Source organism: Pseudomonas sp. p106 (assembly GCF_003936645.1).
Lineage (GTDB): Bacteria > Pseudomonadota > Gammaproteobacteria > Pseudomonadales > Pseudomonadaceae > Aquipseudomonas > Aquipseudomonas putida_E.
The window spans coordinates 57,672-114,205 of record NZ_RHQR01000017.1; the positions used below are offsets into that span (position 1 = coordinate 57,672).

The 56,534-nt window shown below is 62.0% G+C and carries 49 protein-coding genes, 1 tRNA gene and 3 pseudogenes (1 of these 53 only partly in view); 19 read left to right on the forward strand and 34 right to left on the reverse strand.

The annotated features are described in order from the left end of the window. Window positions 1-188 precede the first annotated feature (188 nt). Window positions 189-707, forward strand: a complete 519-nt coding sequence (locus tag EGJ09_RS19915; RefSeq protein WP_012316603.1) for a glycine cleavage system protein R — start codon at window positions 189-191, stop codon at window positions 705-707. 228 nt (window positions 708-935) lie between these two features. Here the strand turns inward: EGJ09_RS19915 and rarD are convergent, their stop codons facing one another. The 4 genes from rarD to EGJ09_RS19935 all read right to left on the reverse strand — a co-directional run bounded on the left by rarD (window position 936) and on the right by EGJ09_RS19935 (window position 4,462). Beyond that, on the reverse strand, window positions 936-1,823 hold the full coding sequence (rarD, locus tag EGJ09_RS19920; protein WP_046787543.1) for an EamA family transporter RarD: 888 nt from the start codon (window positions 1,821-1,823) through the stop codon (window positions 936-938). Between the two features lie 64 nt (window positions 1,824-1,887). Beyond that, window positions 1,888-2,862, reverse strand: a complete 975-nt coding sequence (locus EGJ09_RS19925; RefSeq protein WP_125924612.1) for a serine/threonine protein kinase — start codon at window positions 2,860-2,862, stop codon at window positions 1,888-1,890. 71 nt (window positions 2,863-2,933) lie between these two features. Beyond that, complete coding sequence (locus tag EGJ09_RS19930; RefSeq protein ID WP_046787544.1) at window positions 2,934-3,698, reverse strand: TOBE domain-containing protein; 765 nt, start codon at window positions 3,696-3,698, stop codon at window positions 2,934-2,936. A 26-nt stretch (window positions 3,699-3,724) separates the two neighbouring features. Next, window positions 3,725-4,462 (reverse strand): ComF family protein, encoded by a 738-nt coding sequence (locus EGJ09_RS19935; RefSeq protein ID WP_125924613.1) that lies wholly within the window; start codon window positions 4,460-4,462, stop codon window positions 3,725-3,727. An 89-nt stretch (window positions 4,463-4,551) separates the two neighbouring features. On the opposite strand from EGJ09_RS19935, the gene bioB reads away from it, so the two are divergent. From bioB to EGJ09_RS19980, 9 genes are all read left to right on the forward strand, one after another. Further along, on the forward strand, window positions 4,552-5,610 hold the full coding sequence (bioB, locus tag EGJ09_RS19940) for a biotin synthase BioB (protein WP_125924614.1): 1,059 nt from the start codon (window positions 4,552-4,554) through the stop codon (window positions 5,608-5,610). Window position 5,611: 1 nt separating this feature from the next. Continuing rightward, the gene (bioF, locus tag EGJ09_RS19945) at window positions 5,612-6,784 is read left to right on the forward strand and encodes an 8-amino-7-oxononanoate synthase (RefSeq protein WP_125924615.1); all 1,173 of its coding nucleotides are present in this window, start codon (window positions 5,612-5,614) and stop codon (window positions 6,782-6,784) included. Continuing rightward, window positions 6,777-7,508 carry an alpha/beta fold hydrolase gene (locus EGJ09_RS19950; RefSeq protein WP_125924616.1) on the forward strand — a complete coding sequence of 244 codons (732 nt, stop codon included), beginning with the start codon at window positions 6,777-6,779 and terminating at the stop codon, window positions 7,506-7,508. Before bioF ends, EGJ09_RS19950 begins: the two co-directional genes overlap by 8 nt. Further along, window positions 7,501-8,319 (forward strand): malonyl-ACP O-methyltransferase BioC, encoded by an 819-nt coding sequence (bioC, locus tag EGJ09_RS19955; protein WP_125924617.1) that lies wholly within the window; start codon window positions 7,501-7,503, stop codon window positions 8,317-8,319. The genes EGJ09_RS19950 and bioC overlap by 8 nt, the downstream gene beginning before the upstream one ends. Before the next feature lie 10 nt (window positions 8,320-8,329). Then, window positions 8,330-9,010, forward strand: a complete 681-nt coding sequence (gene bioD / locus EGJ09_RS19960) for a dethiobiotin synthase (RefSeq protein WP_125924618.1) — start codon at window positions 8,330-8,332, stop codon at window positions 9,008-9,010. Window positions 9,011-9,128: 118 nt separating this feature from the next. Further along, the gene (locus EGJ09_RS19965) at window positions 9,129-9,425 is read left to right on the forward strand and encodes a hypothetical protein (protein WP_012316593.1); all 297 of its coding nucleotides are present in this window, start codon (window positions 9,129-9,131) and stop codon (window positions 9,423-9,425) included. 307 nt (window positions 9,426-9,732) lie between these two features. Then, entirely contained in the window at window positions 9,733-11,538 is a 1,806-nt protein-coding gene (locus tag EGJ09_RS19970; protein ID WP_125924619.1) for a phenylacyl-CoA dehydrogenase, read from the forward strand. A gap of 211 nt (window positions 11,539-11,749) precedes the next feature. After that, window positions 11,750-13,033 carry a GGDEF domain-containing protein gene (locus EGJ09_RS19975; RefSeq protein ID WP_046787552.1) on the forward strand — a complete coding sequence of 428 codons (1,284 nt, stop codon included), beginning with the start codon at window positions 11,750-11,752 and terminating at the stop codon, window positions 13,031-13,033. Window positions 13,034-13,156: 123 nt separating this feature from the next. Then, on the forward strand, window positions 13,157-14,935 hold the full coding sequence (locus EGJ09_RS19980; protein WP_046787553.1) for an acyl-CoA dehydrogenase C-terminal domain-containing protein: 1,779 nt from the start codon (window positions 13,157-13,159) through the stop codon (window positions 14,933-14,935). 259 nt (window positions 14,936-15,194) lie between these two features. Here the strand turns inward: EGJ09_RS19980 and EGJ09_RS19985 are convergent, their stop codons facing one another. Then, a complete protein-coding gene (locus EGJ09_RS19985) occupies window positions 15,195-16,118 on the reverse strand; it encodes a LysR family transcriptional regulator (RefSeq protein WP_046787554.1) in 924 nt (307 codons plus the stop codon). A 208-nt stretch (window positions 16,119-16,326) separates the two neighbouring features. Between EGJ09_RS19985 and EGJ09_RS19990 the strand changes: the two genes are divergently transcribed. Both EGJ09_RS19990 and EGJ09_RS19995 read left to right on the forward strand, forming a co-directional pair. After that, complete coding sequence (locus EGJ09_RS19990; protein WP_115273048.1) at window positions 16,327-17,607, forward strand: aspartate aminotransferase family protein; 1,281 nt, start codon at window positions 16,327-16,329, stop codon at window positions 17,605-17,607. A 194-nt stretch (window positions 17,608-17,801) separates the two neighbouring features. After that, the gene (locus EGJ09_RS19995; protein WP_012316587.1) at window positions 17,802-17,960 is read left to right on the forward strand and encodes a YqaE/Pmp3 family membrane protein; all 159 of its coding nucleotides are present in this window, start codon (window positions 17,802-17,804) and stop codon (window positions 17,958-17,960) included. A 31-nt stretch (window positions 17,961-17,991) separates the two neighbouring features. On the opposite strand, the gene EGJ09_RS20000 is transcribed toward EGJ09_RS19995, so the two are convergent. The 10 genes from EGJ09_RS20000 to EGJ09_RS20045 all read right to left on the reverse strand — a co-directional run bounded on the left by EGJ09_RS20000 (window position 17,992) and on the right by EGJ09_RS20045 (window position 28,671). Beyond that, window positions 17,992-19,815, reverse strand: coding sequence for a S9 family peptidase (locus EGJ09_RS20000; protein ID WP_125924620.1), 1,824 nt, complete (start codon window positions 19,813-19,815; stop codon window positions 17,992-17,994). Then, window positions 19,781-20,929 carry a pyrroloquinoline quinone biosynthesis protein PqqE gene (gene pqqE, locus EGJ09_RS20005; protein ID WP_115273046.1) on the reverse strand — a complete coding sequence of 383 codons (1,149 nt, stop codon included), beginning with the start codon at window positions 20,927-20,929 and terminating at the stop codon, window positions 19,781-19,783. The genes EGJ09_RS20000 and pqqE overlap by 35 nt, the downstream gene beginning before the upstream one ends. Then, complete coding sequence (gene pqqD, locus EGJ09_RS20010; protein ID WP_012316584.1) at window positions 20,901-21,176, reverse strand: pyrroloquinoline quinone biosynthesis peptide chaperone PqqD; 276 nt, start codon at window positions 21,174-21,176, stop codon at window positions 20,901-20,903. Before pqqD ends, pqqE begins: the two co-directional genes overlap by 29 nt. Further along, window positions 21,173-21,928, reverse strand: a complete 756-nt coding sequence (pqqC, locus tag EGJ09_RS20015; RefSeq protein WP_046787558.1) for a pyrroloquinoline-quinone synthase PqqC — start codon at window positions 21,926-21,928, stop codon at window positions 21,173-21,175. Before pqqC ends, pqqD begins: the two co-directional genes overlap by 4 nt. Before the next feature lie 9 nt (window positions 21,929-21,937). Beyond that, entirely contained in the window at window positions 21,938-22,849 is a 912-nt protein-coding gene (gene pqqB, locus EGJ09_RS20020; protein WP_046787559.1) for a pyrroloquinoline quinone biosynthesis protein PqqB, read from the reverse strand. An 89-nt stretch (window positions 22,850-22,938) separates the two neighbouring features. Continuing rightward, the gene (pqqA, locus tag EGJ09_RS20025) at window positions 22,939-23,010 is read right to left on the reverse strand and encodes a pyrroloquinoline quinone precursor peptide PqqA (protein WP_008365141.1); all 72 of its coding nucleotides are present in this window, start codon (window positions 23,008-23,010) and stop codon (window positions 22,939-22,941) included. A 169-nt stretch (window positions 23,011-23,179) separates the two neighbouring features. Continuing rightward, window positions 23,180-25,462, reverse strand: a complete 2,283-nt coding sequence (pqqF, locus tag EGJ09_RS20030; protein WP_125924621.1) for a pyrroloquinoline quinone biosynthesis protein PqqF — start codon at window positions 25,460-25,462, stop codon at window positions 23,180-23,182. A 65-nt stretch (window positions 25,463-25,527) separates the two neighbouring features. After that, a complete protein-coding gene (locus EGJ09_RS20035) occupies window positions 25,528-26,322 on the reverse strand; it encodes a carbon-nitrogen hydrolase family protein (RefSeq protein WP_046787561.1) in 795 nt (264 codons plus the stop codon). A 14-nt stretch (window positions 26,323-26,336) separates the two neighbouring features. After that, window positions 26,337-28,019, reverse strand: a complete 1,683-nt coding sequence (locus EGJ09_RS20040; RefSeq protein WP_125924622.1) for an NAD(P)/FAD-dependent oxidoreductase — start codon at window positions 28,017-28,019, stop codon at window positions 26,337-26,339. 190 nt (window positions 28,020-28,209) lie between these two features. Then, a complete protein-coding gene (locus EGJ09_RS20045; protein ID WP_115273044.1) occupies window positions 28,210-28,671 on the reverse strand; it encodes an Lrp/AsnC family transcriptional regulator in 462 nt (153 codons plus the stop codon). Between the two features lie 124 nt (window positions 28,672-28,795). Here EGJ09_RS20045 and EGJ09_RS20050 point away from each other — a divergent pair, with 124 nt between their 5' ends. After that, the gene (locus tag EGJ09_RS20050; protein WP_115273043.1) at window positions 28,796-29,353 is read left to right on the forward strand and encodes a serine acetyltransferase; all 558 of its coding nucleotides are present in this window, start codon (window positions 28,796-28,798) and stop codon (window positions 29,351-29,353) included. Window positions 29,354-29,473: 120 nt separating this feature from the next. Here the strand turns inward: EGJ09_RS20050 and EGJ09_RS20055 are convergent, their stop codons facing one another. Then, a complete protein-coding gene (locus tag EGJ09_RS20055) occupies window positions 29,474-30,613 on the reverse strand; it encodes a Fic family protein (protein WP_125924623.1) in 1,140 nt (379 codons plus the stop codon). A 189-nt stretch (window positions 30,614-30,802) separates the two neighbouring features. On the opposite strand from EGJ09_RS20055, the pseudogene EGJ09_RS20060 reads away from it, so the two are divergent. The 3 genes and pseudogenes from EGJ09_RS20060 to istB all read left to right on the forward strand — a co-directional run. Further along, window positions 30,803-30,886 (forward strand): annotated as a pseudogene (locus EGJ09_RS20060) (helix-turn-helix domain-containing protein); the annotation flags it as partial. A 180-nt stretch (window positions 30,887-31,066) separates the two neighbouring features. Continuing rightward, a complete protein-coding gene (istA, locus tag EGJ09_RS20070; protein ID WP_125924625.1) occupies window positions 31,067-32,581 on the forward strand; it encodes an IS21 family transposase in 1,515 nt (504 codons plus the stop codon). Between the two features lie 19 nt (window positions 32,582-32,600). Beyond that, window positions 32,601-33,355 (forward strand): annotated as a pseudogene (istB, locus tag EGJ09_RS20075) (IS21-like element ISPsy14 family helper ATPase IstB). Between the two features lie 94 nt (window positions 33,356-33,449). Here istB and EGJ09_RS20085 read toward each other — a convergent pair. The 8 genes and pseudogenes from EGJ09_RS20085 to rpsU all read right to left on the reverse strand — a co-directional run. Next, window positions 33,450-33,700: pseudogene (locus EGJ09_RS20085) on the reverse strand (nuclease-related domain-containing protein); the annotation flags it as partial. A 221-nt stretch (window positions 33,701-33,921) separates the two neighbouring features. Beyond that, the gene (locus EGJ09_RS20090; RefSeq protein WP_125924626.1) at window positions 33,922-35,256 is read right to left on the reverse strand and encodes a type II toxin-antitoxin system HipA family toxin; all 1,335 of its coding nucleotides are present in this window, start codon (window positions 35,254-35,256) and stop codon (window positions 33,922-33,924) included. Between the two features lie 2 nt (window positions 35,257-35,258). Next, the gene (locus tag EGJ09_RS20095; protein WP_115273038.1) at window positions 35,259-35,519 is read right to left on the reverse strand and encodes a helix-turn-helix transcriptional regulator; all 261 of its coding nucleotides are present in this window, start codon (window positions 35,517-35,519) and stop codon (window positions 35,259-35,261) included. A 286-nt stretch (window positions 35,520-35,805) separates the two neighbouring features. Then, window positions 35,806-35,882: transfer RNA gene (locus EGJ09_RS20100), tRNA-Ile, on the reverse strand. Window positions 35,883-35,898: 16 nt separating this feature from the next. Next, on the reverse strand, window positions 35,899-39,642 hold the full coding sequence (locus tag EGJ09_RS20105; protein ID WP_046787565.1) for an EAL domain-containing protein: 3,744 nt from the start codon (window positions 39,640-39,642) through the stop codon (window positions 35,899-35,901). A 121-nt stretch (window positions 39,643-39,763) separates the two neighbouring features. Further along, complete coding sequence (gene rpoD, locus EGJ09_RS20110; RefSeq protein WP_119687869.1) at window positions 39,764-41,614, reverse strand: RNA polymerase sigma factor RpoD; 1,851 nt, start codon at window positions 41,612-41,614, stop codon at window positions 39,764-39,766. Between the two features lie 67 nt (window positions 41,615-41,681). Continuing rightward, window positions 41,682-43,664 (reverse strand): DNA primase, encoded by a 1,983-nt coding sequence (gene dnaG, locus EGJ09_RS20115; protein ID WP_125924627.1) that lies wholly within the window; start codon window positions 43,662-43,664, stop codon window positions 41,682-41,684. A gap of 299 nt (window positions 43,665-43,963) precedes the next feature. After that, window positions 43,964-44,179: a 30S ribosomal protein S21 gene (rpsU, locus tag EGJ09_RS20120; RefSeq protein ID WP_003255575.1), complete on the reverse strand. Its 216-nt coding sequence runs from the start codon at window positions 44,177-44,179 to the stop codon at window positions 43,964-43,966. Between the two features lie 204 nt (window positions 44,180-44,383). On the opposite strand from rpsU, the gene tsaD reads away from it, so the two are divergent. Then, complete coding sequence (gene tsaD / locus EGJ09_RS20125; RefSeq protein ID WP_012316572.1) at window positions 44,384-45,409, forward strand: tRNA (adenosine(37)-N6)-threonylcarbamoyltransferase complex transferase subunit TsaD; 1,026 nt, start codon at window positions 44,384-44,386, stop codon at window positions 45,407-45,409. Between the two features lie 16 nt (window positions 45,410-45,425). Here tsaD and plsY read toward each other — a convergent pair whose 3' ends face one another. Further along, a complete protein-coding gene (gene plsY, locus EGJ09_RS20130) occupies window positions 45,426-45,995 on the reverse strand; it encodes a glycerol-3-phosphate 1-O-acyltransferase PlsY (protein ID WP_012316571.1) in 570 nt (189 codons plus the stop codon). Between the two features lie 74 nt (window positions 45,996-46,069). Here plsY and folB point away from each other — a divergent pair, with 74 nt between their 5' ends. Then, window positions 46,070-46,426, forward strand: coding sequence for a dihydroneopterin aldolase (gene folB, locus EGJ09_RS20135; RefSeq protein ID WP_009682799.1), 357 nt, complete (start codon window positions 46,070-46,072; stop codon window positions 46,424-46,426). Further along, window positions 46,417-46,926, forward strand: coding sequence for a 2-amino-4-hydroxy-6-hydroxymethyldihydropteridine diphosphokinase (gene folK / locus EGJ09_RS20140; protein WP_039602169.1), 510 nt, complete (start codon window positions 46,417-46,419; stop codon window positions 46,924-46,926). Before folB ends, folK begins: the two co-directional genes overlap by 10 nt. 56 nt (window positions 46,927-46,982) lie before the next feature. Here folK and EGJ09_RS20145 read toward each other — a convergent pair whose 3' ends face one another. The 9 genes from EGJ09_RS20145 to pdxA form a co-directional block, all read right to left on the reverse strand. Beyond that, window positions 46,983-48,095, reverse strand: a complete 1,113-nt coding sequence (locus EGJ09_RS20145) for a multifunctional CCA addition/repair protein (protein WP_125924628.1) — start codon at window positions 48,093-48,095, stop codon at window positions 46,983-46,985. A gap of 58 nt (window positions 48,096-48,153) precedes the next feature. After that, window positions 48,154-49,722, reverse strand: a complete 1,569-nt coding sequence (locus EGJ09_RS20150; protein WP_046787570.1) for a SpoVR family protein — start codon at window positions 49,720-49,722, stop codon at window positions 48,154-48,156. Further along, window positions 49,719-50,990 carry a YeaH/YhbH family protein gene (locus tag EGJ09_RS20155; RefSeq protein WP_012316567.1) on the reverse strand — a complete coding sequence of 424 codons (1,272 nt, stop codon included), beginning with the start codon at window positions 50,988-50,990 and terminating at the stop codon, window positions 49,719-49,721. Before EGJ09_RS20155 ends, EGJ09_RS20150 begins: the two co-directional genes overlap by 4 nt. A 176-nt stretch (window positions 50,991-51,166) precedes the next feature. Beyond that, complete coding sequence (locus EGJ09_RS20160) at window positions 51,167-53,089, reverse strand: PrkA family serine protein kinase (protein ID WP_012316566.1); 1,923 nt, start codon at window positions 53,087-53,089, stop codon at window positions 51,167-51,169. A gap of 281 nt (window positions 53,090-53,370) precedes the next feature. Further along, a complete protein-coding gene (glpE, locus tag EGJ09_RS20165) occupies window positions 53,371-53,700 on the reverse strand; it encodes a thiosulfate sulfurtransferase GlpE (protein ID WP_046787571.1) in 330 nt (109 codons plus the stop codon). 15 nt (window positions 53,701-53,715) lie between these two features. After that, entirely contained in the window at window positions 53,716-54,582 is an 867-nt protein-coding gene (locus EGJ09_RS20170; RefSeq protein ID WP_115273034.1) for a symmetrical bis(5'-nucleosyl)-tetraphosphatase, read from the reverse strand. After that, window positions 54,582-54,962: a Co2+/Mg2+ efflux protein ApaG gene (gene apaG, locus EGJ09_RS20175; protein ID WP_012316563.1), complete on the reverse strand. Its 381-nt coding sequence runs from the start codon at window positions 54,960-54,962 to the stop codon at window positions 54,582-54,584. Before apaG ends, EGJ09_RS20170 begins: the two co-directional genes overlap by 1 nt. A gap of 159 nt (window positions 54,963-55,121) precedes the next feature. Beyond that, a complete protein-coding gene (gene rsmA, locus EGJ09_RS20180) occupies window positions 55,122-55,922 on the reverse strand; it encodes a 16S rRNA (adenine(1518)-N(6)/adenine(1519)-N(6))-dimethyltransferase RsmA (RefSeq protein ID WP_125924629.1) in 801 nt (266 codons plus the stop codon). Further along, on the reverse strand, window positions 55,919-56,534 hold the 3' portion of the coding sequence (gene pdxA / locus EGJ09_RS20185; RefSeq protein WP_125924630.1) for a 4-hydroxythreonine-4-phosphate dehydrogenase PdxA. 374 nt of this gene lie beyond the right edge of the window; 616 of the gene's 990 nt are visible here — the last part of the coding sequence; its start codon lies off the right edge, out of view; it ends in the stop codon at window positions 55,919-55,921. The genes rsmA and pdxA overlap by 4 nt, the downstream gene beginning before the upstream one ends.

Genomic DNA, 56,534 nt, shown 5'->3' on the forward strand with positions numbered 1-56,534 from the left:
GGTCGCGGAGGGTCACGCTGGGAGTGGCTATGTTCGCAAAAAACCGGTGGATTGTTCCAGATAAATCTTGAAACAGTACACGATTAGTTCGGCAGACCGTCCTGCGGCAGGTTGCCGCGCCTTGCCTATACTGAACCAATCCCCCCGTATTCTCGCCGCTGCAGGCGGCACGACGCAGAGGAAGCCCTGTGGATCATCTTGTACTGACCGTGATTGCTCCTGACAAGGCCGGCCAGGTCGAACGGATTGCCCAGTGCATCGCCGACCACAACGGTAACTGGCTGGAGAGCCGTATGTCGCGTATGGCCGGGCAGTTCGCCGGCATCCTGCGGGTCGCGGTGCCGGCAGAGAGCTACGATGAGCTGGTGAAATCGCTTCAGGCCCTGGGGCAGTACGATATCCGTGTGCTGATCGCAGAAAGCGGCATCGAGCCTTCCTGTACCTGGAAGCCGATCGCGATGGAGTTGGTGGGTAATGATCGCCCAGGCATCGTACGTGATATCACCCGCTTGCTCGCTGACCAAGGGGTGAACCTTGAGCGCTTCACCACCGAAGTGCGCCCGGCGCCGATGAGCAGCGAGCCGTTGTTCCATGCCGATGCCTTGCTGGCGCTGCCATTGACCTTGTCGCTGGATGATCTGCAGCAGAAGCTGGAGAGCCTGGCGGATGACTTGATGGTGGAGTTGAAATTGCGGCCCCAGGATTGAGCCGAGGCGGTAGCGGGTTATCCCGATTAACCGGGGACGGCCCTGTGGATAACCTGGGGGCGCTCCTCGCTAGCCCAGGGATGGCGAGCTCTCCCGCTGTTTGGTCAAAAAACAGCCACTAATCAATGGCTTGTGCACAAAGCACGGGGACGAGGGTGTGGATAACCTCTGGAGATGTTCTGCCAGGCCACGGCCGGCGTGGCCTGCAGAGTTTTGATCGTTTTTTGATCAGGCGCGCTTGCGCAGGTTCAGCCAGGCATCGACGCTGTAGAGCGCCAGGCCAGCCCAGATGCACAAGAAAGCCATCAGGCTGCTGGAAGACAGGTGCTCGTCAAATAGCAGTACCGCTTGCAGCAGTACCAAGGTCGGCGCCAGATACTGCAGGAAGCCCAGGGTGGTGTAGGGCAAGTGCCGCGCAGCGGCGTTGAAGCACACCAGTGGTATCAGCGTTACCGGCCCGGCTGCGATCAGCCATAGCGCTTCGCTGCTGGTATAGAAACTGCCTTGTGCACTCATCGCGGCAGGGTGCAGCAGCAGCCAGCCAAGCGCCAGGGGCACCAGCATCCAGGTTTCCACCACCAGGCCGGGCAGCGCCGCCACCGGTGCCTGCTTGCGGATCAGGCCGTAGAAGCCAAACGTCAGCGCCAGTACCAATGACACCCAAGGCAGGCTACCGACTTGCCACACCTGTTGCGCCACACCTACTGCGGCCATGCCCACTGCCAGCCACTGCAGGCGGCGCAGGCGCTCACCCAGCAAAAGCATGCCCAGCAGCACGTTCACCAGCGGGTTGATGTAGTAGCCCAGGCTGGCCTCGAGCATGCGCCCGTTGTTGACCGACCATACGTAGGTCAGCCAGTTGCCGGCGATCAGGGCGCCACTGAGGGCAAGAATGGCCAGGCGGCGGGGGTTGTCGCGCAGCTCGCGCCACCACCCTGGGTGCTTCCACACCAACAGCAGCAGCGAGCCGAACAAAGCGGACCAGAGCACCCGGTGCACGATGATCTCAACCGCCGGGACACTTTGTATGGCTTTGAAATAGAGGGGGAACAAGCCCCAGATGATGTAGGCCGAGAGGCCAAGAATGTACCCGCGACGCGGGTTTGCGGCGTGCATGCAGAATCCTTGCTTAGGTAGCTAAATACAGCGACGCCTATTGTAGACAGACCTTTGCAGGCATTTAGAACAATTTCAGGGGTTGCTCGTCGAGTGCCGCTGTTTGCTCGCGCAGGGCCAGGATCTGATCGCCCCAGTAACGCGGTTGGCCAAACCAGGGGAAGCTGCGCGGGAATGCCGGGTCGTCCCAGCGCCGTGCCAGCCAGGCGCTATGGTGCAGCTGGCGCAAGGCGCGCAGCGGTTCGATCAGGGGCAGCTCGCGCGGGTCGAAATCGTGAAACTCGTTGTAGCCGTCGATCAGCTCTGCCAGTTGGCCCAGGCGTTCTTCACGGCTGCCGGCCAGCATCATCCACAGGTCTTGCACGGCCGGGCCCATCCGGCAGTCATCGAGGTCGACGACGTGGTAGACGTCGTCGCGATGCATCAGGTTGCCGGGGTGCAAGTCGCCGTGCAGGCGCATGACCTGATGTGGGGTGCGTGCGTAGATGTCTTCGACCCGTTTGAGCAGCTCGCGCGCTACAGACTCGAACGCGGGCAGCAATTCCCGAGGTACGAAGTTGCCATCAAGCAGGGTTTGCAGGGAGGCGTGGCCAAAGTTATCCACAGTCAAGGCTTCGCGATGCTCGAACGGGCGTGTTGCCGCCACGGCATGCAGACGGCCCAGCAGCTGGCCCAGACGGTAGAGCTGGTCGAGGTTGCCTGGCTCCGGTGCGTGGCCGCCGCGGCGGGGAAACAGTGTGAAGCGAAAGCCCTGATGCTCGAACAGGGTCTGTTCATTGTGCTGCCGCGGGGCGACCACCGGCACTTCGCACTCAGCAAGCTCGGCGGTGAAGCGGTGTTCTTCAAGAATCGCTTCATTGCTCCACCGGCCGGGTCGATAGAACTTGGCGATCAGTGGTTGCTCGCCTTCGATACCCACTTGGTAGACGCGGTTCTCGTAGCTGTTCAGGGCCAGTACGCGGGCGTCGCTGAGAAAGCCGAGGCTCTCCACGGCGTCCAGTACCAGGTCGGGGGTGAGGGTCGCGAAGGGGTGAGACATGGTGGCTCCGGGGTGGGCTGCAAGGGCTCATGGTATCAGTGCCGGCCCTCTGGCGGGGTGGCGCGACCAACCTACACCGGTACCCCCAGCAATACATGGGAGGGATGAAACTGCACCCGGACCTGGCTACCTGTTGTCACTGCCTCTCGTGCCAGCCAGTGCGCCTCGGCAAACGCACAGAGTGTCTGGCCATTACCCAGCGCCAGCCTCACTTCACTGGTGTCATGCCCATCCGCAATCACCTCTTCCACAGTTGCCTTGAGCACATTGCTGCCCGCTTCGGCTTCATCTGCGGCGCTCGACAACTGCACCCACCCGGCCTTGAGCAACGCCACCACCATGGTGCCGAGCGTCAGCTCCAGGCGTGCAGTGCTGTCATGGGTAATCAGTGCCTCGATTTCCAGCCCGCCACCCAGCGCCAGGCTCACGCGGTCGTGCCGCCCTTCGCGGCGCAAGCCGCTGACCTGGCCTTGCAGCTGGTTGCGGGCACTGGTGCGCAACATCAGGCGCCCAAGCAGGTCAAGGTCGCTGGATTCTTCGGCAGCCTCGAGAATCTGGGCCTGCAAGGCCTGCAAGCGTTGGTAAAGGCGCAGTACCCGCTCGCCTTCGCCCGACAGGCGAGCGCCACCGCCGCCGCGCCCGCCGGTGCTACGCTCGACCAACGGCTGGCTGGCCAGGTTGTTGAGTTCGTCTATGGCGTCCCATGCGGCTTTGTAGCTTATGCCTGCCGCCTTCGCGGCGCGGGTGATCGAACCTTGCTCAGCGATATGCTGAAGCAAAGCGATGCGCTGTGGGCGGCGAGCGATGTGCTGGGTGAGCAGGGCGGGCAGGGTCATGATGGCGCCTATCTGGGACTGACCGGTCAAGCTTGCCCCGGTTTTGCCGTGCGTGCCAGGCAATACACATCAACGCGGCGTGCGCCGGCGCCGCGCAGCAGGGCGGCGATGCTTTGCGCCGTGGCACCGGTGGTCAGCACGTCATCGACCACGGCCACATGCAGGCCGTGCAATGCGCTTTCATCAACCACCGCAAAGGCCTGCTGCAGATTACGCCGTCTGGCCTTGGCATCCAGGCTTTGCTGCGCCGGTGTTTCGCGGGTGCGCCGCAGCAATCGCTCGTTGCAGTCGATTGCCAGGGCCTTGGCCAACCACTTTGCCAGCATGCCTGCCTGGTTGAAGCCACGCTCGCGCTGTCGACGCTTTGCCAGTGGCACAGGCAACAGCAGCGATGGCCTGGCCAGGCCATCGGCAAAGCGGTGGCGCAAATCCAGGCTGAGCATTTCGGCCATCAAGCGCCCCAATGGCCACTGGCGATTGTGTTTGAAGCGGCTGATCAGTGTGTCCACGGGAAAGCCGTAATACCACGGCGCCACCACTTGTTCGAAGGCCGGGGCACGGCGACTGCACTGGGCGCAGGTCAGGCCGGCCATTGGCAGCGGTAGCGCGCAATGCATGCAGTACTCACTCAGCCAGGGCAGGTCCTCCTCGCACGCAATACAGATGGGGTGGGGCTGCTCGGCAGGAGTGCCGCACAGCAAACAGGTATGATCAATATTTATACACTTGTAAACCAGTGCTTTTAACCAAGGTTGACAGTTCATAGGCCTTCCATGACTATGCGAGCTATCCGTGATGCGCTGGCGGGCATTCCTGTCCCGGCGCCAGCTACAGCCTAAACAAGGAAACGCCGATGAGCGCCAGCACAACTGCAACAACACGTCACGACTGGTCCCTGGCCGAGGTGAAGGCCCTGTTCCAGCAACCGTTCAACGACCTGCTGTTCCAGGCGCAAACCGTGCATCGGGCGCATTTCGACCCTAACCGCGTACAGGTTTCCACGCTGCTGTCGATCAAGACCGGCGCCTGCCCGGAAGATTGCAAATATTGTCCACAGTCCGGCCACTACAACACCGGGCTGGAAAAACAGAAGCTGATGGAAGTGCAGAAGGTGCTGGAAGAAGCGGCGCGGGCCAAGGCCATCGGTTCTACCCGCTTCTGCATGGGCGCCGCCTGGAAGCACCCCTCGGCCAAGGACATGCCCTACGTGCTGGAAATGGTCAAAGGGGTCAAGGCCATGGGGCTGGAAACCTGCATGACCCTGGGCAAGCTCGATCAGGACCAGACCCAGGCGCTGGCCCAGGCAGGCCTGGACTACTACAACCACAACCTCGATACCTCGCCGGAGTTCTACGCCAGCATCATCACCACCCGCACTTACAGCGAGCGTCTGCAGACCTTGGCCTACGTACGCGATGCCGGGATGAAGATCTGCTCCGGTGGCATTCTCGGGATGGGCGAGTCGCTCGACGATCGTGCAGGCCTGCTGATCCAGTTGGCCAACCTCCCCGAGCATCCCGAGTCGGTGCCGATCAACATGCTGGTGAAAGTGGCCGGCACCCCCCTGGCCGAAGAAGAAGATGTCGACCCGTTCGACTTCATCCGCATGCTGGCGGTCGCGCGGCTGCTGATGCCCAAGTCGCACGTGCGCCTGTCCGCCGGGCGCGAGCAGATGAACGAGCAGATGCAAGCGCTGGCCTTCATGGCCGGCGCCAATTCGATCTTCTATGGCGAGAAGCTGCTGACCACTGCCAACCCACAGGCCGACAAGGACATGCAGCTGTTCGCCCGCCTGGGCATCAAGCCTGAAGCGCGTGAAGAGCATGCCGACGAAGTGCACCAGGCCGCCATCGAAGAGGCGCTGGTCGAGCAACGCAGCAGCGAGCTGTTCTATAACGCCGCGTCTGCCTGAGATGGCCTTCGATCTTGCAGCGCGTCTTGCCGAACGGCGCGCTGCAGACCTGTATCGGCAGCGGCCGCTGCTACAGAGCCCGCAAGGGCCGAACGTAGTGGTCGACGGCCAGCCGTTGCTGGCTTTCTGCAGCAATGACTACCTGGGCCTGGCCAACCACCCCGAGGTGATCGCCGCCTGGCAAGCCGGCGCCGAGCGTTGGGGTGTCGGTGGCGGAGCCTCGCACCTGGTGGTCGGCCACAGCACGCCGCACCATCAGGTCGAAGAGGCGCTGGCCGAATTGACCGGTCGCCCGCGTGCCTTGCTGTTTTCTACCGGCTACATGGCCAACCTCGGGGCCATTACCGCGCTGGTGGGGCAGGGCGATACGGTGTTGCAGGACCGCCTCAACCATGCCTCGCTGCTCGATGGCGGCTTGCTCAGTGGTGCCCGCTTCAACCGTTACCTGCACAACGATGCAGTCAGCCTGGCCAACCGCCTGGGCAAGGCCTGCGGCAATACCTTGGTGGTCACCGACGGTGTGTTCAGCATGGACGGTGATCTGGCCGACCTGCCTGCACTGGCCGAGGTCGCGCGTGCGCGTGGCGCCTGGTTGATGGTCGACGACGCTCACGGCCTGGGTACCTTGGGTGCCCAGGGCGGCGGTGTCGTCGAACACTTCGGCCTGGGCATCGATGACGTGCCCGTGCTGATCGGTACGCTGGGCAAGGCTTGCGGCACCGCGGGCGCCTTCGTTGCGGGCAGCGATGATTTGATCGAGGCACTGGTGCAGTTCGCCCGGCCGTACATCTATACCACCAGCCAGCCGCCGGCACTGGCCTGCGCCACGCTCAAGAGCCTGGAGCTGCTGCGCCGCGAAACCTGGCGCCGTGAGCACCTGGCCGGGTTGATCCGGCAGTTCCGCGAGGGTGCCGTGCAGATCGGCCTGCAGCTGATGGACAGCCCGACTCCGATCCAGCCGATCCTGATCGGCGACAGCGCACAGGCACTGCGCCTGTCGCAGATGCTGCGCGAACGAAGCCTGTTGGTCACCGCCATCCGCCCGCCTACCGTACCTGCTGGCAGTGCACGGCTGAGGGTAACCTTGAGCGCTGCGCACAGTGAGGCGCAGGTACAGCTATTGTTGAATGCATTGGCCGATTGTTATCCACAGCTGGAGGCCGCCGATGCGTAACCGACTGATCCTTCTTCCCGGCTGGGGCTTGGGTACTGCGGCCCTGGAGCCGCTGGCCGCCAGCCTGCGTGCGCAGGACGCGCGCCTGCAGGTCGAGCTGGCGCCCTTGCCGGAGCTGGCCGACGCCGATGTACAGGCGTGGGTCGACTACCTTGACCGCAAACTGCCCAGTGATACCTGGCTGGGCGGCTGGTCGCTTGGCGGCATGCTCGCCAGTGAGCTGGCCCGCAAGCGTGGCGACCACTGTTGCGGGCTGTTGACCTTGGCCAGCAACCCCTGCTTCGTGGCACGGGCGGATTGGCCGCATGGCATGGCCGATGACACCTTCGGGACCTTCCTCGACGGTTGCCGCAGCCACACCTGCGTTACCCTCAAGCGTTTCCGTACCTTGTGCAGTGACGGCGCCCTGCAGCCGCGCACGTTGCTGCGCCAGCTGGGCGTGGGGGTACCGGAGACCGACCCGCTGTACCTGGCCACCGGGCTTGAGGTGCTGGCACAGCTGGATACCCGCGAAGCGCTGCAGGCGTACGGCGGCCCGCAACTGCACCTGTTCGCCGGCAGTGATGCGTTGGTGCCCCCCGAGGCGGCCAAAGCGCTGAGCGAGCTGTTGCCCGACGTTGAAGTCGGCCTGGTTGAAGAGAGTTCCCACGCGTTCCTGCTGGAATACCCGCAGGAGCTGGCGGCGGGCATCAAGAGTTTCCTGCATGAGAGTGGCGATGACTGACCTTTCCCGTCCAACCCTGCCCGGCGCGCTGCCGGACAAGCGCCAGGTAGCGGCCTCGTTCTCCCGCGCGGCAGCCAGCTACGACAGCGTGGCGGCCTTGCAGCGCGCGGTGGGCATGACCCTGCTGGAGCAGTTGCCGGACCCACTGACGCCATCGCGCTGGCTCGACCTTGGCAGTGGTACGGGGCATTTCAGCCGGGTGCTGGCCGAGCGCTTCACGCCGGCGACGGGCGTGGCGGTGGACATCGCCGAAGGCATGTTGCGCCATGCCCGAGGCGAGCAGGGCGGGGCCCGCTACCATGTGGCAGGCGACGCCGAGCGGCTGCCGCTGCTTGATCACAGCGTCGACCTGGTTTTCTCCAGCCTGGCGGTGCAGTGGTGCGCGCAATTCTCCAGCGTGCTGGAAGAGGCACGGCGGGTATTGCGCCCGGGCGGTGTGCTGGCCTTCAGCAGCCTGTGTGTCGGTACCCTGGATGAATTGCGCGCCAGTTGGCAGGCCGTGGATGGCATGGTGCATGTCAACCGCTTCCGCCGGTTCGAGGACTATCAGCGACTGTGCGCGGCAAGCGGCCTGGAGCAGCTTGGCCTGCGTCAGCAGGCGCATGTGCTGCACTACCCGCATGTGCGCGGCCTGACCCATGAGCTAAAGGCACTTGGCGCCCACAACCTCAACCCTGGGCGGCCGTCGGGCCTGACTGGCCGTACCCGCATGCAGGGGCTGCTGCAGGCGTATGAAGCATTCCGCCAGCCACAAGGGCTGCCCGCCACCTATCAGGTGGTTTATGGTGTGTTGCGCAAGCCAAAGGCGTGAGAGGAGCGAAATGAGCCAGGCCTATTTCATCGCGGGTACCGATACCGATGTCGGCAAGACCACCATCGCAGCCGGGCTGTTGCATGCCGCACGGCTGCAGGGCCTGAGTACGCTGGGGGCAAAGCCGGTGGCGTCCGGCTGCACAGTGACCGCAAAGGGGCTGCGCAACGCTGACGCCCAGGCGTTGATCGACGAGAGCACGCTCAAACTGCCTTATGAAGCGATCAACCCTTTTGCATTTGAACCTGCCATCGCGCCGCATGTGGCGGCGCGTGAAGCGGGTGTGACGCTGGAGGTCCCGGCCCTGCTCAAGGCCATGCGCCACGTGCTGGATCAGGGCGCGGATTTCACCCTGGTCGAAGGTGCCGGTGGCTGGCGCGTGCCGCTGTCCGGCCATGCCAATCTGTCCGACCTGGCAATCGCCCTCAAGTTGCCGGTGATTCTGGTGGTAGGGGTGCGTCTTGGCTGCATCAACCATGCATTGCTCAGCGCCGAGGCAATCGCCAGGGACGGGTTGCAACTGGCAGGCTGGGTGGCCAATGTCATCGACCCGCGTACGTCGCGGTTGGAGGAGAACCTCGCCAGCCTGGCCGAGCGCTTGCCAGCGCCTTGCCTGGGGCGGGTGCCCAAGCTCAAGCAAGCGACTGCCGATGCAGTCGCGGAACATCTGCAGCTGGACTTGCTGGACTGAAGCGCCATGCCTCACGTCTATCAGATAGCACGGGGCCATTAGCGATTTAAACGGGCCTTTATGGCCCGGGCCTGTTTTAATCAGGCCTGTTCACATCCAGCGTCATTGGAGTTTTGACATGGAAATCACCGGTAGCTCCGCCTACTACGCGGGCCTCAGCGCCATCCAGAGCGGGCAGAACCGCGTCGACCAGGCGGCCAGCCAGATCGCCAGCAACACTGTCGAACGCGCCGCCACCAGCCAGTCCAGCGATTTTCAGGCCGAGCGCCTGCGTGCGGTTGACCGCAGCCAGCAGATGGACCTTGCCACCAGCACTGTACAGCTGGCGCTGGGCAAAACCGAGGTCGAACTGGGCGCGAAAGTCGCCAAGGCTTCCGACGAAATGCTCGGTCGGTTCATCGATACCTACGCCTGAAGGCGCGGCACTTTCACAAACCTGCGCAGTGCTCTGTGGAAGCGGGCCTGCCTGCGGATGCGTTTGATCAGGCTAGATTTTTTGCCTGAGCCGACGCCTTCGTGGGCAGGCCCGCTGCCATTGTCGTGGGCGTCTTTTCAAGCGATGGCATAAACGCCATGTTTCGCGGCATAAATGGCACCATAGTCCCTCCTTGACATCGGTCAGTCCTAAACGTAAGTTTCAAACAACTGTTTGACCGAAAGCCGGCAAGAGCTGGTCGGTATCAGCGGTCTCCCTACCGGACTCATCACAGAGGTTCATCGCAATGCCTGATTACAAAGCCCCCTTGCGTGATATTCGCTTCGTTCGCGACGAGCTGCTTGGCTATGAGGCGCACTATCAGAGCCTGCCGGGTTGCCAGGACGCAACGCCCGACATGGTCGACGCGATCCTCGAAGAAGGCGCGAAATTCTGTGAGCAGGTGCTGGCCCCGCTGAACCGTGTCGGTGACCTGGAAGGCTGCACCTGGAGCGAGTCCGGCGTGAAGACCCCGACCGGTTTCAAGCAGGCCTACGAGCAGTTCGTCGAAGGCGGCTGGCCAAGCCTTGCCCATGATGTCGCCCATGGCGGCCAGGGCCTGCCGGAGTCGCTGGGCCTGGCGTTGAGCGAGATGGTGGGTGAGTCGAACTGGTCGTGGGGCATGTACCCGGGCCTGTCCCATGGTGCGATGAACACCATTTCTGCGCACGGTACTGTAGAGCAGCAGGAAACCTACCTGACCAAACTGGTATCGGGCGAATGGACAGGCACCATGTGCCTGACCGAACCGCACTGCGGCACCGACCTGGGCATGCTGCGCACCAAGGCCGAGCCGCAAGCTGACGGCTCCTACAGCATTTCCGGCACCAAGATCTTCATTTCTGCCGGCGAACACGACATGGCCGATAACATCGTCCACATCGTGCTGGCCCGCCTGCCGGATGCCCCAGCCGGCACCAAAGGTATCTCGCTGTTCATCGTGCCGAAGTTCCTGCCCAACGCCGAAGGCGGCGTGGGTGAGCGCAACGGCGTGAGCTGCGGCTCGCTCGAGCACAAGATGGGCATCCACGGCAACGCTACCTGCGTGATGAACTTCGACAGCGCCACCGGCTACCTGATCGGCCCAGCCAACAAGGGCCTGAACTGCATGTTCACGTTCATGAACACCGCCCGCCTGGGCACCGCGCTGCAGGGCCTGGCACATGCCGAGGTGGCCTTCCAGGGTGGCCTGAAGTACGCCCGTGACCGCCTGCAGATGCGTTCGCTGACCGGCCCCAAAGCGCCTGACAAGGCTGCTGACCCGATCATCGTGCACCCGGACGTTCGCCGCATGCTGCTGACCATGAAGGCCTTCGCCGAAGGCAACCGCGCCATGGTCTACTTCACCGCCAAGCAGGTGGACATCGTCAAATACAGCCAGGACGAGGAAGAGCGCAAGAAGGCCGACGCCCTGCTGGCCTTCCTGACCCCGATCGCCAAGGCCTTCATGACCGAAGTCGGCTTCGAGGCGGCCAACCACGGCGTGCAGATCTACGGCGGCCACGGCTTCATCGCCGAGTGGGGCATGGAGCAGAACGTGCGCGACAGCCGTATCTCCATGTTGTACGAGGGCACTACCGGCATTCAGGCCCTCGACCTGCTGGGCCGCAAAGTGCTGATGACCCAGGGCGAAGCGCTCAAGGGCTTCACCAAGATCGTGCACAAGTTCTGCCAGGCGCAGGAAGGCAATGAGGCGGTCAGCGAGTTCGTCGAGCCGCTGGCTGCGATCAACAAGGAATGGGGCGAACTGACCATGAAAGTGGGCATGGCCGCCATGAAGGACCGCGAAGAAGTAGGCGCTGCATCGGTGGATTACCTGATGTACTCCGGTTATGCGTGCCTGGCGTACTTCTGGGCCGACATGGCACGCCTGGCTGCCGAGAAGCTGGCTGCCGGCACTTCGGAAGAAGCTTTCTACACCGCCAAGCTGCAGACGGCGCGCTTCTACTTCCAGCGTATCCTGCCGCGTACCCGCACGCATGTGGCGACCATGCTGTCCGGTGCCAGCAACCTGATGGCGATGGACGAAGAGCACTTCGGCCTGTCCTACTAAGCCGCAAGGCGTCACTGAAACCCGCTTGCCTTCACCGGCAGGCGGGTTTTCGTATTTTTGGGGCCGCTGCGGCCCAAGATCCGGTTACAAGAAAAGCTCAAGCCCTCCGCCCCTACTGCCGTTAACCCCCCGTGCATTCATCTATTCATGTGCGCTGCCGATGAAGTAAAGGCACAATGCCATTATTGATCTGCCGGGTCGGAGATTACCCTTGTTTCGTTTAAACGCTGTACGCGCAAGCCACTTCCTGCCTTCGCTGTTCCTCTTGCTGGCAGGGCTTGCGGCGGCATACGTGAGAGACCTCAGCGTCTTCTTCACATCACTGTTCAATGTCCTGCCCACCTTGGTCCTGCTGCTGGGTGGCGCCTACTGCGCGGTCTACCGTCGCCAGCGTGAGCTGTTCTTGATGGTCACGGTGTACATCGCCTACTTTCTGCTCGATACCCAGACCGACTACTACCGTGACCATGGGCGTGTGCGCGAGGACGCAGCGGTGATTTTCCATCTGGTGTGCCTGCTGCTGCCTGCATTGTTCGGGCTATTTGGCGCCTGGCAGGAGCGCACCCACCTGGCCCAGGACCTGCTTGCGCGGTTTGCTGTGCTGTTCGCTGTGGGTAGCGTGGCAGTGGCACTGGAGCAAAGTTTTCCCCAGGCACTGCTGGGCTGGTTGGCTGAAATCCGTTGGCCGTCGCTGCATGGGCAGTGGATGAGCCTGATCCAGATGGTCTACCCGTTGTTCATCGGTGTCTTCATGCTGCTGGTGGTGCAGTACCTGCGTGAGCCAAGGCCCTTGCATGCGGCCCAGATCATCGGGCTGATCGGTATCTTCTGGATGCTGCCCAAGACGTTCATCCTGCCGTTCACGCTGAACATCATGTGCAGCCAGGTGATGCTGATGATCGCTGCGGCGGTCTCCCACGAGGCCTATCAGATGGCCTTCCGTGACGAGCTGACCGGCCTGCCTGGGCGGCGCGCGCTGAACGAACGCATGCAGCGCCTGGGGCGCAACTACGTGATTGCCATGACCGACGTCGATCACTTCAAGAAATTCAACGACACCCATGGCCACGATGTCGGTGACCAGGTATTGCGCCTGGTCGCCAGCCGGCTGTCGAAGGTCACCGGTGGTGGGCGCGCCTACCGCTACGGTGGCGAGGAGTTTGCCCTGGTCTTCGCCGGCAAGACCGCCGAGGAATGCGTGCCGCATGTGGAAGCCGTGCGCGAGATGATCGCCAACTACACGATGCAACTGCGTGACCAGAACAACCGGCCACAGGACGATTCCGCCGGGCGCCAGCGCCGCAGCGGCAGTGGTGCTGGCACGGTATCGGTGACCATCAGTATCGGCGTCGCTGAGCGCCTTATCGAACACCGCAACCCCGAAGAAGTGCTCAAGTCAGCCGACCAGGCGCTTTACAGCGCCAAAGGTGCCGGCCGTAACTGTGTCATGGTTTACGGCCAACAATCACGGCGCGGAGCCGTTCGCACTGCGTGACCATTATTGACTATATGGTCGCGTGATGACCCTATGTCTCGCAAAAGTTGTTCGGTTACACTGGAATCAACCCCGTGCTGCGGTCCTTCGAGACCGCCCCGACCCCACCAGCGAGAGGTTGTCATGGCTGAATATAAAGCGCCGCTGCGCGACATGCGCTTCGTTCTGAATGAAGTCTTCAACGTGGCAGAGCTGTGGGCGCAATTGCCTGAGCTGGCCGAAACGGTCGATGCGCAAACCGCACTTGCCGTGCTGGAAGAAGCAGGCAAGGTCACCAGCAAGTCCATCGCCCCGCTCAGCCGCGCAGCTGACGAAGAGGGCTGTCACTGGGAAAACGGTGCGGTAAGCACCCCGGCTGGCTTCATCGAGGCCTACAACACTTACGCCGAGGGCGGCTGGGTGGGTGTGGGCGGCGATCCCCAGTACGGTGGCATGGGCATGCCCAAGGCGATTTCGGCCCAGGTTGAAGAAATGGTCAACGCGTCGAGCCTGGCGTTCGGCCTGTACCCGATGCTGACTGCGGGTGCCTGCCTGTCGATCAACGCCCACGCCAGCGAAGCGCTCAGGGAAAAGTACCTGCCGAACATGTATTCCGGCGTGTGGGCAGGTTCCATGTGCCTGACCGAGCCGCATGCCGGTACCGACCTTGGCATCATCCGGACCAAGGCCGAGCCCCAGGCCGATGGCAGCTACAAGGTCAGCGGCACCAAGATTTTCATCACTGGCGGCGAACACGACCTGACCGAAAACATCATCCACCTGGTGCTGGCCAAGCTGCCGGACGCACCGGCCGGGCCAAAGGGCATCTCGCTGTTCCTGGTGCCCAAGTTCCTGGTCAACGATGACGGCAGCCTTGGGGCACGTAACCCGGCTACCTGTGGCTCGATCGAGCACAAGATGGGTATCCAGGCTTCGGCAACGTGTGTGATGAACTTCGATGAAGCTGTAGGTTACATCGTTGGCGAGCCGAACAAGGGCCTGGCGGCGATGTTCACCATGATGAACTACGAGCGCCTGGGGGTGGGCATTCAGGGGTTGGCCACGGCCGAACGCTCCTACCAGAATGCCGTCGAGTATGCCCGCGACCGTTTGCAGAGCCGTGCGCCCACCGGCCCGCAGGCCAAGGAAAAGGCGGCCGACCCGATCATCGTCCACCCGGATGTGCGCCGCATGCTGCTGACCATGAAAGCGCTGATCGAAGGTGGCCGCGCCTTCTCCACGTACGTGGCAATGCAGCTGGACAGCGCCAAGTACAGCGAAGAGCCGGGTACGCGCAAACGCAGTGAAGAACTGGTGGCGCTGTTGACGCCGGTAGCCAAGGCCTTCCTCACCGACCTGGGCCTTGAGTGTGCGGTGCATGGCCAGCAGGTGTTCGGTGGCCATGGCTACATTCGCGAGTGGGGCCAGGAGCAACTGGTACGCGATGTGCGCATTACCCAGATCTATGAAGGCACCAACGGTATTCAGGCCCTGGACCTGATGGGCCGCAAGGTGGTGGCCAGTGGTGGTGCCTACTACAAGCTGTTCTCTGAGGAGATTCGCCAGTTCATTGCCAGCGCGGGTGGCGACCTGGATGAGTTCGCCAAGCCGCTGGGTGCCTACCTCGATCAACTCGACGGTCTTACCGAGTGGGTACTGGAGCAGGCCAAGGGCAACCCGAATGAGATTGGTGCTGCGTCGGTCGAGTACCTGCATGCCTTTGGCTATGTCGCCTATGCCTACATGTGGGCGTTGATGGCGCGGGCGGCCAAGGCGGGCGAGGGCGATGAGGCGTTCTACTCGGCCAAGCTGGGGACGGCGCGGTTCTACTTCGCCAGGCTGCTGCCGCGGGTGGATTCGCTGGTGGCTTCGGTCAAGGCGGGGAGCGAGTCGTTGTACTTGCTGGATGCCGAGCAGTTCTGACGACTGGGATACACGCCCGCCGTTTGTTGATGAACGTTGTTTGTAAGCATTTTCCTACATCACGCGGTGACTTTTCGCCACTGGTGTCAGATTGGATCCACGGCTAATCTTGCTACATGGACGTTGCGCAGGAAGCGCAAAGGACAGAACAGGGACAAACGAAGGATTTCCTGCCAGGACGGTGGGGCGATAGGGATGTCACAGGGAAAAAGTCTGGGAAAACCCCGCTTCGGCGGGGTTTTCTTTGCGCGCGTGTATTTCAGCCAAGCACATCCAGGGGTGAAGCCCCCAGTTGCCGTGCGTCGGCTTCTTCCTCGAGCAGCGTGCGCAGCAACTCAACCGATGCCTGCTGGCGCTGGGCATCGCGAAATACCAGGCCAACCTTCAACGGCACCCGCGGCTCGCTCAATGGTTTCCACAGCAACCCTTGGTCATCGTCGGCAGCCTCCTTGGCGCGGCCAGGCAGGATAGTGGCCAGTGCGGTGTGGGCCAGGCTGTCGAGAATGCCGCCCATGTTGTTCATCTCCGCCTGAACCTGCGGCCTGCGCCCCAGGCTGGCCAACTGTTGCTTCCAGATCTGGCGGATCTGGAATTCCTCGCCAAGCATCAGCATCGGCAGTTCTGCAGCTTGTCTGATAGAGACTTTCTTGAAGTCCTTCAACGGATGGGTATCAGGGATCACCAGCTGCAGTTCATCTTCGTACAGTAGCAAGCCGTGTAGCCCAGGTTGGCGTGGCGGCAGGTAGCTGATACCGATATCCAGGTTGCCGTTGAGTAGGCGTCGTTCGATTTCCAGCCCCGACAGCTCATAGATCTGTACCACAAGATGCGGTTGGGCCTTGCGCAACCGCTCAAGCAACTGCGGCACCAGGCTCGGCCGAACCGTCTGTAGTACGCCGATGGCCAGCGTGCGCAAGGACTGGCCCTTGAAGTTGCGCATCGCTTCGTGGGCGCGCTGCAGCCCATCGAGCAGAGGCAGGGCGTGGTTGTACAGGGTGTGGGCCGCCAAGGTCGGCAGCAGGCGCTTGTTGCTGCGCTCGAACAGGCTCAGGTCAAGGCTGTGCTCAAGCTGGCGGATCTGCTGCGAGAGGGCCGGCTGAGACAGTGACAGGCGTTCAGCAGCGCGGCCGACATGGCCTTCTTCATACACCGCGACGAAATAACGCAGTTGGCGAAAATCCATAAGTATTACTTATCGAAAAAGCTGAAAAAACGGAATGGCCGCAAGCGCCGCCGAGGCCTAGTCTATCGCCGTATTCCAGCGGGTTACAGCGATCAATTCGCGCATTGTTACCCCGTTTGAGAAACACTTTTGATAGGAAAGGCAAAATTATCAAGCGCCGGCGCCAAGACCGGACGTTGCCCTTTGCCGTGACTGGCCGGAGCCCCCGATGAACCTGTTCAACCTGCGCCGATCGGCCCCCGCCGCAGCTGTCGTGCCCAAGCGTGCGCCGGTAAGCGTGCCAGACGCATCGGCGTTGTCCCGCGAGCGCCTGATGCCCGGCGCCGAACGTGCGCCACAAGTGTTCGTGCGTGGCCAAGGCTCCTGGTTGTGGGACAACCAAGGGCATGCTTACCTGGATTTTACCCAGGGCGGCGCGGTAAACAGCCTGGGCCACAGCCCCAGCGTGTTGGTCAAGGCGCTGGGCAATCAGGCCCAGGCGTTGATCAACCCAGGGGCCGGTTTCCATAGCCGTGGTTTGCTGACGCTGGCCAACCGCTTGTGCCAGAGCACCGGTAGCGATCAGGCGTACCTGCTCAACAGTGGCGCCGAGGCCTGCGAGGGGGCGATCAAGCTGGCGCGCAAATGGGGCCAGCTGCACCGCAACGGCGCTTATCACATCATCACTGCCAGCCAGGGCTGCCATGGCCGCAGCCTGGGGGCCCTGTCGGCATCCGATCCGCTGCCGTGCAACCGCTGTGAACCCGGCCTGCCGGGTTTCAGCAAAGTGCCATTCAACGACCTGGCGGCGCTGCATGCAGAAGTCGACTCGCGAACTGTGGCAATCATGCTCGAGCCGGTCCAGGGCGAGGCAGGCGTGATTCCCGCGACAAGGGAATACCTCAAAGGCGTCGAGCGGTTGTGCCGTGAGCTGGGCATCCTGCTGATCCTTGACGAGGTGCAGACCGGCATTGGCCGCTGCGGAGCATTGCTGGCCGAGGAAACCTACGGGGTGCGCGCTGACATCATTACCTTGGGCAAAGGCCTGGGAGCCGGCGTGCCGCTGGCGGCCTTGCTTGCTCGTGGTACCGCTTGCTGCGCGGCCCCCGGCGAGCTGGAGGGCAGCCACCATGGTAATGCGCTGATGTGCGCTGCAGGCCTTGCGGTACTGGATACCGTACTGGAGCCGGGCTTTTTCGAGCATGTCCAGGACAGTGGCCGCCATCTGCGCGATGGCCTGAGCCGCCTGGCCGGCCGCTATGGCCAGGGCGAAGTACGCGGCCAAGGCCTGCTCTGGGCGCTTCAGCTACAGGAACACCTGGCCAAGGACCTGGTGCAGGCGGCCTTGCACGAGGGCCTGCTTTTGAATGCCCCGCAGGCCGATGTGGTGCGTTTTACACCGGCGTTGACGGTGAGCAAAGGCAACATCGATGAAATGCTCCTGCGCCTGGCCCGGGCCTTCGCCCGCCTGCACGCGCAGCAGCATGCCCGCCGTGAAGTCTCGGCCTGATACGAATTCTACGAACCGTCTGGCGTTTCTGCGCATCGCCCCTGGCCTGATTCATTTGGCCCGGGGCGTTTTTTTTGTGGGGGGCAGGCCCTTGGCAAGGTGCCTGAGCGCTGCAAAAAAACCACGGCATGCACCGGTGGAACCTCTGCGATGCCCAGCTAGTCTCTGTTTAGACCCTTTGAGGAGAAACTTGCATGGACATCATTCGCATCATCATCGCCATCATCCTGCCGCCGCTGGGTGTGTTTCTGCAGGTCGGGTTCGGCGGGGCGTTCTGGCTGAATATCCTGCTGACCTTGCTGGGGTACATTCCGGGTATCGTGCATGCGGTGTACATCATCGCCAAGCGCTGAATCTGCTGGGGCCGCAGGGCGGCCCCAGGTTTCACTGGGCCAGCACCCGACAATAGAACTTCCATTCCTCCTCGAGGGCATGTGCAAGGTTTTCGGCCTTTCGAAAACCATGCCGTTCGCCCGCGTAGAAGTGCCCCTCGGCCTCGATGCCATTGGCCTTCAACGCCTCAAGCATCGAGCGCGTCTGCTCCGGCACCACCACAGCATCCAGTTCACCCTGAAAGAAAATCACCGGTACATTGATCTGCTCGGCATGCAACAGTGGGGTGCGTTGGCGATAGCGCTCGGCATCCTGTTGCGGGTCACCGATCAGCCAGTCGAGGTAATCGCCTTCGAACTTGTGCGTGGCGCGGCCCAGCGCAACCGGGTCACTTACCCCGTAGAGGCTGGCACCGGCACGGAATACGTCATGGAACGCCAGGGCGCACAGGGTGGTATAACCGCCGGCACTGCCACCACGTATGAAGGCTTTGCGGTGGTCGATCAAACCGCGTTCGGCCAGGTGTTCGACTGCCGCGCAGGCATCCTGTACATCGCTCTGGCCCCAGCGCAAGTGCAGGGCCTGGCGATATTCGCGACCATAACCAGTACTGCCCCGATAGTTCAGGTCGGCAACGGCGAAGCCACGCTGGGTCCAGTACTGAACCCGTGGGTCCAGCACCGGATAGCAGGCTGAGGTTGGCCCACCATGAATGAACACCACCAGCGGGGAAGGCCCTTTGGCGCCGGCTGCCGGGTAAAAGAAACCATGGGCAACCTCGCCGCCACTGTCGTAGAGGATGGATTGCGGCTGGCTGATGCAATCGGCTGGCAGTAACTCGGCGCCGCCTGCCAGAACCCGTACTTCGTGGCTTGCCCGGTCAATGGCAATGACGGCTGGCGGGCTGATCGGCGAGGCAGCGATTGCGTAGAGATGCCCGGCGTCGATGGCCAGGCTACGAAAACGGCTATAGGCACTGGCGAAACGCTCCATCTGGCCGTCGACGGTGCGTAGCCCGAGTTGCCCGACGCCACCTTCGAACCAGCTGGCCAGGTAGCTTTGTGGTCCGATTGCCAGCCAGGTGCTGTTGCCCAGTTGCCAGGGTGCGGCAGCGTGGTCTGCCGGCTCGGCGGGCAAGGCTTGCCATAGCCCGCCCAACTCGCCCCAGGGCTGCCAGAAACCATTACGGTCGGACAGGCAGTACAAGCGCCCTTGCGCGTCGAAGCGAGGTTGCTGGAGGGACTCGTCATTCGCCGCGATGCAGCGCGCCGCGCCCCAGCTACCGTCACTTTGCCGTTCGCGACACATCAGCCGTGTGACTGTCCATGGCTGCGCCGGCCGGTCCCATTCGATCCAGGCCAGGCGTGTGCCATCGGCGCTGATCGTGGGGGATGCATAGAAATCAGCGCCTGCGCCGAGCACTTCAACGGCGGCCTCACCCAATGCCACCAGGCGATGTTCCACACTCTCGCCATGGCACTCCTCGACCGCCAGCACTTGGCCGTCGTGCCATTGCAGGTCGCCGTAACGGCATTGGGCATTCTGGGTCAGCGCATGCGGTGGCGCGCCATCAAGTCCCTGGTGATAGATCTGCTGGTCCTTCTCGTTGACGAACACCACTGCGTCATCGCTCAGGCAGAAACTGCCTCCACCGTATTCATAGACCCGGCTGCGCACGCTGAAGCCGTCAGGCGTGAGGCAGCGTGCCTGCTGGTCACGCCAGCACCAGATGCGGCAAGCACCGTCGGCCGGGCGAAATTCATTCCAGAACAGGCCTTTGGGGCTGGCTTTGAGTTCGGCGAAATCGGTGCCGGCGGCGACGGCCTGCGCGGCACTGAATTCACCCGCGGGCAATGACACGTGAGTTGCGCTCATTACGGAAGGTCATCTGTTCAATGGCGAGGTCGGCCGTTTCTGCCTCCTCGCGGGCCTTGAGGATGATGCCGTGGTCGCTCGACTTGGCGCACACCGGGTCGGCGTTGCTGGCATCGCCGGTGAGCATGAAGGCCTGGCAGCGGCAGCCGCCGAAGTCCTTTTCTTTCTCGTCGCACGAGCGGCAGGGCTCGGGCATCCAGTCATAACCACGGAAACGGTTGAAGCCGAACGAGTCGTACCAGATGTGCTTGAGGTCGTGATCGCGGACATTCGGGAACTGCACCGGCAGCTGACGTGCGCCATGGCAAGGCAGGGCAGTGCCGTCCGGCGTGATGGTCAAAAACAGGCTGCCCCAGCCATTCATGCAAGCCTTGGGGCGCTCTTCGTAGTAGTCCGGCGTGACGAAGATCAGCTTGCACGGGTTGCCTTCGGCCTTGAGCTTTGCACGGTACTCGTTGGTGATGCGTTCAGCGCGCTCAAGCTGCTCACGGGTCGGCAGCAGGCCCAGGCGGTTGAGGTGCGCCCAGCCATAGAACTGGCAGGTTGCAAGTTCGACGAAGTCGGCTTCCAGCGCTACGCACAGCTCGATGATGCGGTCGATCTTGTCGATGTTGTGCCGGTGGGTGACGAAGTTGAGCACCATCGGATAGCCATGGGCTTTCACTGCCCGGGCCATCTCCAGCTTCTGTGCGAAGGCCTTTTTCGACCCCGCCAGCAGGTTGTTCACCTGCTCGTCGCTGGCCTGGAAACTGATCTGGATGTGGTCCAGGCCGGCTTCCTTGAAGTTGGCGATACGTGCCTCGGTCAGGCCGATGCCGGAGGTGATCAGGTTGGTGTAGTAACCCAACCGGCGCGCTTCGCCGATCAGCTCGGCGAGGTCCTGGCGCACCAGCGGCTCACCGCCGGAAAAGCCGATCTGCGCGGCACCCATTTCACGGGCCTCGGCCATCACCTTGAACCACTGCGCGGTCGACAGCTCCTTGCCCTGTTCGGCGAAGTCGAGGGGGTTGGAGCAGTACGGGCACTGCAGCGGGCAGCGATAGGTCAGTTCGGCCAGCAGCCACAGCGGCAGGCCGACCGGTACCTCAGGCGAGTGTGATCCAGTGTTCGCCACGGGCCACCTCCATGAATTGCTCGATGTCATCAGCGACTTCGGGCACACCAGGGAATTGCTGCTCGAGCTCGGTGATGATCGCGTTCACATCACGTTTGCCGTCGATCAGGCCGCCTATGAGGGAGGCGCTGTCGTTGAGCTTGATCATGCCCTCAGGGTAGAGCAGCACGTGGCCTTTCTGCGCCGGTTCGTACTGGAACCGGTAACCGGGGCGCCAGTTCGGCACTTGCTTGCGGTCGAAACTCATAGGGCAATCCCCTTGTGCCATACCCGTTGCTGGGTGACGGTGTGATACGGCGGGCGGTGCAGCTCGTAGGCCATGCTCATGGCGTCGAGCATGCTCCAGAGGATATCCAGCTTGAACTGCAGGATTTCCAGCATACGCTCCTGGCCCGCCCGGGTGGTGTAGTGCTGCAAGGTGATCGTCAGGCCGTGCTCGACATCGCGCCGGGCCTGGCCCAGGCGGGTGCGGAAGTACTCGTAGCCGGCAGGATCGATCCACGGGTAGTGTTGCGGCCAGCTGTCCAGCCGCGACTGGTGGATCTGTGGGGCGAACAGTTCGGTCAGCGAGCTGCTGGCCGCTTCCTGCCAGCTGGCACGGCGGGCGAAGTTCACGTAGGCATCGACGGCGAAGCGCACACCTGGCAGCACCAGCTCTTGGGAACGCAGCTGGTCCGGGTCGAGCCCCACGGCCTGGCCCAGGCGCAGCCAGGCTTCGATACCACCGTCTTCGCCCGGGGCTCCGTCGTGGTCGAGCAGGCGCTGGATCCACTCGCGGCGCACTTCGCGGTCCGGGCAGTTGGCCAGGATCGCGGCATCCTTCATCGGGATGTTCACCTGGTAGTAGAAGCGGTTGGCTACCCAGCCCTGGATCTGTTCGCGGGTAGCGCGCCCTTCGTACATCGCCACGTGATAGGGGTGATGAATGTGGTAGTAGGCGCCCTTGGCGCGCAGGGCCTGCTCGAATTCGGCAGGCGACAGTGGCAGTGCCTCGCTCATCGGGCCTCCTTACAACTCGATGCTCATGCCGTCGAAGGCGACTTCCACACCGCGGCGCTGGACCTCGGCGCGTTCGGGGGAGTCTTCGTCCAGAATCGGGTTGGTGTTGTTGATGTGGATAAGTACCTTGCGCTGGCGTGGGAAACCGTCCAGCACCTCGAGCATGCCGCCGGGGCCGTTCTGCGCCAGGTGACCCATTTCGCGGCCAGTGCGGGTGCCGACGCCGCGGCGCTGCATTTCATCATCCTCCCACAGCGTGCCGTCGACCAGCAGGCAGTCAGCGCCGTGCATCATTGCCAGCAGCTTGTCGTCGACCTGGCCCAGGCCGGGCGCGTAGAACAGCTTGCCGCCGGTGCGGGTGTCTTCCACCAGCAGCCCCAGGTTGTCGCCCGGATGTGGGTCGAAGCGGTGCGGGGAGTAAGGCGGTGCGGCGCTGCGCAGCGGGAACGGAGTGAACCTGAGGTTGGGGCAGGCCGGGATGACAAAGCTGCCCTCGAGCTCGATGCGGTTCCACTGCAGGCCACCGTTCCAGTGGCTGAGCATGTTGAACAGCGGGAAGCCGGTGGTGAGGTCCTGATGGACCATGTCGGTGCACCAGACCTGATGCGGGCAGCCTTCGCGCAGGCTGAGCAGGCCGGTGGTGTGGTCGATCTGGCTGTCGAGCAGGACGATGGCGTTGATGCCGGTGTCGCGCAGGGCACGGGCCGGCTGCATTGGCGCGAAGGCCTGCAGTTGGGCACGGATGTCGGGTGAGGCGTTGCACAGGATCCAGTGCACACCGTCGTCGGACAGGGCAATCGACGACTGGGTGCGTGCCGTGGCGCGCAGGCTGCCATCGCGATAGCCCTTGCAGTTGGCGCAGTTGCAGTTCCACTGCGGGAAGCCACCGCCGGCGGCGGAACCGAGAATCTGGATGTACATGGTTGCTCTCTATCCGAACTGTCCGAAGAACCGTAGCCGAAAAAACGACAACGCCCCGGCTGGCCGAGGCGTTGAAACGCAGGCAGTGCTTAGCGGCTTGCGAAGTACATGGTCACTTCGAAGCCGATACGCAGGTCAGTGTATGCAGGTTTGGTCCACATGGTTTTTGCTCCTTCCGGGTTAGGGTAGAGGGTTCAGCTATTTGTTTGGCGTCGCCTCGCGCCGAAGGTTCCGGCGGCTGAGATAGCGTTATCTTACAAGAAAATCTTGTACCGAAAGGTTAATTCTTCGAAAAGCGCCCTTGCGGTATACGTAACAATTGACCCCGGATCAGTGCCAGGCCCCCGCTGGCGCAGGCCCATTGGCCAGGCAGAGCAAGGGTGAATCGGCTGCGAGCAAGCGGCCCAGCAAATCGTCCAGATGCGCCTGTTGCGTCTTCAGGATAGCCACGCGTAACGCGGGCAGATCGTCGGGTAGTGTAGCCAAGTGTGTCTGCCATGCCCAATCGGCAAGCTCCGCGTTGGCCATGGCTGGCTCGTCGAACTGCGCCGCCAACCTTTGCCGTGCAGCAGCGTCGAGACATACACCTTGGCGCAGGAGGGTGAGCAGGTGACTGAGGATCTCGGCGTGGGTGGCACGGGGCGATTGCACGCCGAACAGCAGCCCGCCGATGCCCTCGACCTGACGAAAGGTACTGAATACGGCGTAACCCAGCTGCAATTCCACCCGTAGCCTTTGGTACACGGGCCCTTGCAGCAACTGGGCGAGAAGCCGGCCGCAGGCTTGCTGATGGTCAGGCACGGGGCAAAAAAGCAACAGTGCGGGTTCGCTGCCCGGCACCTTGGCGTGATGCCAGCGGCGGCCCTGCCAGTCGGGCGGAGGTACCGGCATGCCAAACTGCCCGGGGCAGCCTTGCAATGCGGCGCTCAGGGCTTGCAGGGCGGTTGCGTCGAAGCCCACCGCCAGGCCATGCCATCGGCTGTGCTGCCATGCATCGTCGAGTGCCTGTTGATTGAGCGCGCGGGTTGCTTCGGGCGTTGGTGCCGCGCCGGTGAGTGCACCTGGCAGTTGGTTGAGCAGGGCTCTGATCGGGATCAGCAAGGGGGGCTGTTGTGTCGCAGGCTCCCAGTCAGCGGGCGAACGCAAGCACGCCATCGCGAGTTCGACGGCCCTCGTGACCGCTGCGGGCAGGCCAGTGCAACGCAGCTGCCAATTTTCGCCTGCGGCACTGAACTGCAGTTGCAACGCGGCACGCTCGCACCGCGCCTGTAGCGGCTGCAGGGCGCGTTCGAGCACGGCGTGCAAGCCCTGGCGCAGGGCCGAAGGCACTTGCCAGCGCAGGTGAAATGCCCCGTATTGGCGTGCCGCCGGCAGTTGCTCACTGACCGTCAGCGCTGCAGGCAATTGAGGCGCCTGCGTGGGGGGCAAGCCGGTAAACAGCAAAGGCTCGGGTGCTGGCAGCTGCCATTGCCCATGCTTGCGCGATGGCAGGCCTTCGAGCAGTGCCTGAAGTGCGCAGAGTGCTTGTGCATCAAGTGCCGCCAATGGCTGGCCTGCGCTGTCACGGCGGGCCAACTCGAGGGGGCTGGCGTTGCGTTCGCGGCTCTGTTGCAGAAGGCCGAATTCGGCGTTCAGGTGCGCCGGGCCGGATTGCCGGATAAAGCCGAACCATCCGTGCAGCAGGGCGTGTACTTCCTCTGCACAGGCGTCTGCGCTGAGTTCGAGCTCGATGTGCCAGAGCATCTGCCCGGCGAAGGCGTACAGCATTTCTGCCTTGAAAGTTTGCAGCCAGCTGCGCTGGCGCAGTGCATCCAGCCAGGTGCCCGGCCTGCTGTCGCTCAAACCGGCAATCAGCAACTCCAATGCTCGTTCGCCACCAGGGGGCAGGTTTTCATGGGTGAATACCAGGGCTGTGTTCGTGTTCGACAGGGCAGGTGGCGGTGTTTGTGGCGTGCGTTCGCCGAAGGCAAACAAACCAGCGTAGTGCCTGCCAAGCTGTTCGAGCTCATCCAGCGGTTGCGGCCCACACAGGCTCAAGGTGATCTGGCCGCCGTGGTAGTAGCGTTGATGGAAATCTGTGAGGGCCCGCTGAAAGGCAGGATCCTGCAACGCCAAGGTATACCGGTTGCCTGCATGAAAACCGCCTAGCGGATGGCCAGCCGACACTGATTGCAGCAGGGCAAAATCCTTCTGGGCCTTAGGGTTGCGCGCCCAGGCGATGAATTCGGCATGGATCACTTCACGCTCGCGGCGCTGGCGTTCGCTACCCAGGTCGGGTTCGGCGAGCATCTGGCAAAGGCGCTCCAGCCCGCCGGCCAAGGCTGCGGGCGGGACTTCAAAGAAGAAATCGGTGGTGCGTTCGCGGGTGCTGGCGTTGACCTGCCCGCCGAGGGTCTGGACGTAGCGCATCAGGCCGTCATCCAAGGCGAATCGAGGAGTGCCGAGGAAGAACAGATGCTCGAGAAAGTGCGCGAGCCCAGGCCATTTTGCCGGGGCATCGTGGCTGCCCGCGTGGACCCTCAGCGCAGCAGCCGAGCGCTTGAGCCGCGGGGCATGGCGCAGGGTGAGCTGCAGGCCGTTGGCTAATACGAGGTGGCGAATGGCATCAGGCATGGGGGCTCCGGGGTAAGCACTCATGCTAACAAATTAGTTGGCCTGACCGCCGGCAAAGGCTGTTCTCAGCCCCGCCGCAGGTGCAATTCCTGGCGCAGATCTGCGAGGTAAGGAAACGCTTTGCGGCCCTGCACCACCTGTTCATGTTCCAGTTGTGCCAGCAGTTGGCACTCATCCCGACCGGCCATGGCCAGCAGGCTGCCATCCGGCCCGATGATGCTGCTCTGGCCGCAGTACTGGATCTCGCCCTCGGCCCCGCAATAGTTGGCATACACCAGGTAGCACTGATTTTCCTGGGCCCGGGAGCGCACGGTCACCTGACAGACAAAATCATACGGGGTCATGTTTGCGGTCGGCACCAGGATCAGCTCAGCGCCATCCAGCGCCAGGCGCCGGGCATTTTCCGGAAACTCGATGTCGTAGCAGATCAGCAGCCCCACCTTCCAGCCCTCCAGCTCGACCACCGGAAAGTGGTCGGCACCGGGGCTGAACATGGCGCGGTCCAGCTCACCAAACAGGTGCGTCTTGCGGTAATTGCACAGGCTGCGGCCATGGGCGTCGATCAGTTGCACGCTGTTGTAGATCGCGCCATCGTCAGTGCGCTCGGGGTAGCCGTATACGATGGCGATGCGATGCGCCTGGGCGATCTCCACCACCTCCATGGCCGACGGGCCATCATCGGCCTCTGCCAGGCGTTCTACCTGTGCCAACCCGATGTTGTAGCCGCTCAGGAACATCTCCGGACACACCAGCAACTGCGCGCCGCGCTCGGCCGCCAACTGCGCCTGGTGGCGCAGCCGTTGCAGGTTGCCGGGCACGTCCAGCGGGTTGGGCGTACCCTGGAACAGAGCGATGCGCATGCTGCCTCCTTGTCTCAGTCTGCCAGGGCGATCGGCCCGATCTCGTCGAACACGTCGCCTGGGCCTGGATTGTCCGGATGGGTCTGGCCACCGAAGTGGTTCATGATACCCCACACCGCATTCAGCGAAGTCTGCACTGCCCCCTCGACCCAGGCCGGGGTCCACGACACGTCATCGCCGGCAATGAACATCCCGCGCTGCTCCATTGGCATGTCCTGCTGCATGAAGTGCGCGTACATCCGTTGGTTGTAGCGATAGTGGCCAGGCAGTGCGCCCTTGAAGGCACCGAGGAAGTGCGGGTCGGCCTCCCAGGAAATGGTGATCGGGTCGCCGATGATATGCCCGGCGATATCGGTCTTGGGGTAGATCTTCTTCAGTGCATCCAGGGCCAGTTGCACGCGTTTTTCCACGGGGTGCGGGAGCATCTTCAGGGCGTCGCTCATCCAGGCGTAGGACAGGCAGATCACGCCGGGCTTGTCGTCGCCGTTATCGAACAGGTAGGTGCCGCGGGTCAGCCGATCAGTGAGGGTCATGCTCATCAGGTCGCGGCCGGTTTGCGGGTCTTTGTCCTTCCAGAACGGGCGATCGACCATGACGAAGGTTTTCGACGACTGCATGTAGCGGGTACGGTCCAGGGCCATCCACATCTTTTGCGAGAACAGTGATTCTTCACAATCGATCTGGGTGGTCAGCAGCCAGCTCTGGCAGGTGGCGAGCACGGCGCCGTAGTGGCGGGTGTCGCCCCAGTTGTCGGTGACGGCCAGGCGCCCGTCGGCTGCGCGGGCGATGCGCTTTACCCCGGTGCGTGGTGCGCCGCCATGCAGCGCGCTCAGGCTGGTGCCCTCGGGCCAGTGGGCGCAGCGCTCCGGTACATGGCGCCAGATGCCCTGCGGTACCTGCTCCACACCGCCGACGATCAGGTGCTGGTGGTCGTCGCAGTTGGTCATCACCACACGGAAGATTTCCAGCATCGAGTTGGGGAAGTCCGAGTCCCAGCCGCCTGTGCCGAAGCCGACCTGGCCGAACACCTCACGGTGCTGGAAGCTCAGTTGGGCGAACGAGCGCGAGGTGGCGACGAAGTCGTAGAAGGTGCGGTCGTCCCACAGCGGTACCAGCTTGTTCCACAGCGCTTTGAGGCGCGGAACATCGCGATCGCGGATCGCCTGCTGGATATCGGCGAACTGCGCGCCGCTTTCCAGCGCGTCGGCCCAGGCATCGGCTACCTCGTGGAACAGTTTGGGCAAATCGCTGACTTTTTCGGCGTAGTAGGTCTGGCCTTCCAGGTCGATCACCGTGCTGCCGGATGCCGGTGTCAGCGGGTTGGGGAAGGGCTTGGTTTCCAGGCCCAGCTTGTCCACATAGTGGTAGAAGGCGGTGGAGGACACCGGAAAGCGCATGCCGCCGAGCTCGGCGATGACCCCGTCGGTGCCGTTGAAGGCCTGCGAGCGCAGTCGGCCACCCATTTTCGAGGCCTCATACACCACAGGCTTGAGCCCCAGCTTCATCAGCTCGTAGGCCGCCACCAGGCCTGCGATGCCGGCACCGACGATAGCGACTTCCGCACCGTGGCGATCAGCCGGAATACTGCCCAGCCCAGCCGGGTGCTCCAGCCAGTCGTCGAAGCCGAACGGGAAGTCCGGGCCGAAGATGGTGATGGGTTTCTTGCCGTCGGCCGGGTGGCGGTTTTTCTTGTTCATTGCTGTGACCTTGCCAGAGCGGCTGCGCAGGGGCGGAGCCTGAGTATAGGAGATGCCTGGTGGTCATTTTAGGGAGCGGGGTGTTCGTAATTAAGATGCAAAACGCCGTCGTATTGGATTTTTTTTCGTCATAACGACATGACTATAAATACTTGTGACGTTTTTTGCTCGGCAACTGTACCGCTGTCATCTAGAAGGGCTGGCCGCGGTCCACTTTGCTGCTGAGGATGATCGAGGTGGTGGTCTTCTCCACGCCCTCGACGCTACCGATCTGGTCCAGCAGCTGGTCCAGTTGTTCTGGCGAATCGCTGCGCAGCCATGCTACGTAATCGAACTCACCGCTGACCGCGCACAATTGCTGCACTTGCCCCATGGCAGCCAGGCGCCGCACCACGTCCTTGCCGGAGCGCGGTTGCACCTTGATCCCGACATAGGCTTGCAGGCCGCCATCGACCAGGCGCTGGCCCAGGCGCACGCCATACCCAGTGATGACTTTTCCCTTCTCCAGCCGCGCCAGGCGCGAGTTGACGGTGGTGCGAGCGATACCCAGATGGCGGGCAAGGGTGGCGACGCTTTCGCGGGCATTGATCTGCAGCAGGGCGATCAGTTGGTGATCGATTTCATCGAGGGCGATTGGGCGGGGATTCGACATGGCGAGTCTCTACAGTGGGCTTGCTAGCCTAGCCACGCAGCGCCAATCAGGGCAAGGCAAAGTGCTGCTGCGTGGCTGACTTAATTGCGGCATGATGATTGGCAGACTTTAGTGGACCCACCGTGTGAACTTCGAAACTTTGCTGGAATGCTGGCGGCAGGAAGTCTCCAACAAGAAAAAGCCCGGGCGCCGTACCAGCCTGTTCTTCAACGTGCTGCGACGTGCGCGCAAGGACAACAAGCTGCGCTTTCTTTTCGCCTACCGCCTGGCGCAGTACCTTGATGCCCGCGGCGGCCTGAGCAGGCGATACGCCCGCGGCATGCAGCAGCGGCTCAATCTCAAGTACGCCGTGGACATCGACATCGGCGCGCAAATAGCTCCCGGCCTTCGTATCGCCCATCTGCCAGGCGTGGTGATCACTCGCCACGCAAGCATCGGGCGTAATTTTTTCATACGGCAGAATTGCTCGGTTGGGATCAAGACCCTTGGCCTGGACCATTACTCGCTGTGCATAGGCGAGAACGTCAGCCTCGGTGCCAATAGCTGCATCGTTGCTGACCACATCAGCATCGGCAACAACGTGGTCATTGGGGCCATGTCTCTGGTGACCCGAGACATTCCTCCCGATAGCACCTTCTACAACCCGCGCCAGCGGCACATGCAGCCACGGCAGGATTCTTGAGAGCCTGAAAATGAAGAAAGCCGCGCAATCGCGCGGCTTTCTTGTATCGGGTGTCCACACGGACTCGAACTGGCGTAATGGCAGGATCGTGTCGCGTTGCGCTGTTTTGTCGCTGCGAGGTCAGCCTTGAGCGTTTTCCGGGTGCTGTAGCTGGTAGCGCGTGCTGCGCCCGCCGCCGGGCAGTCGGGCAAGGCAGCCCTTCTCGACAAGATCGCTCAGGTGGCGCGTGGCGGTGGCTTTCGAGACCTTGGCCACGGCCTGGTATTGCGCGGCGCTGATGCCGTTCTCGAAACCTCTCTCGCCGCCATCGAGCAGGCGGTTAAGCACTTTGACCTGCTCGGCAGATAAGGCTTGGCTGCGGTGAGCCTGCCAGAAGCGCGCCTTGGCCAGCACGCGGTCTATACGAGCAAGGGCTTGCTCCAGACTCTTGAGCAGCGTTGCGAGGAACCATTGCAGCCAGGCGGTGATATCCAGCGTGCCCTTCTGGCTGGCCTCCAGGATGCGGTAATAGCCGGCACGATCGTTGAGGATGCTAGCCGACATGGCGTAAAAGCGGATAGCCTGCTGTTCGCCCTGAGCCAAAGCCAAGTCGGTGATGGCGCGTGTAAGACGACCATTGCCGTCATCGAATGGGTGCAGGGTAACGAACCAGAAGTGCGCAATGCCGGCACGCAAGAATGGGTCGAGGCTCGCATCGCTGCGGCTGCTCTGGAACCAGGCAAAGAAGTCGTCCAGTTGCGCTTCCAGCCCGGCGCGAGGTGGGGCCTGGAAATGTACGGTAGGGCGCTCGAGACGACCGGAAACTACCTGCATGGGCTCTTCGCCGCGCAGCACGCCGACGCGTAGCGGGCGGGCCATCAAGTGGTCATCGCTGGGGAACAGCCAAGCATGCCAGGCGAACAGCCGCTGCAGAACGAGCGGCTGCTGATAGGCGCGGGTGGCATCGAGCAGCAGTTGCGCCAGGCCTTCGGATCGAGCGGTGGTGCGACCTTCCTCGTTCAGCCCCAGGCGCCGCGCCAGCGACGAGCGCACCGAGCCGACATTCAGCTGCTCACACTCGATGGCGGATGAAGTGACGATATTCTGCAGTAGGGCATCCAGGCTGCTCTGCACTTGCGTGTCACTACTTACAGCTCCCAGCATCCCGAGCAAGCGACCCTGAGCCTGGCTGCAAGCGCGCAGCAGCGGGGCAAGTGCATCGGCTTGCCAGCTAAAGTGCGCCCAGTTGGGCTGCTGCCAGATCCAGAGCGGTTCATTCATGGAGGGGTGCTCTTTTTTGAGCCGATTAACGAGCTTATTCGGCTCATTTGGTGAGCCGATAATGCCGGCTATTCGGCTCACTGTCTAATTTTAAAGCCAGGTTGGCTGACTTAATGAGTGCACCTGATTTGTGGGTGTTGAGCCAGCTCACGCGACTGCTTCCAGCAATTCAGAAACACTCTTGAATCGATAAAAGAACGCATCACGATCCAGTTCGGCCAGCTTCAGGGCCTGAGCCAAAGAGCGATCGCCCGGATGCTTGATCGCAGCCCTTTGGGGATTCCATGACCATCCGGACACCCATTCCACCAACATCCGGACACTCATTCCACAAGTATCCGGACACCGATTCCACGGCCATCCGGACACTTTCAGGCAGGCAGCAACGCAGGATTATTCACTACCATCGGCCTCTTTTATCGAAGCGAAGTGGTCGTCGTGGAGCGTTTATCCATGCGTAAAATCCGAGAGGTACTACGCCTAAAGTTCGACGCCGGCCTGTCCGTGCGCAATATCGCCAAAAGTTTATCCATTGGCCATTCGAGTGCGGGAGACTACCTTTGCCGGTTCGCTGCCAGCGGGCTTCAGTGGCCCGTCGATCTCTCAGATGCCGAGCTGAATCGGCGTTTTTTTCCGCCGGCAGTACCCGCGCCAAGCGACCAACGTCCGACGCCGGACTGGGCTCATGTCCACGCCGAGTTACGCCGTCCCGGTGTCACCTTGGCCCTGCTCTGGCAAGAGTACCGACTCGCCCATCCGCAAGGCTTTCAATACAGCTGGTTCTGCGAGCACTACCGCCTCTGGGCCGCCAAGGTCGACGTGGTCATGCGCCAGGAACATCGCGCAGGCGAAAAGCTGTTCGTCGATTACGCGGGTCAGACCGTGCCGATCATCGACCGGCGAACCGGAGAGATCCGCCAGGCCCAGATTTTCGTCGCCGTCCTCGGTGCCTCCAGCTACACCTTCGCCGAGGCGACCTGGTCGCAGAAACTGCCCGACTGGCTGGGCTCGCACGCCCGCTGTTTTGCTTTTTTCGGCGGCACCGCACAGATCCTGGTGCCCGACAATCTGCGCAGTGGCGTGACCAAGGCGCACCGTTACGAGCCCGATATTAACCCCAGCTACCGCGATCTGGCCGAGCACTACGGCGTCGCCGTATTGCCTGCTCGCTCACGAAAACCCAAGGACAAAGCCAAGGTCGAAGTCGGTGTTCAAGTGGTCGAGCGCTGGATCCTGGCGGTGCTGCGCAATCGGCAGTTCTTTTCGCTGGGTGAACTCAACACGGCCATCGGACTGCTGCTGGATCGCCTCAACCAAAAGCCCTTCAAAAAGCTGCCCGGCTCACGCCGTTCGGCCTTCGAGGCCATCGACCAACCGGCGTTGCAACCGCTACCGGAACACCCTTACATCTACGCCGAGTGGAAAAAGGTACGCGTCCATATCGACTACCACGTCGAGGTCGATGGCCACTTCTACTCGGTGCCATACCAGTTGGTGAAGCACCAACTCGAAGTGCGGCTGACCGCGCAGACCATCGAGTGCTTCCACGCCAACCAGCGCGTGGCCAGCCATTTGCGCTCACAGCACAAAGGCCGCCACACCACCCAGATCGAGCACATGCCCAAAAGCCACCGCGAGCACGCCGAATGGACGCCGCAACGGCTGATCCGCTGGGCAGAGCAAACCGGGCCCAACACCGCTGGCGTCATCACCTACATCCTCGAACGCCGAATCCACCCACAGCACGGCTTCCGCGCCTGCCTGGGCATCCTGCGCCTGAGCAAACAGCACGGCGAAGCGCGGCTGGAAGCCGCGTGCCAGCGTGCGCTGGCACTGGGCGCATGCAGTTACAAGAGCCTGGAATCGATCCTGCGCCAAGGACTGGAACGGCTGCCGCTGGGCCAGCAAAACCTGCCGCTGCTGCCCGACGAGCACATCAACCTGCGCGGCCCCGGCTACTACCACTGACCTGAAAAGGAGGATCAAAATGCTACCGAACCCGACCTTGGACAAGCTGCAAACCTTGCGCCTGCAAGGCATGGTCAAAGCGCTCAGCGAACAACACGCTACGCCCGACATCAACGATCTCAGCTTCGACGAACGCCTTGGCCTGATGGTCGACCGCGAGCTGACCGAGCGCGAAGATGCACGCCTGACGACTCGCCTCAAAGCCGCACGACTGCGCCATAACGCCTGCCTGGAAGACATCGACTACCGCAGCCCTCGCGGCCTGGACAAGGCCTTGATCCTGCAACTGGGCAGCGGCCAGTGGCTGCGCGATGGCCTGAACCTGATCATCGGCGGGCCGACGGGCGTAGGTAAAACCTGGCTCGCCTGCGCGCTGGCCCACAAGGCCTGCCGCGATGGCTACAGCGTGCGTTACCTGCGTCTGCCGCGCTTGATGGAAGAGCTGGGCCTAGCCCACGGCGATGGGCGCTTCGCGAAACTGATGGCGGGTTATGCCAAGACCGACTTGCTGATCCTGGATGACTGGGGCCTGGCGCCGTTTACCGCCGCACAACGGCGCGACATGCTCGAACTGCTGGACGACCGCTACGGCAACCGCTCGACGCTGGTGACCAGCCAGATGCCGGTAGACAAATGGCACGCACTGATCGGCGATCCGACCTTGGGCGACGCGATCCTCGATCGGCTGGTGCACAACGCTTACCGGATCGAACTGAAGGCGAATCGATGCGCAGGCGCGCAACGAAATTGACGACGACAGGGACTTCAGACTAACAATGCAAACCTGCGTCGCTGCGCTCCGACTGCCTGTCCGAATGAGCGTGGAACGAGTGTCCGGATGTTCGTGGGCTGAGTGTCCGAATGGCGTGGAATCCGCAATCCAGCCGCTCATGTTCTTCGTTTCCAGCACGAGATGCCGTAGGGCGAAAGGAATATGTGGTCGATCTGCGTGGTGCCGTCGGGTGTGCTCAGGGTGACGTTGTGCAGGCGGCGGTGGGTCTGCTGATCGAGCTGCCAATGGGTAAACAGTCGCACCAGGAGTTCGCCAATATGGCCCTTGTTCCAGGGCGATTTAAGTAGACCGATCAACAGTGCTGCTGGAGTAAACCAGATCAGCATGTTTTAGACTTGCGCAATGACGGGGGTGAATTCCATTTTCCAACCTTCAGCAATCCTGAGTTAACCAAATAGTACCGAAATCTGGCGTAAAGGCGCGATGATATTTATTGGCCGTATTCGGCTCATTTCGTGAGTCGAATAGTTAAGGCCAATCAGCTCACTGTGGCGTCTTAGCGCACAGCTTCGGGGGGATCTGCAGCCATTGGCCCTGCGCCATGAATTCAGCGCTTCTTTGCCAGCAACTCAGAGCGGCCAATCACCTCTCGGCTGCATTGTGGTTTGCGCGGCCCGGAGAAGCCGGCGTCTTCAATGGCGGTATCCAAGCCGCGAAAGTGCGGGGCGGCTTTGGGGCTGCGCAATGTCTCCATTCCCTCGTTCCAGGCATGCACCATGTGTTTGGCCACATCGCGCCAGGCAGGCTCGTTTTTCGCGGCTTCGATCACTTCTCTACCGACCGCTACGGCGGACTCGCAGAGTTGCTCGACCATGGTGGCATACTGGCGCGGTGGAATACCTAGGACGGCTTTGAAAAAGGTTTCCAGCGAACGGCCCGGTGTCCAGGTTTGTCTGCCGCTTACGGACAGGCCAGGTGGGTTGCTGGCGAAGCGCGGGTAGGCCTGAGTGGTCACCAGGTTATAGGCCGGAGTAAAGGCCACGTCAGCACGCGAGGTGTAAAACAGCGCGATGTTCTTCGCGTGGCAATCAGCATTGCGTACCACGTAGTTGGTCAGCAGCTGCCAGCCTAGATGCTCGCGTTGCGTCTGCAGACGATCAGCGGGGATATAGGCCCGCGTGGCCTTCCACACCCGCTCGGTGGTGGGGGCGTACTTTTCATGTGGTGGTAAACCAAGCAGCCCACAGGCGTCTTCGACTCCGTAGCGGGGGATGCCGTGCGCGTCCACGTCGAAGCGATCCACTACCAGGACTTTGCCGTCTTCTGACATACGACAGGTGGCGACAGGCACGACATTCAGCCGGGCCAGTACGCGCATGGTGTAGAACTCGTTGAAGCCTAGAAAAGGGGTCGTGTCGTCGGATCCCTTGATGATGTGCGAACCGGTGCGCAGTGTCGGTTTACCCAGCGGCTCCCGAGGTTCGGCGGCGTCGCTGGAGATGAACTTTGGCACGACCCCCGACACGGCTACCCGCGCGTATTGCCGCACCAGTGCGGCAAAGCGTTCGTTGGTGTTTTCTGCCTTGAGTAGGTGTTCTATCTCGAGCGGGGCGATCTCGACGCCAGGCTGGACGCCTTCAGGCGTCACTGAGACTCTGCCGATGCCGGTGCCACCCACGACGCCCAGCAGCGACAGGTCGGTGCCATCAAGCAGCGGGCCGAACTCTTCGCGGATAACGCCCAGTAAATACCCTTCGGGCAGGTTCTGGCGGAAAAACGGGAACAGGTCACGGGGCCAGCGCCATGCTTCTTCGCGAACCGGCATAGTCAGGCTGACAAAGTCTTCCGCTGCGCTGCCTGGCAGGTATTTCAGCACGTATTCATCGCGCTCCCGATAGAGCTTGGCCACCAGCCTTGAGCTGACGTGGACATCGAGAATCATGCTCACGCGCTCCCTGACCGCTGCTCGCTGAGGATGTCTTCAACAGTGCGCTGGTGTCCGGCTTTGACTAGCTTCAGGTCGTAGCCGGCCGCTTCCAGCAGGCGAACCAGCACTGAAACACTCATATCGCCTTTGGCCAGTGTTTCCATACGTGCAACGGTCGTGCGCGAGACGCCGGCACGTCCGGCCAGCGCTTCCTGGCTCAGCTTCGCCTCACCACGCGCCTGTTTCAGCATTTCGGAGACATCGTAGAGAGAAGTCATTTGTAGCCCTTGGGCATCAAAAATAGGTGTAATGCTGAAAAATGTAGCCCGTAAGCTACATTCGAACAAGTGCCGTCGGGACAAATTTTGTAGCTCATAGGCTACATAGTGCGTGGGTCAGCGTGATTTTGTGGCTCAGGGGCTACAAGGACACAGGTATTGCTCAGCATCTGCATCGGTTTCCGGTGCTGTTAGCTTTTGCGCGCCCTACCTCACAGCCCTGGCGTGCTATTTCCTTCTGCGCACAGCGGACATGAAAAAGCCGCGCAATGCGCGGCTTTGAAGGTGGTGGGCCCACACGGACTCGAACCGTGGACCAAAGGATTATGAGTCCTCTGCTCTAACCAACTGAGCTATAGGCCCTCAGTAAGTGCCCGGATTATAACGAGGGTTTCGAAAGCGTGCCATCCGAAAGATCGGTTAGTGCTATGCGAAGAAACGCCGCTGCAAAATCATCTGGTGGCAGCGGCAGGCTGACGATATAGCCCTGGATCTGTTCACAACCTTCGGCGGCCAGGAACCGTTGCTGCGCCTGGTTCTCCACGCCTTCGGCAATGATGGTCAACTGCATGCTGCGCCCCAGCGCGATGATGGCGCGGGCGATGGCTGCATCGTGCGGGTCGTCCGGCAAGCCGCGGATGAACGACTTGTCGATCTTGAGGATGTCCAGTGGCAGGCGCTTGAGGTAGCTCAGGGATGAGTAACCGGTGCCGAAATCATCGATTGCCAATTGCACACCCAGCTGCTTTAGCTGGTGCAGCACGGCCAGGGCTTCTTCGGCCTGGCTCATGATGAAGTTTTCGGTAATTTCCAGCTGCAGGTCGCCTGCCTTCAGTTGGTAGGTCTTGAGCAACTGCTCGATGCGCTTGGCCAGGCCATGGTGGCGCAGCTGCGCCCCGGCGAGGTTTATCGACAGCGGGCCGAAGGCTTGGTAGTGCTTCTTCCAATGGTGCATCTGCCGGCAGGCCTGCTCCAGCACCCAGTCGCCGAGCTGCAGGATGGTGCCATTCTCTTCGGCGAGGTGGATGAAGTGCTCTGGCGGCACCTCGCCGAAGCTGGGGTGGCTCCAGCGGATCAGCGCTTCGGCGCCAACCAGGGTCTGGGTCTTGAGGCTGAACTTGGGCTGGTAGCACAGGCTCATTTCGTTGCGTTCTATGGCGCGGCGCAGCTCGTGCTCCAGGGCAATACGTTCGCTGGCCTGGGCTGTGAGGTCACGGGTGTAGGCTTCGACGCGGTTGCGGCCTTTGGCCTTGGAGCGGTACATGGCGGCGTCGGCGTTGCGGATCAGTGTGGCGACGTCGGTGCCGTCCTGGGGATAGAGGCTGATGCCGATACTCGCGCTGGTGAAAAACTCGTGTTCGCCGGCCTGGAAGGGGGCGCTGAAGCAGGACAGCAGTTTGTTGGCGATGGCACTGGCGTCACTGGGTTTGTGCAGGCCGGGCAGCAGGATGATGAACTCGTCGCCACCCAGGCGCGCCACGGTGTCGACGTCGCGCACTTGCTCCTTGAGACGCTGGGCGATGCCCTTGAGCAGCAGGTCGCCGACCGGATGGCCGAGGCTGTCGTTGATGTGCTTGAAGCGATCAAGGTCAAGGAACAGCACCGCGCCCTGGCGGTTGGAGGCTTGCGGGCAGGTGAGCGCGGCCTGCAGGCGGTTTTCGAACAGCGCGCGGTTGGGCAGGCCGGTGAGCGGGTCGTGGTGAGCCTGGTAGTCGAGCTTGGCCTGAGCGTGCTTGAGGCTGGAGATGTCGGCGAACACGGCGACAAAGTGGGTGATCTCGCGGTCGCTATTGCGCACCGCGCTGATGGTCAGCCAGCCCGGGTAAAGTTCGCCATTTTTGCGTTTGTTGTAGATCTCGCCCTGCCAATGGCCTTCGGCTGTGAGCTGATGCCACATGGCGGCGTAAAAGGCGCTGTCATGCTGACCGGAGGCAAGCAGGCGCGGAGTCTGGCCCAGGGCTTCGGTCTCGTTGTAGCCGGTGATTTCGCTGAACGCACGGTTTACCGCGCTGATGCGCTGGTCGATATCGGTGATCAGCACGCCTTCGGCGGTGTTTTCGAACACGGTGGCGGCCAGTTGCAGTTTTTCCTGCATCAGGTGGCGCTCGGTGATGTCACGGGCGATGGTCAGCATGCAGTCGACGCCGGCAATCGGTAGTGGCCGTGCGGACAGCTCGCAAAGGCGTATCTGCCCGTCGCTGCGGCGGATATGGCAGCTGAAATCGCGCACAAAACCATCGTGGGAGAGTTGAGCGATCAGGCGTTTACGTTCGTTGAGGTCGACCCAGATGCCCAGGTCGAAAGACGTCTGGTCCAGGGCAGGATCGAGGTCATAGCCGGTCAGCCGGCAGAAGCCCTCGTTGACCTCGATCAGCAGGCCATCGCTCTGGCGCGACAGCAGCAGGCCGTCCGGAGACGCGTGGAAGGCCTTGGCGAATTTCTCTTCGGAGGTTTGCAGTTGCTGCTGGGTTTCTTTCAGTTGGCTGATGTCGCGAACCGCCACGACGAAAGCCAGGGTGCCATCCAGCTCGAAGGTTTCGGCAGAGGTCAGGCCCGTGAACAATTGGCCATTGCTGCGACGGAAGCTCATTTCCAGGTTGCGGATACCTCCCTGGTGCAGGCGCTCGAGCAGCAATGGCCCGGCACCTTGCGCACCCCACAGGTTCAGCTCTGTAGCGGTGCGGCCGACCACCTGACCTGGGGTCAGGCCGATCTGCTCCTCGAAAGCTTCGTTGACCTCCAGCAGGCACCCATCACTGTGGCGCGCAATCAACAGGATGTCGGGGCATTGCTGGAATACCGAAGCGAACTTCTGCTCCGACAGGCGCAGGGCGTCTTCAGTGCGCTTGGTTTCGCTGATGTCGATCATCAGCCCGCGCATCACAGGCCGGTGGCCGTGCTCGATCATGCTGACGATGTTGCGCACCCAGAGTGAATGGCCATCGGCACGCATCACCCTGTAATCGAGGCTGTGGTCGCGCCCGGCTGCTGTTTCACTTTCGCAGTAGGCCTGGGCCCAGAGTGCGTCCTCCGGGTGCAGGATGCTGCGCCAGAAGCCTGGTTTGAGCCATTCATGCAAAGGGTAGCCAAGCAGGTCTTCGGCATGGGGTGAGACGTAGCTATAGGTGAAGTCATTGGCGTCAGCTTCCCAGGCGATGGCTGAGAGGCTTTCGATCAGCCCGCGGTAGTGGTACTCGCTGCTGCGCAGTTCCTGTTCCAGGGCAATGCGCCTGGATATTTCCGAGCTGAGGCGGCGGTTGATGCGGATCACCACGGCCAGGATGGCGATCAGCAAAAGGACGCCGGGCAGCCCGTACATGAGCATGTCATTCCAGAACGTGCGTTGATCGACCACATTGCCGACCCAGCGTTGCTGGATCTGCCTGATCTCGTCACTCGACATGTCGGCCATGACCTTGTCGAGGATGCCGACCAGGACCTTCTTGTCGCGCGGTGCGGCCATGGCCAGCTGATAGCGATAGGGCGTTTCGCCGCTGACATAAAGGCCGTCCAGCTTGAGCTGACGCAGGCTCCAGATGCTCGAGGCGAGGTCACCGACCACAGCATCCACCTCATCGGTGGCCAGTGCCTGCAAGGTCGAGCTGACATTGGGCATGGCGACCAGGTTGAGATCTGGATGGTGGGTACGCAGCAGTTCGTGTGGAGCGTAATTCTCCACCACAGCGATTTTCAGGCCGTACAGGTCCTTCAGTGTGCGGGGTTGCTGGCCGCCTTCATGGGCCAGGATAACGATGGGGAAATCCAGATAAGGGCGTGTGAAAGCCAGGAAGCCCTGGCGTTCGGGGGTTGACATGACGCCGGGTAAAAGGTCGATGCGGCTTTCGCGCGCCTGTTCAAGTACCTCGGTCCAGGTGCTGGGTTCGACCGGCTTGAATGCCACGCCCAGACGGTCCTGGAGCATGGCGATGTAATCGGCGGCCAATCCCTGGTACCGGCCTTGCTGGTCACGAAATTCGAACGGTGGCCAGGAGGCGTCGACGCCCAGCTTCAACTGCGGGTGGGCAGCGAGCCAGGTTTTTTCCTCGTCTGTCAGGGTCAGGGCGCCGGCCGTTGTGTTCCACAGGATCAGGAGCAGCAACAGAATGGCCGGCATTGGCGGCATGGCAGCCTCGCATTCAGGTGGTCTGAATTCGAGTGTAGACGGGCAATCGCCGCGAAGGGTAGCTACTTGCCACGACCTTTTGTCACATAAGAAAAACCCCGGCCTAGGCCGGGGTTTTTCATCACTCGTCGAGGAAGGATCGCAGGTGCTCGCTGCGCGTCGGGTGGCGCAATTTGCGCAACGCCTTCGCTTCGATCTGACGGATCCGTTCACGGGTCACGTCGAACTGCTTGCCCACTTCTTCGAGGGTGTGGTCGGTGTTCATGTCGATACCGAAACGCATGCGCAGCACCTTGGCTTCGCGTGCGGTCAGGCCCGAAAGCACGTCGCGAGTCGCTTCCTTGAGGCTTTCGACCGTGGCCACGTCGATCGGGGACTGCATGGTCGAGTCCTCGATGAAGTCGCCCAGGTGCGAATCTTCATCGTCACCGATCGGGGTTTCCATGGAGATCGGCTCTTTGGCGATCTTCAAGACCTTGCGGATCTTGTCCTCAGGCATCTCCATACGCTCACCGAGCTCTTCCGGGGTCGGTTCGCGACCCATTTCCTGCAGCATCTGCCGGGAAATACGGTTGAGCTTGTTGATCGTCTCGATCATGTGCACCGGGATACGAATGGTGCGTGCCTGGTCGGCGATCGAGCGGGTAATCGCCTGACGAATCCACCAGGTGGCGTAGGTCGAGAACTTGTAACCGCGACGGTATTCGAACTTGTCCACCGCTTTCATCAGGCCGATGTTGCCTTCCTGAATCAGGTCGAGGAACTGCAGGCCGCGGTTGGTGTACTTCTTGGCGATGGAAATCACCAGACGCAGGTTCGCCTCGACCATTTCTTTCTTGGCGCGGCGAGCCTTGGCCTCACCGATGGACATGCGGCGGTTGATGTCCTTGATCTCGGCAACGGTCAGGCCGGTCTCGGTCTCAAGGTCGATCAACTTTTGCTGGCAGGCGACGATGGCGGCGTCCTTTTCACCCAGGGCAGCAGCCCATTTGGTGTTGCGCTTGGCCAGGTCACCGCTCCAGGTCTGGTCGGTCTCGTTGCTCGGGAACAGGCGCAGGAAGTCGGCACGCGGCATGCGCGCATCACGTACGCACAGTTGCATGATGGCACGCTCTTGCTGGCGCAGGCGGGCCAGGGCATCACGAACGCGCTCGACCAGTACCTCGAACTGCTTGGGCACCAGCTTGATCGGCATGAACAGATCGGCCAGGGCCTGCATTGCACCGATGCTCTCGGCGTGGCTGCGGCCATGCTTTTTCAGCACCTTGAGGGTGATGGCGAGCTGATCCGATACCGCGCCGAAACGCTGGGCTGCAACGACTGGGTCCGGACCGCTCTCGGTCTCTTCCTCATCGTCACTGCTATCGTCGCTTTCTTCCTCGTCCTCGGCCTCTTCCTTCGTGGCAGCGGCCTTGGCGCCAGGGATCGGCACTTCTTCGGTCGGAGCGGCGATATTGTCGTCAGGGTCGATGTAACCGCTGAGAACATCGGACAGACGGCCACCTTCGGTGGTGACGCGGTCGTATTCACCGAGGATGTAGTCAACTGTGCCCGGGAAGTGGGCAATAGCGCCCATCACTTCACGGATGCCTTCCTCGATACGCTTGGCGATTTCGATTTCGCCTTCGCGGGTCAGGAGCTCGACCGTACCCATTTCGCGCATGTACATGCGCACTGGGTCGGTCGTGCGGCCGATATCGGTTTCAACGGCCGCCAACGCAGCAGCGGCTTCTTCGGCCGCGGCTTCGTCGGTGTCGGCTTCCGCCAACAGAAGGGCATCCGCATCCGGAGCACTCTCGAATACGTTGATCCCCATGTCGTTGATCATGCGGATGATGTCTTCCACCTGTTCAGGATCTGAAATATCCTCAGGCAGGTGGTCGTTGACCTCCGCGTAAGTCAGGTAGCCCTGCTCACGACCGCGGGTGATCAATTCTTTGATACGAGACTGCTGTTGCGCTTTTCCGGACATAACACCCTATCCACTGAAGGTCTTGGCGGGCAAAAAACAAGCCGAGGATTATACCCGAGCATGGGCCTCACGCGCCAGATGAGGTCGGCGTTTGTGCGGGAACATTCCGGCTCAGCAGGGCGAGAAGCTGAGATTTTTCCTCGCTGCTCAACTCGCTTTGACGTGCTTTCCTGAGCAGATGTTCCAGGCTGCGCTCGCGTTGGCGGGCGGACAAGCTAGTTATAGTGTCGAAAAACTGTTGTTCAAGGTTGTCGGCCACGATCAGCCATTCCTTTTCTGCCAGGGCTCGCAGCAAGCGGCCCTGTTCAGTGCCGTGCCAGCGTGCGATCAGCTGCATTGAGCTTAGCCCAGGATTTTTCTGCGCGGCCTCGATCAGCGCCACCAGCAACTGGCTGTAGAGATGCTCTTCGTCGGCAAAGTGGCTGGCGTCCTCGACTTTGCCGGCCAGCAACGGGTGGTGCAGCAGCGTGCGCAAGGCCGCCAGGGTCGGGGGTTCCACCGGTGCCGGCGTGCGTGGCGGCGCTTCATCGCGCTGCTGCCACGGCTTGCCTCCCTTGCGGCTCTTGTCCCAGGGCTTGTCGCTCCACGGCTTCTTGCCGCCCCCCTTGTTCGGCTTCCACTGCTGCTCCTGCTGCGCCGGGGCGTAGTCGTGTTGCGGCATGTCGCCATAGTCGGGGGTGTAACTGGCCATGGCGTCGTAGTCGTAGCCAGGGTCATAGTCCGGCACGCTGTTGGCGGCAGGCGCCTGCTGGGCCAACTGCTCGACCTGCTGTGGATCGAGGCCGGTAATTTCCTTCAGGCGATTGCGCATCAGCTGGCGCAGGTTGGCGCCGGGGATTTTTTCGATCAACGGTGCAGCCAGGGTCGCCATGTGCGCCTTGCCTTCAAGCGAGCGCGGGTCGGCCTCGACGCTCAGTTGCTCGAAGAAATAGTCGGCCAGCGGCTGGGCGTGCTGGTTGATGCGCGCCATGAAGGCATCGGTGCCCTCTGCGCGTACCAGGCTGTCCGGGTCTTCGCCTTCGGGCAGGAACAGGAAGCGCGCACGGCGCCCGTCCTGCAGTGCCGAGAGGGTCGACTCCAGGGCGCGCCAGGCGGCCTTGCGCCCGGCCTGGTCGCCGTCGAAGCAGAACAGTACGCTGGGCACCACGCGAAACAGACGCTTGAGGTGTTCTTCGCTGGTGGCGGTGCCGAGTGTCGCTACGGCATTACGCAGGCCCTGCTGGGCCAGGGCGATGACATCCATGTAACCCTCGACGACGATGATCTCGTCGAGGTTGCGGTTGTGCTTGCGTGCCTCATACAGCCCGTAAAGTTCCTGGCCCTTATGGAATACCGGGGTCTCCGGGGAGTTGAGGTACTTGGGCTTGTCGTCGCCCAGAACGCGGCCGCCAAAGGCGATGATGCGCCCGCGGCTGTCGCGTATCGGGAACATCACCCGGTCGCGGAAGCGGTCGTAGCGTTTGCCGCTTTCGGCGTTTTCGATCAGCAGGCCGGCGTCGATCATCACCTTCTGTTGCAGGGTGTCCGCGCCGAGGTGCTTGAGCAGGTTGTCCCAGCCAGGTGGTGCGAACCCCAGGCCGAAGTCGCGGGCAATTTCGCCCGACAGGCCGCGGCCCTTGAGGTAGTCCACTGCGGCTTTTCGGGTCGGGTGGCTGCGCAGGGCCTGGCGGTAGAATTCCGAGGCTGCATCCAGCAGCGGGTAAAGCGGCGAGTCTGTAGGCTGTCGCGGCTTCTGGCCGCGACGGCCTTCCTCGCGGGGCACTTCCATGCCTGCGGCACGGGCCAGTTCCTCGACGGCCTGGGGGAAGTCCAGGTTGTCGTGGTCCATGACGAAGCCCAGGGCGTTGCCGCCTGCGCCGCAACCGAAGCAGTAATAGAACTGCTTGTCCGGGCTGACCGTGAAGGACGGGGTTTTCTCTTTGTGGAACGGGCAACAGGCAGAGTAGTTCTTGCCGGCCTTTTTCAGCTGGACGCGCGAACTCACCACGTCGACGATGTCGAGGCGGTTGATCAGGTCGTCAATGAAGCTTTGGGGAATCAGCCCGGCCATGGCAGTCTCGTCATCTGGCAACTGGCAAGTCTAAACGCTAGCGCGCCGTTAGGGGCAAGAGCTGCTAGGGGATGTGCGAGGGAATGTGTGCTCGTCGGTAGCCTCCAGGTAACCAGGGGCTCGTCAGTGAGGACGTGCACGACTGGTCGAAACCAGCTCTGACGTTTTGATGCGCTTTGCCCATTGCAGGTTGCGATGGACGCCTTGAACTAGCTGCTCAAGGTTGAAACAAACCGCTGCCATCGGCCCGGCGGTGAGCCGGGCAGGGCAGAAGCTTTGCGTAGAACGGCTGTACTGTATTAGTACAGACGAACGGCGCGGCGCTGTTCGCGCTGAACTTTCTTGGCGTGACGCTTAACAGCAGCAGCTGCTTTACGCTTACGCTCGGCGGTCGGCTTCTCGTAAAACTCGCGGCTACGAACTTCAGCCAGTACACCGGCTTTTTCGCAGGAGCGCTTGAAACGACGCAGAGCTACGTCGAAGGGTTCGTTCTCTTTAACTTTGACGGCTGGCATCCAGGGCTACCTTAATTCATTACCGGGGTAGACGTGCTCCTGGCAAAACAAAGGTGTGCTGGAGAACGTCGGTTTTCAAGGGTTGCGGATGTTAACCCTTAGCAAGCCGGAATGCAAAGCCTCTGATCGAAAACCGCTGGTCGGCACCCGGCACGGGGACTATCATGCGCGGCTTCGAAATCAGCCCCCACAAGGGACGAGCCCATGCTAGTACTGGGATTGGAAACATCCTGCGACGAAACCGGCGTCGCATTATACGACAGCGAACGCGGTTTGTTGGCCGACGCGCTGTTCAGCCAGATCGACCTGCACCGCGTGTTTGGCGGGGTGGTACCCGAGCTTGCCTCACGGGACCACGTCAAGCGCATGCTGCCCCTGATCCGCCAGGTGCTGGACGAGGCGGGCTGCGTGGCCACCGAGATCGACGCCATTGCCTACACCGCAGGCCCTGGCCTGGTCGGAGCGCTGCTGGTGGGTGCGTCCTGCGCCCAGGCTCTGGCTTTCGCATGGGATATTCCGGCGATCGGCGTGCACCATATGGAAGGCCATCTGTTGGCGCCCATGCTTGAGGAAAATCCTCCGCAGTTTCCGTTCGTCGCTTTGTTGGTGTCTGGGGGGCATACCCAGCTGGTTCGGGTCGATGGCATCGGCCAGTACGAGTTGCTGGGCGAGAGCCTGGATGATGCTGCTGGCGAAGCGTTCGACAAGACTGCCAAGCTGATCGGCCTCAATTACCCGGGTGGCCCGGAAATCGCTCGCCTGGCAGAACGGGGCGTACCGGGGCGTTTTGTGTTCCCGCGGCCGATGACCGACCGTCCGGGCCTGGCGTTCAGCTTCAGTGGCCTGAAGACCTTTGCCCTGAACACTTGGCAGCAGTGCCGCGATGCTGGTGACGACAACGAGCAAACCCGTTGCGACGTGTCCCTGGCGTTCCAGCAGGCTGTGGTGGAGACTCTGACCATCAAGTGCAAGCGCGCACTGAAGCAGACCGGCCTCAAGCGTCTGGTGATTGCCGGTGGCGTGAGCGCCAACAAGGCATTGCGTGCCTCCCTCGAGGACATGCTCGGCAGTATCAAAGGCAACGTGTACTACGCGCGTCCCCAATTCTGTACCGACAATGGCGCGATGATCGCCTATGCCGGTTGCCAGCGGCTGTTGGCCGGGCAGCAGCAGGACCTGGCGATCAGCGTGCAGGCGCGCTGGCCGATGGAGCAGTTGCCACCGTTGTAAGCCGCTTGCGTGTGCGTCAGAAGTGGCGTTCGCGCCCGGCGAAAAGGTCGCGCAGGTTATTGCGGTGGCGCCAGACGATCATCACGGTCAGCACGCTGATCGGCAGCAGGGCCGCTGGCTCGCGCCAGGCCAGCAGTGGCAGGGTCAGCGGTGTGGCGATCAGCGCGGCCAGCGAGCTGGTGCGGGTAAGGTAGAACGTCAGCAGCCAGGCGGCGATGGCCAGTAGCGCGGCGGGGAAGTACAGGCCCATGAGCATGCCGGCCGCCGTGGCCACGCCCTTGCCGCCCTGGAAACGGAAGTACACTGGGAACAGGTGGCCGAGCACCGCGCAGACGCCTACCCAGGCCTGCTCTTGCAGGTCGAGCCCGGCCAGGCGTGCCAGCATTACGGGCAGCAAGCCCTTGCACAGGTCGCCAAGCAGGGTCAGGATCGCCATTTTGCGGCCCGCCAGGCGTAGCATGTTGGTGGCGCCGGCATTGCCCGAACCGCAGGAGCGCGGGTCCGGGCTGCCCGAAAGGCGGCTGAGGACGATGGCGAAGGACAGCGAGCCGAGCAGGTAGGCGAGCAGCGCCAGTAACCAAAACATGCTAACTATTCCGGGCGAGGACGCCCTGATTCTAACGGCGCCAGTCGCCCTTGTCGTGCTGTGGAGAGAAGTGCTTGGACAGAGTGTTCATCGAAGGCCTGGAAGTCGATACCGTCATCGGTGCCTATGACTGGGAACGGGATATTCGCCAGTGCCTGCGCCTGGACCTGAGTTTCGCCTGGGACAATCGCCCGGCAGCGGCTGGCGATGATCTGAACCTGGCGTTGGACTATGCCAGTGTTTCGGCGCGTATCCAGGCCTTTGCCGAGCAGGCGCGTTTCGAGCTGGTGGAGACGTTCGCCGAACGGCTGGTCGCGGCCCTGATGGAAGAGTTCCACATCCCTTGGGTGCGGCTCAAGCTGACCAAGCCGGGTGCGGTCCCTGCGGCCCGAGGCGGTGTTGGCGTGGAGATCGAGCGCGGATGTCTCTGAGCACGGTTTACCTGGGCCTGGGCAGCAACATCGATCGCCATGCGCACCTGTGCGCAGGGCTCGATGCATTGGCGGCGATCCTCTGTGACATGCGTTGTTCTCCGGCGTTCGAAAGCCAGGCTGTGGGGATCAAGAGCGGCCCATTCATCAATTTCGTGGTGACGGGCAAGACCGACCTTGGGTTGATGGAGCTGGACCGCCGGCTCAAGTTCATCGAGGCTGACAATGGCCGCTACGCGCCCGACCGCAAGGGCCTGCCGCTGGATATCGATGTGCTGATGTATGACGATCTGCATGGCACGTTCGATGGGCTGGTGTTGCCCAGGGCCGAGATTCTGAAGAACGCTTTCGTGCTATGGCCGTTGGCGCTGCTGGCGCCTGAGCTGGTGCATCCGGGAGAGGGTAAGAGCATGGCCCGGTTGTGGCAGGAGGCTAATATCGACCAGGTGTTGGCGCCGGTCGCGTTTGAATGGCGCGGTTTGCAGCTTACCAGCGTCTGAGCCGGGGTGATCGCTGCTCGTACTGGCCCCTTCACGGGTAGGTACGAGCAGTTGGATCAGTTTTCGGCATTGGCCTTGTAGGCCTTCAGTGCCTCCAGGCGCTGATGCTTCAGCGCCTCCCCCAATGCCTGCCCGGTCAGCCCTGCTTCCACCAGGGGCTTCGCCTCTACCGCCCTGGCGGCCGCTGCCGCTGCGCGCAGGTAATCCGCCTGTGGATAAGCCTGTGCGCTTCCTTGGGCAACCATCTGGCACACGGAAATGAAATCCTCGAAGCGTTGTGGTCGCCGATACACGTCGAACTTCTGAAGCAATGCCAGCATGTCTTCTGGCTCCAGCTGCAAGGCCCTGTGGCCGTCGCTGGCGCATTCACCCACCAGCATGGCCAGTTCCTGGCATTCACGCGGCGCCTTGAAGCGCTGGTTGAGCGCTTTGATCGAAGCTGGCTCCAGGCTATGCAGCAGGCAGGCCCAGCGAATGTGCAGTGGCTGATGATGTTTGGCTGCTTGCGTGAGTGCCGCCAGCGCAGCTGCATCTCCCTCAAGCTCAGGCATCAGTTGTTTCAGAGCTGCACAGTCGCTCAGCACGTTGATGAACACCTGTGGCTCATCTTCCATCAGCGCTCGCTCGATCTCTTTCCAGCTGCGTTCAGCCGTCAGCGCCTGCAGTTCGCCAGAAGTCGCGATCTGCTTCATCAGCTCCAGTGTTTCATCGGCGACCCTGAACCCTAGCGGGGCATAGCGTGCGGCAAAGCGGGCAACACGCAGTACGCGCAAGGGGTCTTCGGCGAATGCCGGGGACACATGGCGCAGAAGGCGTTGCTCAAGATCGGCCCGACCGTGAAAGGGGTCCAGAACGTTCCCCTGATCATCCTCGGCCATGGCATTGATGGTGAGGTCGCGACGGATCAGGTCTTCTTCGAGGGTCACCTCGGGGCTGGCGTGGAAGGTAAAACCGCCATACCCGCGCCCGCTCTTGCGCTCGGTACGCGCCAGGGCATATTCCTCGCCCGTCTTGGGGTGCAGGAAAACCGGGAAGTCAGCGCCAACTGGGCGAAAGCCCTTGGCGTGCATTTCTTCGACGCTGGCACCCACCACCAGCCAATCGATGTCACTGACCGGGCGCCCGAGCAGGCGGTCGCGTACGGCGCCGCCGACTTTGTAGATTTGCATGTGCAGCCTCCATTACTGCCCACAGGATACCCTGTCGGCAGCAATGGTGGTGTGCAGGCTAGAGGTGATGGATGACGGCCAGGTCCATGCGGCCGTAGTCGCCGGCTTCGCCATGCTCGCCACGCGGTGGCATGTGGTGGGTCTTGACCACTTGATCGCCTTGCACGGTTTCCAGGTGGATGTCGAAGCCCCAAAGGCGGTGCAGGTGCTTGAGCACCTCCTCGGTGGAGTCACCCAGCGGTTTGCGGTTGTGTTGCTGGTGGCGCAAGGTCAGGGAGCGGTCGCCGCGGCGGTCGATGCTCCAGATCTGTACGTTGGGTTCGCGGTTGCCCAGGTTGTACTGGGCCGCGAGTTGCTCGCGTATCGCCCGGTAGCCAGCTTCGTCATGGATCGCAGGCACCAGCAGGTCGTCGCGCTGGTCGTCATCCAGGATGCTGAACAGCTTGAGGTCGCGGATCACTTTGGGAGACAGGTACTGCAGGATGAAGCTCTCATCCTTGAAGCTGCTCATGGCGAACTTGATGGTCGACAGCCAATCACTGCCGGCAATGTCCGGGAACCAGCGGCGATCTTCCTCGGTAGGGTTTTCGCACATGCGGCGGATGTCGGTGTACATGGCGAAACCCAGGGCATAAGGGTTGATGCCGCTGTAATAAGGGCTGTCGAAGCCGGGCTGGAACACCACACTGGTGTGCGACTGAAGAAATTCCATGATGAAACCGTCGGTTACCAGGCCCTCGTCGTACAGGTCGTTCATCAGGGTGTAGTGCCAGAAGGTCGCCCAGCCTTCGTTCATGACCTGCGTCTGGCGTTGGGGGTAGAAGTACTGCGCGATCTTACGCACGATACGCACCACTTCGCGCTGCCAAGGCTCGAGTAGCGGGGCGTGTTTTTCGATGAAGTAAAGGATGTTTTCCTGCGGTTCGGCGGGGAAGCGCGCATCATCGCGGTCGCCGCCTTTCTCTGCGCCTTTGGGAATGGTGCGCCACAGGTCGTTGATCTGGCGTTGCAGGTGCTCCTCGCGCTCCTTCTGGCGGCGCCGCTCCTCCTCGGCGGAGATCGGGTAGGGGCGTTTGTAGCGGTCCACGCCGTAGTTCATCAAGGCGTGGCAGGAGTCGATCAGGTCTTCGACAGCATCGATGCCGTGGCGCTCTTCGCATTGGGCGATGTACTGCTTGGCGAACACCAGGTAGTCGATGATCGAACTGGCATCGGTCCATGTGCGGAACAGGTAATTGCCTTTGAAGAAACTGTTGTGGCCATAGCAGGCGTGGGCAATCACCAGTGCCTGCATGCACATGGTGTTTTCTTCCATCAGGTAGGCGATGCAGGGGTCGGAGTTGATCACGATCTCGTAGGCCAGGCCCATCTGGCCGCGGCTATAGGACTTCTCGGTGCTGAGGAACTGTTTACCGTAGGACCAGTGGTGATAGCCCAGCGGCATGCCGACGGAGGCATACGCGTCCATCATCTGCTCGGCTGTGATCACTTCGATCTGATTGGGGTAGGTGTCCAGGGCATAACGTTCGGCCAAACGGCTGATTTCCCGATCGTAGGTCTGGATCAGCTCGAACGTCCACTCGGACCCGGTGGAAATGGGTTGGCGTCTCTGTTCTCTGGCGCTCATGTGGCTAACCTGCGCTGGAAGAGTTCACGGAAGACCGGGTAAATGTCACCGGCCGAAACCAACTGCTGCTGGGCGAACGTGTCGGGGAAAGCCTCGCCGATACGCTCGTATTCGTACCACAGCGCCTGATGCTCGCGGGGGGTGATCTCCACGTAAGTGTAGTACTGCACGTGCGGCATGATCTGTTTGGAAAGGATCTCACGGCAGATGGGCGAGTCGTCGTTCCAGTTGTCGCCGTCGGAAGCCTGGGCGGCATAAATGTTCCAGTCACTGGCCGGGTAACGTTCGGCCATGATCTCCTGCATCATCTTGAGTGCACTGGAAACGATGGTGCCGCCGGTCTCGCGGGAATAGAAGAACTCTTCTTCGTCCACTTCGCGGGCACTGGTGTGGTGGCGGATGAACACCACCTCGATGCGGTCATAGTTGCGCTTGAGGAACAGGTACAACAGGATGAAGAACCGCTTGGCGATGTCCTTGGTGGCCTGGGTCATCGAGCCGGACACGTCCATCAGGCAGAACATCACGGCCTTGGAACTGGGGTTGGGCTGCTTGACCAGCAGGTTGTACTTGAGGTCGAAGGTATCCAGGAACGGCAGGCGGTTGATACGGGCCTTGAGCCGCTCGATCTCTTGCTCGACCTCCTGAATGTCGGTGAAGTTGTCGGGCTCCTCGACTTTCAACCGGGCCAGTTCCTTCTGCGCCTCGCGCAGCAGTGCGCGGCTGCTGCCGGTCAAGGCGATACGCCGGGCATGGGCCGAGCGCAGGGTGCGCACGATATTGATGCGCGACGGGTTGCCTTCGTTGGCGATACCGGCGCGCACGGTCTTGAAGGTGTCGGCACCGGTCAGGTGGCGTTTGACCAGGTTGGGCAGCTCGAGGTCTTCGAACATGAACTCGAGGAACTCTTCCTGGGTGATCTGGAAGACGAAGTCGTCCATGCCCTCGCCGGAGTTGCCTGCCTTGCCGCGGCCACCACCGCCGCCACCGCCCTGCGGCCGGGCGATATGTTCGCCAGCAGTGAATTCCTTGTTGCCCGGATGCACGATGGTCTGCTTGCCGCCGCGGCCATGGTGCAGCACCGGTTCGTCGATATCACGTCCCGGGATGCTGATCTGCTCGCCGTGCTCCATGTCCATGATGGAGCGACGGCTTACGGCCTCTTCGACGGCTTTCTTGATGTGTTCACGGTAGCGCCGCAAGAAACGCTGGCGGTTGACCGTGCTCTTGTTCTTGCCGTTCAGGCGTCGGTCGATAACGTAGCTCATGGTCCCTCCGGTGACTGGATGCAGCTGCAACTGCAAGCCACAAGCTTCAAGCCACAAGCTTCAAGAAAGAGCAGCCAGCGCTGCTGCAGGCTGTGGCGTCGGGTTTGAACCGAGCGCGCACAACTTGCAGCTTGCTGCTGGCGGCTTGGAGCTTGCTGCAGGGGCAGCTTGCCGCTTTATTGCGATTTCCTGACCCGCAGGTACCATTCCGACAGCAGGCGCACCTGTTTATCGGTGTAGCCACGCTCCACCATCCGCGTGACGAAGTCGTTGTGTTTCTGTTGATCTTCTTTGCTGGCCTTGGCGTTGAAGCTGATGACTGGCAGCAAGTCTTCGGTGTTGGAGAACATTTTCTTCTCGATCACCACCCGCAGCTTCTCGTAGCTGAGCCAGCTTGGGTTCTTGCCGTTGTTGTTGGCACGGGCACGCAGTACGAAGTTGACGATCTCGTTGCGGAAATCCTTCGGATTGCTGATGCCGGCCGGTTTTTCGATCTTTTCCAGCTCTTCGTTCAGGGCAATGCGGTTGAGGATCTCGCCAGTTTCCGGGTCGCGGTATTCCTGATCCTGGATCCAGAAGTCGGCGTACAGCACGTAGCGGTCGAAGATGTTCTGACCGTATTCGCTGTAGGACTCGAGGTAGGCGGTCTGGATTTCCTTGCCGATGAACTCGATGTAGCGTGGCGCCAGGTATTCCTTCAGGTAGCGCAGGTAGCGTTCACGCACTTCCGCCGGGAATTGCTCCTGTTCGATCTGCTGTTCCAGCACATAGAGCAGGTGCACGGGGTTGGCCGCCACTTCGTGCGGGTCGAAGTTGAACACCTTGGAGAGAATCTTGAAGGCGAAACGCGTGGACAGGCCGTTCATCCCTTCATCGACACCCGCAGAATCGCGGTACTCCTGGATCGATTTGGCTTTCGGGTCGGTATCCTTGAGGTTTTCGCCATCGTAGACACGCATCTTGGAGTAGATGTTGGAGTTTTCCGGCTCCTTCAGGCGTGAGAGCACCGTGAACTGGGCGAGCATCTTGAGCGTATCGGGTGCGCAATGGGCCTTGGCCAGCGAACTGTTGACCAGCAGTTTGTCGTAGATCTTGATCTCGTCGCTGACGCGCAGGCAGTACGGCACCTTGACGATGTAGATCCGGTCGATGAACGCCTCGTTGTTCTTGTTGTTGCGGAAGGTGTGCCACTCCGATTCGTTGGAGTGGGCCAGCAGGATCCCGGAATAAGGGATCGCGCCCAGGCCTTCGGTACTGTTGTAGTTGCCTTCCTGGGTGGCGGTCAGCAGCGGGTGCAGGACTTTGATGGGCGCCTTGAACATCTCGACGAATTCCATCAGGCCCTGGTTGGCCCGGCAAAGCGCGCCCGAGTAACTGTAGGCGTCGGCATCGTTCTGCGGGAATTCCTCGAGCTTGCGGATATCCACCTTGCCGACCAGGGCCGAGATGTCCTGGTTGTTTTCGTCGCCTGGTTCGGTCTTGGCGATAGCGATCTGGTTGAGGATCGAGGGGTACAGCTTGACCACCCTGAACTTGCTGATGTCGCCACCGAACTCCTGCAGGCGCTTGGTGGCCCATGGCGACATGATGGTGTTCAGGTAGCGCCGCGAGATGCCGTACTCTTCTTCGAGGATGGCGCCATCTTCAGTGGCGTTGAACAGGCCCAGCGGCGACTCGAAAACCGGCGAGTCCTTGATCGCGTAGAAAGGGACCTTTTCCATCAGCTGCTTGAGCTTTTCGGCCAGCGACGATTTGCCGCCACCCACCGGGCCCAGCAGATAGAGGATCTGTTTCTTCTCTTCAAGGCCTTGGGCGGCGTGGCGGAAGTAGGAAACGATCTGGTCGATGCACTCTTCCATGCCATGGAAGTCGGCAAAGGCCGGATACCGGCGGATCACCTTGTTGGAGAAAATGCGCGACAGTCTGGAGTTGCTTGAGGTGTCGATCAGTTCCGGCTCGCCGATGGCCAGCAACAGCCGTTCAGCCGCCGATGCGTAGGCACTGCGATCCTCTTTGCACAGCTCGAGGTACTCCTGCAGCGAGAGTTCTTCCTGGCGCGTAGACTCGAAACGTTGTTGGAAGTGGCTAAAAATACTCATGACGTCACCTCGCTCGATACGTGGAGACGACGCCGGATCAGTCAGCTGATGCTGGCATGCAACCGGGCTTGCCGATTGCTGTATACCCCCCAGAACACCCTGTAACGCTACCGATGACCCGCACGCCGGTGTACCGGCTCTCCCCTTTTTTGGATGGCCTGCGCTTAAGAATAGTTGGTTATCCGCAAGGTCAAGGGCAAGCGGCGCAGAAGTTGTCGGCGACCGTTCGTCAGGTGAGGCGCGAGCCCGCGTGGGGCGCGGGCTGGAGTGGAATTAAAAAATTATTCAGGGGTGCCTTGCGCGGTCTCGTCCGGGTAGGTGGTGCGCCACAGCTCGAAGCCGCCATCGACGCTGTAAACGTCGGAAAAACCTTGGCCGACCAGGTACGCGGCCGCGCTCTGGCTGGAGTTGCCGTGGTAGCAGACCACCAGGGTCGGGGCATCCAGGTCGGCATTGCGGATGAAGTCGGCAACCGAATGATTGTCCAGGTGCCGGGCGCCGGCGATGTGGCCGGCGGCATAGGCCTGCGGGTCGCGAATGTCGACGACGACCGCACCTTGCGCGCGCAAGGCCAGGGCCTGCTCGGGAGGGATGCGTTTGAATTCGCTCATGGGTAAGGCTTTCCTTCAGGGCTGATCGTTAAGTTTAGTCGGTTGTGCCGGCGGGCGCAGGGTGCCGTCGTCGGCGCAGTCGCAGCGCAGGTATTCACCGCTGTCGACATTGTAGAGGGTCATGGTGCCACCCCATACACAGCCCGTATCGAGGGCGATGATGCCGGGCTCCTCGACGCGCCCTTCGAGTGCGGCCCAGTGGCCAAAGATGATCTTCACATGCCGCGAGCGGCGGTCCTTGTGCGCGAACCAGGGCTTGTAACCTTTCGGTGCCGTGCCCAGCCCTTCCTTGCTCTTGAGGTCGAGCTTGCCTGTGCCAGTGCAGAAGCGCATGCGGGTCAGGTAGTTGGTGATCACCCGAAGGCGCTCGACGCCGCTGAGGTTCTTGCTCCACTTGTTCGGCTCGTTGCCATACATGCCATCGAGGTACAGCTTCAGGCGCTCGTCATCGCGCAGCACCTCCTCGACTTCGCCAGCCAGCTCCAGGGCTTTGCCCAGTGTCCACTGGGGGGGGATGCCAGCGTGCACCAAGGCAATGCCGCGCGGCTCGTCATAGTGGAGCAGCTTCTGTTGGCGCAGCCAGTCGAGCAGTTGATCGGCATCTGGCGCCTCGATGATTTCGCGCAGGGTATCGCTTTTCTTCAGGCGTTCGACATTTTGCCATGCAGCCAGCAGGTGCAGGTCATGGTTGCCCAGCACGCAGGTCAGCGAGTGGCGGATCGAGTAGAGGTAGCGCAGTGTCTGCAGCGATTCAGGCCCGCGGTTGACCAGGTCACCGACCAGCCACAGGCGATCCACAGCCGGGTCGAACTTGACGCGCTCCAGCAGGCACTTGAGGGGTTGCAGGCAGCCTTGCAGGTCACCGACGGCGTAGGTAGCCATCAGTGCAGGGCCCCCGGCACCGCCAGGCGGAAGGGGGCAATGTCGGCCTCGAAGCGTTTGCCGTCCTCGGCGAACATCTGGTAGCTGCCCTGCATGGTGCCCACGCGGGTGCTGATCACTGCACCGCTGCTGTACGTGTGGCTCTGGCCCGGCTCGATGGTCGGTTGTTGGCCGATCACACCTGCGCCGCGTACCTCCTCCACTTCACCATCACCGTTGGTGATCAGCCAGTGTCGAGACATCAGCTTGGCTTTGATCGAGCCATTGTTCTGCACTGTTATGGTGTACGCGAATGCAAAGCGATCGCTTTCGGGGTCGGATTGGTCTTTCAGATAGCGGGTCACGACGCTGACGTCGATCTGGTAACGGGGATCGGACATGCATGGGCCTTGGTCAAACAAGCGAATACGGCGATACATGCAGTCTAGGCCATTGGCGGGGGGGAGGGCCAGTGGTGTCGGGGAGGGAGGGGGCTTTAAAGTCTTGCGCTGTGGCAGCGTCTTCGCAGGTTGCCCGCGAAGACGCCGGTGCCAGCGCTGTCAGGCTTGCTGGTCTGCCAGCTGGTCTGCCAGGCGTACGAATGCGGCCAGGTCCAGCTGCTCGGGGCGCAGGCTGCCATCCACGCCAGCGGCCTCGATGGCCTGGCTGTCGAGCAGGCCTTTGAGGGTATTGCGCAGCGTCTTGCGGCGCTGGTTGAAGGCTTCGCGCACGACGCGTTCCAGCAGCAGGTGGTCCTTGGCCGGGTGCGGCAGCGCCTCATGCGGTACCAGGCGTACGATGGCCGAGTCCACCTTCGGCGGCGGGTTGAACGCACCTGGGCCTACGTTGAACAGGTGCTCGACCCGGCAGTGGTACTGCACCATGATCGACAGCCGGCCCCAGTCACCGCCGCCAGGCCCTGCGGCCATGCGCTCGACCACTTCCTTCTGCAGCATGAAGTGCATGTCGCGAATCAGCCCGGCGTGGCTGAGCAGGTGAAAAATCAACGGCGTGGAGATGTTGTAGGGCAGGTTACCTACGACTTTGAGGCTGCGTGCCGGCACGCCCAGCTGGTTGAAATCGAACTTCAGGGCATCGCCCTGGTGCAGGCGGAAGTTGTCGCGCCCGGCAAACTTGTGCTGCAGGATCGGCACCAGGTCTTTGTCCAGCTCCACGACGTCCAGCTGTGCGCCGCTGCCCAGCAGGCCCTCGGTCAGGGCGCCCTGGCCCGGGCCGATCTCCAGCAGGTGTTCGCCGGCTTTGGCATTGATGGCGCGCAGGATGCGGTCGATGATGCCAGCGTCATGCAGGAAGTTCTGACCGAAGCGCTTACGCGCCCGGTGTTGATAATGCTCGTTCATGGTCGGTTCTCGGCCATCTGGTAGGCGGTTTCCAGGGCGACGCGCAGGCTGCCGGTGTCGACGTTGCCGGTACCGGCAAGGTCCAGGGCGGTGCCGTGATCGACCGACGTGCGGATGATCGGCAGGCCCAGGGTCACGTTGACTGCAGCGCCGAAACCTTTGTACTTGAGTACAGGCAGGCCTTGGTCGTGGTACATCGCCAGCACCGCGTCGCAGTGCTCCAGATATTTGGGGGTAAACAGGGTATCGGCCGGCAGCGGGCCGCGCAGGTCCATGCCTTCGGTGCGCAGGCGGGCCAGTGCCGGTTCGATGATGTCGATTTCTTCGCGGCCCAGGTGGCCGCCTTCGCCGGCATGCGGGTTGAGCCCGCAGACCAGGATGCGTGGGTTGGCGATGCCGAACTTGTCGCGCATGTCGGCGTGCAGGATGCGGGTAACCCGCTCCAGGCGCTCAGGGGTGATAGCGTCCGCGATGTCGCGCAGTGGCAGGTGCGTGGTTACCAGCGCCACGCGCAGGCCATGGGTCGCCAGCATCATCACGACCTGGGCGGTGTGGGTCAGCTCTGCCAGGAATTCGGTATGGCCGGAAAAGGCGATGCCGCTTTCGTTGATC

What these genes read in the sequence shown, in the direction of transcription:
- EGJ09_RS20150 (WP_046787570.1), bottom strand. Translation starts at nt 49,722, where the DNA reads ATGAGCGCCAGAGAACAGAGACGCCAACCCATTTCCACCGGGTCCGAG.
- EGJ09_RS20095 (WP_115273038.1), bottom strand. Translation starts at nt 35,519, where the DNA reads ATGACTTCTCTCTACGATGTCTCCGAAATGCTGAAACAGGCGCGTGGT.
- bioB (WP_125924614.1), top strand. Translation starts at nt 4,552, where the DNA reads ATGAGCGCCAGCACAACTGCAACAACACGTCACGACTGGTCCCTGGCC.
- EGJ09_RS20160 (WP_012316566.1), bottom strand. Translation starts at nt 53,089, where the DNA reads ATGAGTATTTTTAGCCACTTCCAACAACGTTTCGAGTCTACGCGCCAG.
- glpE (WP_046787571.1), bottom strand. Translation starts at nt 53,700, where the DNA reads ATGAGCGAATTCAAACGCATCCCTCCCGAGCAGGCCCTGGCCTTGCGC.
- rpsU (WP_003255575.1), bottom strand. Translation starts at nt 44,179, where the DNA reads ATGCCAGCCGTCAAAGTTAAAGAGAACGAACCCTTCGACGTAGCTCTG.
- folK (WP_039602169.1), top strand. Translation starts at nt 46,417, where the DNA reads ATGTCTCTGAGCACGGTTTACCTGGGCCTGGGCAGCAACATCGATCGC.
- EGJ09_RS19985 (WP_046787554.1), bottom strand. Translation starts at nt 16,118, where the DNA reads ATGGATTTTCGCCAACTGCGTTATTTCGTCGCGGTGTATGAAGAAGGC.
- EGJ09_RS20170 (WP_115273034.1), bottom strand. Translation starts at nt 54,582, where the DNA reads ATGGCTACCTACGCCGTCGGTGACCTGCAAGGCTGCCTGCAACCCCTC.
- EGJ09_RS20045 (WP_115273044.1), bottom strand. Translation starts at nt 28,671, where the DNA reads ATGTCGAATCCCCGCCCAATCGCCCTCGATGAAATCGATCACCAACTG.
- EGJ09_RS19950 (WP_125924616.1), top strand. Translation starts at nt 6,777, where the DNA reads ATGCGTAACCGACTGATCCTTCTTCCCGGCTGGGGCTTGGGTACTGCG.
- EGJ09_RS19935 (WP_125924613.1), bottom strand. Translation starts at nt 4,462, where the DNA reads ATGAACTGTCAACCTTGGTTAAAAGCACTGGTTTACAAGTGTATAAAT.
- EGJ09_RS19990 (WP_115273048.1), top strand. Translation starts at nt 16,327, where the DNA reads ATGAACCTGTTCAACCTGCGCCGATCGGCCCCCGCCGCAGCTGTCGTG.
- EGJ09_RS20090 (WP_125924626.1), bottom strand. Translation starts at nt 35,256, where the DNA reads ATGATTCTCGATGTCCACGTCAGCTCAAGGCTGGTGGCCAAGCTCTAT.
- dnaG (WP_125924627.1), bottom strand. Translation starts at nt 43,664, where the DNA reads ATGGCCGGGCTGATTCCCCAAAGCTTCATTGACGACCTGATCAACCGC.
- istA (WP_125924625.1), top strand. Translation starts at nt 31,067, where the DNA reads ATGCGTAAAATCCGAGAGGTACTACGCCTAAAGTTCGACGCCGGCCTG.
- EGJ09_RS20055 (WP_125924623.1), bottom strand. Translation starts at nt 30,613, where the DNA reads ATGAATGAACCGCTCTGGATCTGGCAGCAGCCCAACTGGGCGCACTTT.
- EGJ09_RS20000 (WP_125924620.1), bottom strand. Translation starts at nt 19,815, where the DNA reads ATGAGCGCAACTCACGTGTCATTGCCCGCGGGTGAATTCAGTGCCGCG.
- EGJ09_RS19925 (WP_125924612.1), bottom strand. Translation starts at nt 2,862, where the DNA reads ATGTCTCACCCCTTCGCGACCCTCACCCCCGACCTGGTACTGGACGCC.
- pqqF (WP_125924621.1), bottom strand. Translation starts at nt 25,462, where the DNA reads ATGCCTGATGCCATTCGCCACCTCGTATTAGCCAACGGCCTGCAGCTC.
- bioF (WP_125924615.1), top strand. Translation starts at nt 5,612, where the DNA reads ATGGCCTTCGATCTTGCAGCGCGTCTTGCCGAACGGCGCGCTGCAGAC.
- apaG (WP_012316563.1), bottom strand. Translation starts at nt 54,962, where the DNA reads ATGTCCGATCCCCGTTACCAGATCGACGTCAGCGTCGTGACCCGCTAT.
- bioC (WP_125924617.1), top strand. Translation starts at nt 7,501, where the DNA reads ATGACTGACCTTTCCCGTCCAACCCTGCCCGGCGCGCTGCCGGACAAG.
- EGJ09_RS19995 (WP_012316587.1), top strand. Translation starts at nt 17,802, where the DNA reads ATGGACATCATTCGCATCATCATCGCCATCATCCTGCCGCCGCTGGGT.
- EGJ09_RS20145 (WP_125924628.1), bottom strand. Translation starts at nt 48,095, where the DNA reads ATGCAAATCTACAAAGTCGGCGGCGCCGTACGCGACCGCCTGCTCGGG.
- EGJ09_RS20105 (WP_046787565.1), bottom strand. Translation starts at nt 39,642, where the DNA reads ATGCCGCCAATGCCGGCCATTCTGTTGCTGCTCCTGATCCTGTGGAAC.
- EGJ09_RS19970 (WP_125924619.1), top strand. Translation starts at nt 9,733, where the DNA reads ATGCCTGATTACAAAGCCCCCTTGCGTGATATTCGCTTCGTTCGCGAC.
- rarD (WP_046787543.1), bottom strand. Translation starts at nt 1,823, where the DNA reads ATGCACGCCGCAAACCCGCGTCGCGGGTACATTCTTGGCCTCTCGGCC.
- tsaD (WP_012316572.1), top strand. Translation starts at nt 44,384, where the DNA reads ATGCTAGTACTGGGATTGGAAACATCCTGCGACGAAACCGGCGTCGCA.
- EGJ09_RS20155 (WP_012316567.1), bottom strand. Translation starts at nt 50,990, where the DNA reads ATGAGCTACGTTATCGACCGACGCCTGAACGGCAAGAACAAGAGCACG.
- plsY (WP_012316571.1), bottom strand. Translation starts at nt 45,995, where the DNA reads ATGTTTTGGTTACTGGCGCTGCTCGCCTACCTGCTCGGCTCGCTGTCC.
- bioD (WP_125924618.1), top strand. Translation starts at nt 8,330, where the DNA reads ATGAGCCAGGCCTATTTCATCGCGGGTACCGATACCGATGTCGGCAAG.
- EGJ09_RS19980 (WP_046787553.1), top strand. Translation starts at nt 13,157, where the DNA reads ATGGCTGAATATAAAGCGCCGCTGCGCGACATGCGCTTCGTTCTGAAT.
- rsmA (WP_125924629.1), bottom strand. Translation starts at nt 55,922, where the DNA reads ATGAACGAGCATTATCAACACCGGGCGCGTAAGCGCTTCGGTCAGAAC.
- EGJ09_RS19930 (WP_046787544.1), bottom strand. Translation starts at nt 3,698, where the DNA reads ATGACCCTGCCCGCCCTGCTCACCCAGCACATCGCTCGCCGCCCACAG.
- pqqD (WP_012316584.1), bottom strand. Translation starts at nt 21,176, where the DNA reads ATGAGTTTCGACCGCAAGCAAGTGCCGAACTGGCGCCCCGGTTACCGG.
- pqqC (WP_046787558.1), bottom strand. Translation starts at nt 21,928, where the DNA reads ATGAGCGAGGCACTGCCACTGTCGCCTGCCGAATTCGAGCAGGCCCTG.
- pqqB (WP_046787559.1), bottom strand. Translation starts at nt 22,849, where the DNA reads ATGTACATCCAGATTCTCGGTTCCGCCGCCGGCGGTGGCTTCCCGCAG.
- rpoD (WP_119687869.1), bottom strand. Translation starts at nt 41,614, where the DNA reads ATGTCCGGAAAAGCGCAACAGCAGTCTCGTATCAAAGAATTGATCACC.
- EGJ09_RS20040 (WP_125924622.1), bottom strand. Translation starts at nt 28,019, where the DNA reads ATGAACAAGAAAAACCGCCACCCGGCCGACGGCAAGAAACCCATCACC.
- EGJ09_RS20035 (WP_046787561.1), bottom strand. Translation starts at nt 26,322, where the DNA reads ATGCGCATCGCTCTGTTCCAGGGTACGCCCAACCCGCTGGACGTGCCC.
- EGJ09_RS19965 (WP_012316593.1), top strand. Translation starts at nt 9,129, where the DNA reads ATGGAAATCACCGGTAGCTCCGCCTACTACGCGGGCCTCAGCGCCATC.